Source organism: Bartonella saheliensis (genome assembly GCF_902162175.1).
The window spans coordinates 1-57,671 of sequence record NZ_LR607198.1 but is presented as its reverse complement, the minus strand read 5'-3'; the positions used below and the strand labels follow the sequence as shown (position 1 = coordinate 57,671).

The following is a 57,671-nucleotide window of genomic DNA, read 5'->3' as shown; positions in this document are numbered from 1 at the left end:
TCAAAAATCTCAAAAAATTTTGTGCAAATTTTTAAAAAGCTTGCGTCTTGGCACTTTTTATGGTCTTGCAAAGAATTGAAAAGCAAGAATATATCAAGGTTCTTTTTATCCTTAAGCTTTTCTCTGCAAAACTCATAAGAACATTTATGAGAAAACCGCATGAGCAAATCCATGGTAAGGCAGATGAAAAGCACACAAAGACCATGAGGGAACCGCAAAACGAACAAGAAATTTTGAACCTAAAAACAACAAAAGAGTTCACTGTTAAGGCAGCAAAGAAAAGCGCCGTAAGGACAAAGTAAGAGAACTCTTTTTGTAAGAAGAGAATTGGATAGAAACAATGAAAATTAATGGCAATGAAATTCGCCCAGGAAATGTGATTGAGCATCAAGGAAGTTTGTGGGTTGCCGTCAAATGCAACGCTGTAAAGCCTGGAAAAGGTGGTGCATTTAATCAAGTTGAACTAAAAAATTTGCTTGATGGTACAAAACTCAATGAACGTTTTCGTTCCGCTGAAACGGTAGAGCGCGTACGTCTTGAACAAAAGGATTTCACCTTTCTCTATCAACAAGGGGATGCTTTGGTCTTTATGGATTCAGAATCGTATGAACAGCTTGAACTCCAAAAAGATTTTGTAGGTGAACGCGCTGCTTTCTTGCAAGATGGGATGACTGTCACAGTTGAACTTTATCAAGAAAAGCCTATCGGCATCTCCCTCCCTGATCAAGTTGCTGTCACGATTGTAGAAGCTGATCCAGCTCTCAAAGGACAAACGGTGACCTCCTCTTATAAACCCGCCATTCTTGAAAATGGGATTCGTATTCTTGTCCCCCCTTTTATGAATGCCGGTGAGCGTATCATTGTCGACACCAACGAGTTGATCTATTTGCGTCGTGCAAATGAAAAAGATAAATAAAGGAATAACAAGATGGCCCATTCTGCAATCATGAATGTCATGGTGCAAGCTGCCATGAAAGCAGGACGCTCGCTCGTGCGTGATTATGGTGAAGTACAAAATTTGCAAGTATCTTTAAAAGGTCCAGCCGATTACGTCAGCCAAGCAGACCGTAAAGCAGAAAAGATTATTTTCACTGAATTGAGCAAAGCACGCCCTAAATTTGGTTTTCTGATGGAAGAGTCTAAAGAAATCGTTGGGGAAGATTCACAACATCGTTTTATCGTTGACCCTTTAGATGGCACCACAAATTTTCTCCATGGCATTCCTTTTTTTGCTGTTTCCATTGCTTTAGAAAGCCAAGGCAAAATCGTTGCGGGTGTTATTTATAATCCAGTAAGTGATGAACTCTTTACAGCAGAACGGGGCAGTGGTGCTTTTTTCAATGACCGGCGCTGTCGCGTTTCTGCGCGACGCAGACTAGAAGATTGTGTCATTGCCACAGGCATGCCTCATTTTGGGCGCCCAGGTCATGGAACCTATCTCATTGAACTGCGTAATGTGATGATGGAAGTTGCTGGCCTTCGCCGTTTTGGTGCAGCATCCCTTGATTTAGCCTATGTTGCAGCAGGTCGAACCGATGGCTATTGGGAAGACAACTTACAAATTTGGGATATGGCAGCTGGAATCTTAATGGTTCGCGAAGCCGGTGGTTTTGTTACCGATAAAGAAGGGGGCAACGATATATTCCGCAAAAAGAATATCCTCGCCGGCAATGAACACATTCGCACCAAACTAGAAAAAGTTCTCAAAAAAGGTATCTAAATCTTATAGACTTTTAAAAAGCCCATTTTTAAAAGACTCTTTAAAATCTTCCCCCTCTTTAAAATCTTATAAAATCTTAAAAAAAAACAATATGGAGGGAGACTTTTCAACTTTTTTACAAACACAACAGAAAATAACGCATGAGAAGATGACAAAACTCCAACACCAAACAATCAATGCCCCCCTAAAAATGCAATGACAGCTTAACCAATATTATTAACGCTATTTTTCTCAATTCCCCTACAAACACGCTAGAAAACAAAGAACCCATCACAACAAAACGCTTCAAGAAGCAACAATCATACCAGAAACAAGCCCCTTCTCCTCTTAAGAAATTACCCTTACACAGCGCAAAAAAACTTGCCTCCAAACCACCTCTCTTCTCAGCTAAGAGCTATCACATATGCCTCTCAAGAGCCCTCACCCCTCACAGTGACAAAGATTTCAGCAAATTCATTGCACGCCCCCTTTGTTCAACCATTATTTCAGACAGTTTACGAAATGCGCACAAGATTGATTGTAATGAAAATCTTTATTTTCGACAATCGCCCCTCGCAGTTTGATACTAAAAAGCTCTTTTTCTTTATTAATAGCCTCTTCCAGTTCCTTTAGCTGCTCCTCACCGAAAATATATTGTAATTTATCTCTTGCGTCTTCTGTTTTTAGAAGCATATCCCAATAAAACAATTGATCAAAACATTTTTCATTTGATAATCTCAGCCTTTCTTTAGCACCTAATTTGTAAGCTTCTTCAAATGTTGGTATCTCATCAGAAATGCTAAGGTCTTTTTTCTCTTCTTTATCTTTCTTTCTACAAGCCTTTATTGCATCTTCAACCGTGGAATAGCTACAATCTTTATCCAAGGCAATATATCCTTCTTTCACCGTATTAATAAGCATCTTATAGTAAATAAAAGTTGTTATTGCTTTTTTATAATCATTGGAAATACCATATAATAGTGACAGAATGTAACTTTTATTATCTAATACCCAATCACCTTCACTGCGATGGGGACTTATTGTTTTCTGTATTTCTTCGCATTCTATAATCGTAGATATATTACCTTTATAACTATCCGTAGATTCCTGTTTTTCATTCTTCTCACTAGACTGTTCTTCTGATTGTTTTCGATCCCAATTAGCAATCATATTATCAAGCACATACAAGTACCAATGAAAAAACAACATCGTAGCTTTATATTTTATTTCTTGCGTATGGGGCTCTACGATCTCTTCAACAATTATCCCATTCTCGTTCATTAACTCTAACGTTTTCTGATAATTTTCCTTAAAATAGCTAATATCTATACAATGCTTTACACTATTATTAATTTTTTCATAATGCTCTTCAGCCAATTCTTCTTCGAGTGCCTTTTCATACAATAAACGCAATTCTCTCCCCCCTTGCGCACAAATATTCTTGAGTTCCTTTTCATACAATGAATATACCTTTTCTTGCCCTTGTACACACATCCCCTTTACCAATGAAGGTCTATTTCCAAGGGCTTTTATTCCTGCCCCAGTTTTTTCGATCCTCAATGCATTCCTTTCCCATTGCCTTACGCCCTCATCCCATTGTTCAATCCATTCCTTTGATATTTCTTGCGTTTTTTCAAAAATCCTCTGTTCCCCTTCTGCAATAATCTTTTGATGTATCTGATTCTCTCGATCTTTTTGCTTAAGTTGTTCAGTTAATTGAAGACACTTCTGTTTCCCTTCTTCAATAGTCTTTTGATATATCTGATTCTCTTGCTCTTTTTGCTTCAGTTGTTCAGTCAATTGAAGACACTTCTGTTTCCCTTCTTCAATAGTCTTTTGATATATCTGATTTTCTTGCTCTTTTTGCTCAAGTTGTTCAGTCAATTGCTTGTTATGATAAATTTTGGCTGCCAGCATTATGCCTACCACACAACACACTATTCCCATTGCAAAGCCTAACGACACGTTCGTTGAATATCCCAAAGAAACCAAAAACTCTTTCAAGAGGGTTGAACCTATCACGCTAAATCCTAGATACCTCAATTCCCTCACCCACTTCCAAATGAACTTGGTGTTAACTATTATTCGGGAGTTATTAGTTTCTTCTTTTACAGGATTATCAATTACCTGTTGTATTTCTTCATCCATTATTTCCCTCTTTATTATTTATAGGACCTTCTCATCAACACCTCAATATTGTATCATTATGTGTATATATGATTCTAGAATATCTACATATTCTATTTTAACGGATATAATATACAAAATATAGATATTTTTTATTGCTATAATACAACAATTTGTATTTAATTATACTTTTCTGGAAGTTGATGCGCTTTAAAGAAAAGCCAGCCCTCAAAATTGATAAGCCTACTTTAAAAGAGTGCTGTTTATTGCCCTTAAAATTACTGCTCTTGTCTCAAGATCTCTTATTCGGGTGAAAATTGCAATTTAGCAAGATATGCATAAACGCCATTTTTTGCCACAAGTTCGGCATGGGTTCCCTCTTCTACAAGAGCGCCTTTATCCATCACAAGAATACGATCCGCTTTTAAAATAGTTGCTAAACGGTGCGCAATCACCAATGTTGTGCGGTTTTTCATCAGCCCTTCTAAGGCTTCTTGCACAAGCTTTTCACTGTTTGCATCTAAAGCAGATGTTGCTTCATCCAGAAGCAAAAGCGGAGCATTTCTTAAAATCGCCCGTGCAATACCGATACGCTGCTTTTGTCCCCCAGAAAGCATGGTGCCGCGTTCTCCCACTTGTGTATCCAAACCATCAGGTAAAGCTTCAATAAATTCAAGGGCATTGGCTGCTTTAGCAGCAGCAATAATATCCTCTTCCATAGCATTTTCAGTCCCAAAAATAATATTATCACGCAGTGTGCCATCAAAAATAGCAACATCTTGGGGAACATAAGAAATGGCTCCACGTAAATCCTGTAAAGAGAGGTGATCAATCTCCACGCCATCAAGCCGAATTTTTCCACTTGTCGGATCATAAAAACGCAGGATCAAAGAAAAAAGTGTGCTTTTCCCCGCCCCTGAAGCACCAACAAAAGCAACCGTTTCACCCGCTTTGATCGAAAAGGAAAGGGCGCGTAAAATCTTCTTTTGTGCTCTAGAAGGATAAGCAAAATCAACATGATCAAAAACAAGTTCGCCTCGAACAGGTTTTGCCAAAGAGACAGGTTTTTTAGGCGCTAAAATCATGGGGTGTTCTTGCAATAATTCAGCCAATCGTTCAGCAGCCCCTGCGGCTTGGATGAGTTCTGCCCCCAATTCCGATAATTGAGCAAAGGTTGAAGCGCCAAAAACAGCATAAAGGACAAATTGCCCTAAAGTGCCCCCTGTCATCGTCCCATTCAAAACATCACGTGATCCAATCCACAACACAGCCACCACACTGCTAAACACAAGAAAAATAGCAAAGCCCGTAAAAAAGGAACGCAAGATCACAGAAGCCCGCGCTGTCTGAAAGGCGCGTTCTACCAACTGAGAAAAACGTGTCGAAACAAGTTTTTCAGCAGTAAAAGCTTGCACCGTGCGAATAGCGCTAACCTGTTCTGTTGCCACAGCATTGGCATCAGCAAGACGATCTTGCGCCGCACGCGTACGCGCGCGAACTTTACGCCCAAAAACCACCAAAGGAATTGCCACAACAGGAATAGCCGCCAGAACCAGCAGAGATAATTTAGCATTGGTGATCACCATCATTACGACAGCACCAATCACGATAATTAGCTGACGCAAAGCCGTAGAGGCGGTCGAGCCAACAGCCAATTTTATTTGTGTTGTATCTGTTAGAAGTCTTGAAACAATCTCACCTGAATGCGACCGATCAAAAAAAGCAGGAGAAAGTTTCATAATATGGACAAACACATCACGCCGTAAATCGGCAACAATCCGTTCTCCTAAGGTGATAACACAATAATAACGGCAAGCTGAAGAAAAGGCGAGAATCAAAGCTAATCCAAACAAAATTCCAAAATAAAAATTGATATGTCCATGGCTTGAATGAGAAAAACCATGATCAAACATTTGGCGGATTGCTATGGGCAAAGCGAGCGTGACAAGAGCTGCAACAGATAAAGCAACAAAAGCAAAAATAAACAACCAACGATAGCGCAAAAGATAAGGAACAAAAATTGCAAGCGAAGAGAATGGAGATTTTTTAGGAGAAGGCTTTGTAGATTTTTCTGAATGATGATATAATTTCATAAAACTTCGCTCACTATATTAAATGATTTAAACACGTGACACAATGATGCATCTTGAACACTTGTTTTTTGATGCGTGCTCAGCTATAGGAATAAATACTTTAATCAGTGTATCAAAAAGACAAAGGAAGCGCACTTAAAAAATCGAGTAAGTGTTCTTTCATTCTATAAACGCAAAAGGTTTGACGCATGAAAGCGAATATTCATCCTAACTATCATAAAATTACCGTTGTTATGACGGATGGAACCCAATATACAACGCGCTCCACTTGGGGAAAAGAAGGGGATACCCTTAATCTAGACATTGATCCAAGAACGCATCCAGCATGGACAGGTGGGTCCCAGACACTCGTAGACCGTGGCGGTCGCCTTTCTAAGTTCAAAAATCGTTTTGGCAATATTGGTATGTAAAAACCTCATTCTCATGAGGCATAAAGCAAAATGATTGCCTCATTAGAGTTATGAGGCTTTTTTTGTGCTGTAAAGAGCGCACTTTAAAGATCAATTTAAAAACGCATCCAACCAAAATAGATCGGTCTCAAACATCGTGAAGGCTGCGTTCTTTTGATTCAAAAATCATTTTGTGATATAGTTCTATCAAGAGCACCTAAAATACGCCTTTGTTGCTAAATATAGGTGATTTTTTCCCCTTATAGCGTATGAGTTTTTTAGAAGGCTTTGAACCCTTTATATTAAAATAAAAAATCATAATTGCATTATATTGCATAAAGATGCTTTCTCATTTTTCCATTTAACACACGATAACATACCATTGAGGCATCCTGAGAAGCTTTTCCCTTATATCATGATTTCATAAGCCGCGTGAAAAGGACACGATAAGCCGTTTTGGTATCTTTAAGGTCAAGGACGCAGTGAGTCCGCCCTACAAGATTTTCGCCCTACAAGACTTCCATTGAGCTTAAGGATCAAGGTTTGTTATAGTCCCTTTATTAAATGCTGCTCTAATGTCATGATTTTTGAGAACGATTATTAAGAATTTAAGAGGCTGTCCGCCTCTCATTTTGATTTATACACAACCAAAGTGCGCTCTCTTTATTCAGGGAGAATAAGAACATACCCTGGAGGTGCTAAACGGAATAAGAGAGCATCATACCCCCAACTAGCAGACATGCAGCAAATAGAAAAAACACCTTCACCAATTGCTATGAGTAGTGTGAACGATAGAGCGGCTTCATCTGCTGTTGCTTCGCGGCGTTCTAAGAGATATCCGAAAAAAAAGAAAAAGCACGCGAGTCCACTCGCTCCCGTAAAGAAGCTTAGTACGGCATGAACCAGTCCACGCATGTTGAGCAAAATAAGAAAAATTATAAAAATAAACACTGCGAATATCCCAGAGAATACCCCACGCACGATATGGCAAAATTTCCGCATCATAATTACAGAAACGCTCTGCTCTGCGTATCGATTTTTTTTGGTGCTTGTATTCTTAGAAGATATGCTGTCCACAATTCCCCCCTCGATTTTAAAGCCAAAATGCTACGAGATTAATTTTCTATAATAATATCATCACAAAATACAAGAAAAATTTATTCATTTTAATGAAAAAAGAGGGGTTTTATTGAGGTGCAAATCTATCTTTTTTCGCAAGAATTATTCAACCGGTCCGTCAATAAAAGACGCCCCGCTCATTGAAAAGAAATCTATCCTGACGCACAAAATCTTCATAAGCTATATGCCTAATCCATAGAGAAATCACAACTCTCCAATCAACCCGCGTATCCACCTTTGTGAAACTGCAATCAAATGGATTCTGCTGATGACAAGCAATGATAACATGTAAAATACCCGCATATTTAGGCATAGAGCTTGTACTTCAAGCACTCATCTTTTCTTGGCTCTTTTGTCCCCGGCTCTTTTATTCATTGTCCTAAAGCAGCCAAATGATTCATCTGCGCACGATGACAAAATGCCTTTTGTGCGAACCACAATATTTTCATGGCGACCAGCTCATGCTTTTAAAGCAGCCGCTTGCAATGCCCATTGATTAAAGGTCAATTTCCAAGGCAATGCCCCTAAACTATTCATGGCAGACAAATGCGCTATCATTTCCTGATCAGATTGTCCGCAAGACAAGAAAAGCAATCCCTGGAACAGCAGAAGGGACAGTTTGTTTAAGCACACGGACGGTCTTTTCAGCCACCTCTTCAACACCAGCCTTGGCGTACATCCTTATCCCCAATCACCCTATTGGATTTTAAAATATCCAATGAGAAAACCCCTCTGAGAAAGCTTTCAAGCCTAAAACGCCCCCATCATTTTTATCATGATGAGGACGCCCCAATCACGCAGAAACATGTAAAATACCCGCATATTTAGGCATAGAGCTTGTACTTCAAGCGCTCATCTTTTCTTGGCTTTTTGTCCCCTACTCTTTTATCCATTGTCCTAAAGCAGCCAAATGGTTCATCCGCGCACGATGACAAAATGCCTTTTGTGCAATAGCAATATTTTCATGGCGACCAGCCCATGCTTTTAAAGCAGCCGCTTGCAATGCGCGTCCATAGGAAAAGGTCAATTTCCAAGGCAATGAACCCAAACTATTCATGGCAGACAAATGGGCTGTCGCTTCCTGATCAGATTGTCCTCCAGAGAGAAAAGCAATCCCTGGAACAGCAGAAGGGACAGTTTGTTTAAGCACACGGACGGTCTTTTCAGCCACCTCTTCAACACCAGCCTTGCGCGCATCCTTGCCATCAATCACCATATTGGGTTTTAAAATCATCCCCTCTAAAATAACACGGGCTTCAAATAATTCTTTAAAAACAGTTGTCAAAACAGCGCGTGTCACCTCAAAACAACGAGCAATGGAATGTTGACAAGACGGTCCATCCATCAGCACCTCCGGCTCAACAATCGGCACAATATTGAGTTCCTGACATAAAGCAGCATAACGCGCGAGAGCTTGTGCATTTTGATTAATGGCACCTCTTGTTGGTAAAGTATCGGCATTAATGGCAATCACCGCCCGCCATTTAGCAAAACGCGCGCCCAAAGCATAATAGTCTTTTAGCCGATCACGGAGACCATCCAACCCTTCAGTAATTGTCTCTTCAGGAAAAGCAGCCAAGGGCTTAGCACCGGTATCCACTTTAATTCCTGGCAAAGCACCGGCATCCCGAATAAGATCCGTCAACATTTGCCCTGTTGATGCTTTTTGTCGAATGGTTTCATCAAATAAAATAACCCCAGAGATAGCACTTTCCATAGCTTCTTTTGCGCTAAAAAGCATTTCACGATAAGCACGGCGATTATCCTCATTGGACTCAACACCAATACTTTCAAAACGCTTGCCTATTGTCGCCGTACTTTCATCTGCTGCCAAAATACCCTTACCAGCCTGCACCAGAGAAAGTGCTATATCTTCAAGACGTTCACTCATAAAAAATTCCTCTTTATTTTATCACATTTTCAACATCAGCAATATGATCATCATACTTGATACAGCCCATGATCCTACAGCTCTTTCAATTTTCCCTTCAAAAAAACTTTAAGCTTGCATGAGAGCAAGAATACCAGGAAGCACCTTACCTTCCATCCATTCCAAAAAAGCCCCTCCTGCAGTTGAGAGATAAGTAAAATCATTGGCAACACCCGCATGATTAAGGGCAAAAACTGTATCGCCTCCTCCCGCAATTGAAACCAACTTACCTGTTACACTACGTTCTGCAGCATGTCGTGCAACGGCAATTGTTCCTTTATCAAAGGGGGGCATCTCAAAAACACCAAGAGGTCCATTCCATACAAGAGTCGCAGCCTTATCTATCGCGCTCTTGATATGAGCAATAGAACGCGTTCCAATATCCAATATCATGCCATCCGCAGGAATATCGCCAATATCATAAAGACGATGCGGCGCATTTTTTTCAAAGCGAAATCCAACGATAGCATCCATAGGCAACAGCAGTGTACAGTGACATTCCTGTGCTTTTTTAATGATTTTTTTGACCGTTTCCATCAATTCGTGTTCACACAGTGACTTCCCCACATGAATACCTTGCGCGGCTAAAAAACTGTTAGCCATCCCCCCCCCAATAACCAAGGAGTCGACTTTTTCCACCAAATGATTGAGAACAAAAAGCTTACTGGAAACTTTTGCCCCTCCCACCAGTGCGACCACAGGATGCGTTGGATTTCCAAGCCCTTTTTCTAAGGCTTGCAATTCCCCTTGCAGCGCTCGCCCTGCATAAGAGGGCAACAAATGGGTTATTCCCTCCACTGAAGCATGGGCACGATGCGAAACAGAAAAAGCATCATTGACATAAAGATCCCCATTATGGGCCAAAGCTTCTGCAAAAGAACAATCATTCTTTTCCTCACCGGCATAAAACCGAACATTTTCAAGCAACACAACACCACCATTTTGCAATGCCTCCACCGCTATCTGTGCTGCTGAACCAATACAGTCAGGCGCAAAAGCAACCGGTTGTTTTATGATCTTTTCTAGCACCGGTACAACAGGACGGAGTGAAAATTCTGACTCGACCTTTCCTTTGGGGCGACCACAATGAGAAAGCAGAATAAGCTTAGCTCCTCGCTTTTGCAGTTCAACGAGCGTCTCTTTATGGCGTTTAAGACGCGTTTCATCACAAACTTTACCTTGTGCCATAGGAACATTAAAATCCACCCGCACCAGCACACGCTTTCCAGCAACATCAACATCATCAAGTGTACGAAAACCCATTCGCTATTTCCTCTTCACTTTCCGTTGTTTTAAACAAAAACGCATCGAACAAACCTGCTTAATTTTCTTTCCACTAAAACCTCTTCTTTACTTTTATATGCTCCCTCTTTTTTTGCATGAAAAGAACCACAAAACAGCTCCTTCTCTCAACTCTCTATCTGAAAATCAAAAACATCCATTGTCAAATATACAAAGCCTCTCATTACTCTTAATTTTCCACATTCCATTGTTGCTAACAAATGCATTGGCTCAATTTTATTTTCACCAAAACACCCTTTTACTTTTATGCAAAAGAGCTGACCTCTTTCGTTTTCTGACATTTTCTCAAAAGTTATCTTGTGTCAGATGTTTCTCAAAGTTTACTCTTTCAAGCAGCTTTTAAAAGCGCATATCGCCTCGTATCAAAAAACACCATCAATCTTTCAATAGCATCTTCTCTCTGACGTATAAAAACAATAACCTGTCTCGACTTCCTCAAAAAGAATGCGCCTTAATTTGTACAAAAACGAGTCTTTTTCTTATAAAACTTTTTCCTATAAAAAGAGGACCCTAAGGTCCTTCTTATGGTATCTATATTGTCTTGGCAAAAGCCACAGCCGTATCATTCATACGATTAGAAAAGCCCCATTCATTATCATACCAGACGAGAACACGACAGAGCTTACCATCAATCACTTTGGTTTGATCACTGTGAAAAATCGCTGAATGCGGATTATGATTAAAATCACAACTCACAAGCTTTTCTTCTGTCGTATCCAAAATACCCTTGAGAGGACCTCGTGCAGCTGTCGCAATAGCCGTATTAATTTCTTCAATTGTTGTGGAACGCTTAGCATTAAATGTCAAATCAACCACAGAAACATTAGGAGTTGGAACACGAATGGATACTCCATCAAGCAATCCCTTTAGTTCTGGCAAAACCAATCCCACCGCTTTTGCTGCTCCTGTTGAGGTAGGAATCATCGAAAGAGCAGCCGCACGCGCACGATAAAGATCACGATGCATGGTGTCTAAAACGGGCTGATCCCCCGTATAAGAATGGATTGTTGTCATAAAGCCCTTTTCAATGCCCACCGTGTTATGCAAAACTTGTGCAACGGGTGCCAAACAATTGGTTGTACAAGAAGCATTTGAAACAATGCGATGCTCACTGCTTAAAGACTGATGATTAACCCCATAAACGACCGTAAGATCTGCGCCCTCTGAGGGAGCGGAAACCAGAACACGCTTTGCCCCCGCATCTAAATGCGCCTTTGCTTTATCTCGCGCAGTAAAAATGCCCGTACATTCCAACGCGATATCGATATCCAAATCTTTCCAAGGCAATTGTGCTGGATCACGCTCTGCGCAGACCTTTATTAAACCAGCCCCCACATCAATGGCATCTCCCACCACCTTAACACTCCCTGGAAAACGCCCATGAACTGAATCATAGCGCAACAAATGGGCATTTGTTTCCACCGATCCCAAATCATTAATTGCGACCACTTCAATATCTTTTCGTCCACTTTCCATAAGTGCCCGTAAAATATTGCGTCCAATACGACCAAACCCATTAATTGCAACACGAACTGTCATTTCACATGTTTCCTCATTTAATTTTTTAAAGCATAACATTTAAAACACAACAAATGGGCATTTTCCAATCCCAAACTATGAATTCACAAGACGTCAATATCTCGATCAATCAATCACTTATCCACAATAATGCACAACACTATCCACAACACCGTACAGAGTGTGATATCTTACAGACACCCCCACGCATGACAATACAAGCTGTCATTTTGTCTTTTCTTCTTCTGTCTTTTCCAGCTCTCTTTCAACAGTCGCTACAACATTTTCAAAAGTAAGACCAAAATGCGTATAAAGGTCATCAATTGTTCCACTTGCCCCAAAGCCCTCCATACCAATAAACACACCATCACAACCAATAAAACGGTCCCATCCTTGGGCAACAGCAGCTTCAATCGCGACTTTAATCGGCGCATCGCCAATGAGAGCCCGTTGATAGGAGCAAGACTGTTGAGAAAAAAGTTCAAAACAAGGCACAGAAACCACACGGGTTGGGATGCCTTTTTCTTCTAAGACTTCACGTGCTTTGACTGCAATTTGCAACTCTGAACCAGAAGCAAACAATGTCACTTTCGCCTCATCACTGGCTGTTAACAATTCATAAGCACCAAGCATACAGAGATTTTCTTCTTCATACTCTTGACGCAACAGCGGTAGATTTTGTCGGCTCAAAGCTAGAGTTGAAGGCGTCTCACGTGCTTTTAAAGCCAATTGCCAACACTCAACTGTTTCCATAGCGTCAGCAGGGCGGAATACAAGATGATTAGGCATAGCACGCAGGCAAGCCAAATGTTCCACGGGTTGATGGGTCGGACCATCTTCCCCAAGCCCAATAGAATCATGGGTCATGACATAAACCACCCGCAACCCCATAAGAGAAGACAAACGCATAGCAGGACGCATATAGTCAGAAAAGCATAAAAATGTTCCCCCATAAGGAATAAAGCCTCCGTGAAGAGCGATCCCATTCATGATAGCGCCCATAGCATGTTCACGAATACCATAATGGAGGTAGCGCCCAGAAAAATCCTCCGCTGTGATACTTTTCATCTGGCTGCTTTTTGTATTATTAGATCCTGTTAAGTCGGCAGAACCACCAATGGTCTCATGAATGACTTCATTGATCACTTCCAAAGCCATCTCAGAAGCTTTACGCGTAGCAACAACGGGACGCTCTTCAACAAGCTTCTGTTTATAAGCATCCACAGCACCATCAAATCCCCCCACGAGATCACCACGCATCAACCTTTCAAATTCCACCCGCTCTGAGACAGGAAGATCAGCCAATTTTTCTTCCCACTTTTGTCGCTTTTTAGCGGCATTAAGCCCTGCCAAGCGCCAATTATCAAGGATATCGGCTGGAATAACAAAAGGCTCTGCCTCCCACCCTAAGGCGATACGGGTCTCAGCAATTTCCCGTGCTCCTAAAGGGGCCCCATGAACTTTATTGCTTCCCGCTTTATTAGGCGCCCCAAAGCCTATCGTTGTTTTACAGGCAATCAACGTTGGTTTATCACTCTTGCGTGCTGCTTCAATAGCTTGTGCAATAGCGGCTTGATCATGCCCATTTACTTTGAGTGTATTCCAACCAGATGCTTTAAAACGGGCACTTTGATCTGTACTATCCGCAAGAGAAACCTCTCCATCGATAGAAATATTATTATCATCCCACAACACGATAAGCTTATTAAGTTTCAAATGTCCTGCCAAGGAAAGTGCCTCTTGCGAAATACCTTCCATCAAACATCCATCCCCCACCAATGCATAAGTATAATGGTTGATAAGATCACCAAAACGGGCATTTAGCAACCGTTCTGCAAGAGCCATCCCCACGGCATTCGCCAACCCTTGTCCCAAAGGTCCTGTCGTTGTTTCAATTCCTGCCGCATGCCCATATTCTGGATGACCTGCAAGCTTTGCCCCTAATTGGCGAAAATTTTTGATATCCTCAAGTGAGATATCTTCATAACCAGAAAGATACAGCAGAGCATACAGCAACATAGACCCATGTCCTGCTGATAAGACAAAACGATCACGGTTAGGCCAACGCGGATTTTTAGGATCATGAGAAAGGAATTGTGTATAAAGAACTGTAGCAATATCGGCGGCTCCCATTGGCAAGCCGGGATGACCAGAATTGGCTTTTTCAATCGCATCAATAGCAAGAAAACGGATAGCATTGGCCATCTGATTCTGTTGGTGGGTATTTGTCATGAATGATCGACCATTTCGTTAAATACGTTATACTGTTGCTTTTTCCGTATTCTCTTAATTCTCTTTAAATCCCTTAAGAAATACTCTTTTTTCACCATCAGCGTGAGACTTTTTGTCATCACTTCCATAACATTAATAACACATTCCCCTCACGCATCCTGTATATCCATGTCATTTATGACAATACGCGCAAAAAATCCAGCCTTTAATTTATATCTCACCCCTGCTTTGCTTGCTAAAATATCCTACATACTTAAAAATAAAAGGAATACACCATGAAAATGTAAGTGATTCGTTTTTGCATAACGCCTTGATAAAGGATACAATTACTCAAAGGATAAAAGCAATGAACCAAGAGACTACGGTTCTGCAAGATGCTCTAGAGCACCTAGAAAAAGCACTTAGAACTTTAGAGATCACCATAATAAACCGCAACGCCGTTATTGATAAAAATAACGAATGGGAAGAAGAAATTCAACGAATGAATGCTGACCGCAGCCATCTTGCCCAAGCGCTTGACAAAGCTGAAGCCCAAATTGAACGCTTAGAATCTGTTAATAAAGAAGTTTCCAAACGCCTTATTAAAGCAATGGAAACGATTCGTGTCGTCATTGATAGATAAAAGGTTTGGATAAATAAAGGTTTGAATGTATGGAAACAGTTTCCGTTACCATTGATGGTAAAAATTATCGCATGGCTTGTAATAAAGGACAAGAAAGTCATCTTATTGCGCTTGCAGCACAATTGGATCAATATATCACCCACTTAAAGAAAAATTTTGGAGAAATTGGCGATCATCGTTTATCGGTCATGGCGGGCATCATGATTATCGATGAAATGGAAGAAATAAAACGAGAAAATAAAAAATTACAAGAAAGCTACGATGCTCTTTTACGACTCCACAATGAAAAGGAGCGCGCCATGGGAAGAATTATGCGTGACACCACACACCGCATTGAAAAGCTCACCAACCAATTGCTCAAAGATGATCAAAATAACAAAAACATTCAAGAACAAGAACAGGAACAGGAAGACTTTTAAACACGCATCATCATAGAATAAGCAAGCCGATTTAATTTACTTTCCACGCCTCAAAAGGCACAAAACTCTAAAAAACGCATACGCATAAATAGCTTGATTTTTTATCAAGAGGATTCCAGTGACTGGTTACGCATGCCCCTCATGGAATTGGTTTAAAATCTGATCAAAAAAACTTAAATATTTCACTGACATACAAACACTTCATAGATCAAAGAATCCGCTTTATACCACTGCGCTTCCAATGAGATATCTCGCACAACAAACGACCAAAACCAACGCCCCAAAACCAACGAAATTGTAAAAAAATCATATCAATGAGCCAACAATGCATAAAGCCAACTGCTTTTACATAAAAACGATGCATAAACAGCCTATTTTTTAAAACACGTTCACCCATCACTTTATTCTCATGTCTAACCTTCATGATTTTTGGAGACACATAATTTTATTCAATTCTATTTGCAAAAGTTTCATCCATTCACAAAAGCTTAAAGTGAGAAAAATTTTAAAGCTCTCATTCAAACAGCAAAAGAATGCATTTTCATGATCAATGAATCTCCGCTTATAAGACATCAATAAAACGATCTGAAACATATCTAACAAGGTGATAGAAAAAAATTTCCCACCATAGGCAATCATCTTAAAAACGAACGATAAAATTACAACATCACCGCACCCCACCCCAAAACTTAATACCCAAACCCCATACGACCGTGCTGTTTCTATGGTGGGCGATCAAAGCAATAATCGGTCTATTAGGATGCTCACGAGAAGCGCACCCCCGTTGTTCCTGAAAGCTGTTTAAAGGCGCGTGAAAAAACACCATGCGTAAACGGATCAAATCCCCTTTGTTCCATCTGGAGAGACAGAAGCAATACGCAAAAGGTTTGTTGCGCCAGGTGTTCCAAGGGGAACACCGGCTTATCACAAGGAAACGATCTCCTCCTTAGCAAAAACCTTCCTGAAAGGCAATGGCGGCTGCACGATCAACCATATCTTCTAAATTCTTTGCATCCTCACTCACCACACAATGAAGCCCCCAAACAAGTGCCAAACGCCGTGCTGTTTCCATGGTGGGCGATCAAAGCAATAATCGATCTATTAGGATGCTCACGAGAAGCGCGCACTCTCGTTTGTTCTTAAAGCCCATTCAAAGGCACGTGAAAAAACACCATGCGTAAACGGATCAAATCCCCTTTGTTCCATCTGGAGAGACAGAAGCAATACGCAAAAGGTTTGTTGCGCCAGGTGTTCCAAGGGGAACACCGGCTGTCACAAGGAAACGATCTCCTCCTTGGCAAAAACCTTCCTGAAAGGCAATGGCGGCTGCACGATCAACCATATCCTCTAAATTCTTTGCATCCTCACTCACCACACAATGAAGCCCCCAAACAAGTGCCAAACGTCGTGCTGTTTCCACAATGGGTGATAAAGCAATAATCGGTCTATTAGGACGCTCACGAGAAGCGCGCAATCCCGTTGTTCCCGAAGCCGTATAGGCAACAATAGCGGCGAGTGAAAGTGTTTCAGCAATCTGACGCGCTGCAAGAGAAATCGCATCCGTCCCCGTTGATTCTGGTGTTGGATGTTGTGCTCCAACCTGAGCTGCATAAGTATGATCTTGTTCAATTTGCCGGGCGATTTTATCCATCATAAGCACCGCTTCTTCTGGATAACGACCAGAAGCAGATTCAGCCGACAACATCACCGCATCTGTTCCAGCATAAACCGCTGTAGCAACATCGGATACTTCTGCACGCGTTGGCACAGGAGATAAGATCATTGACTCGAGCATTTGTGTTGCCACCACCACCGGTTTTCCCGCTAAACGGCAAGCTTTGATCAACTCCATCTGAAGCGCAGGAACCCTTTCCAAAGGCATTTCCACCCCGAGATCTCCACGTGCAATCATAATACCATCAGAAACTTCAATAATCTTCTCTATATGCTCCAAGGCTTGAGGCTTTTCGATTTTAGCCATCAAAGACACCTTGTTTTTTGTTAACCGGCGCACCGCTATAATATCTTCTGGACGCTGAATAAAAGAAAGGGCAACCCAATCAACAGGCAGCTGTAACAGAGCCTGAAGATCAGCCTTATCTTTTGAAGTCATCGAATCAAAAGGCAAAATTGTATCTGGAAAACTCACACCTTTTCGATCAGAAATACGGGTTCCAGCAACCACACGACACTGAACAAAATGATCATCACACACTTCAGCGCGCAGTTCCAACTTTCCATCATCAATTAACAAGCGATCCCCTGGTTTAATCGCTGGAAAGACATCCTCATGAGGGAAAAAAACACGCTGTGCATCGCCAGCCACATCACGATGATCTAATGTAAAGCTTTGCCCGACACGCAAATCTTCTTGACCTTTGTCAAAACAACCAATACGCAGTTTTGGTCCCTGAAGATCTACTAAAATACCAATGGGGCGCTGAACCGTTTTCTCAACCTCCCGTATTGACTTAACCAAATTGCCCAGTGTGTCACGATCCGTATGACTCATATTAAGGCGAAAAACATCTGCTCCTGCCCTAAAAAGCTTCTCAATCATTACACCAGAAAAAGAAGAAGGACCAAGAGTTGCAATAATTTTTACTTTACGAGCCCGTTTCACGGTGGAGAATTCCCTGAAAAAGAAGGGACAACTGAATTATTGAATAAAGAATCATCCGTCAACTGTACCATCCAACTGGTTTGATTACCGGTATCGATTTCCTTAAACTCAGCCTTTTGATATCCACGTGGAAAACAATCATGAACCCCTTGAATGGTAAATTGACTATCTTGCACACACATGGTGATAGAGCCTGCCCAGTTTCCTTTTTTTTGTGCCCCTTCCGCATAAAAATAATAAAACCGCGAGGCAAGAGGTCCTTCGATTAAAGTTTTACACTCTGTCACGGGAACCACCCACCAACCTTCGCTTACCCACCCTGAAAAGGTACGATATCCAAGGGCAACCCCTACAGACTGTTGAGTTGTATTACACACTCTAAAGTCAGCTTTTGCACAAACAACAAGGGAAAACAAAAGCAAAATACTCAAAAGAAAAACCTTTAATCTTTTCTGAAATGCCCAATATTGTTTTTTCAAAATCACAAAACTTCCTCTATAATGTCAATTCTCAAAACATATTATACATCTTTTTTCAAAGGCCTTTTAAATCTAAAACATATATTTTTATATTTTTCTTTTTATAGCCCTTTTATCAATGCATATATCTTAAAAATTTTACAAAATATTTAAAGTCAATTTGTAAAAAAAACTGTGGTGCTTGATTGATTTTTTATTTTTCAAGCTTTTCCAACATAAATTGGTCATCGAAAAAATAACCTAAGACATATAACCTGGAGAAAAATACAATGAATGATACAATAAACGATCAAACACACGCTATATCCGTCAACCAATTACGCTCTTTTATCGAACGAATTGAACGACTAGAAGAAGAAAAAAAAACCATTTCCGATGATATTAAAGACGTCTACACAGAACTTAAAGGCTCTGGTTTTGATAGCAAAGCTGTTCGAAGCATTATACGGTTGCGTAAAAAAGAAGAGCACGAACGAATGGAAGAAGAAGCCATCATTGAACTTTATAAAAATGCACTTGGGATGAGTTAACAATATTGATAACATTGGAAATTTTCTTAAAGAAAATGGCAAATGAAAAAAACGCGTAAATGTACAAAAATTCTGCTAACCATGAGCAGCTTGTGCAAAATAACACAAAATTTATGTAACCTGTGACAAAACAACTTCACAGGATGTATAGCATTGCAACAGCCCTCACATTTGAAAAGACTCATGCAAGGTGAAAGGATTCATAAAAAGCGCATTTTTACGTCTTATTCTTAAATAATTTTTATCTATAGGGACATTTTATCCACAGGGGCGCTTTATCCATATGGGACTCCCTTGTAAGCCAATCCCATCCCACTTGTGCATACTAGAAAAGCGTTTTTGAATCCTTCAACCTAAAAACAGATGTAAAATAGAGAAAATCTTGCGCTATTAATGAATAATGATGATCAATCAATTCATTATCGAGGATAAAAAACATCTCAAAGGGGTCAGCAGCAGAAATTCGCTAAACAAAGGTCCTAAACTCTTATACAGAAGAGAGATTTAAGGATCTTCATCTTGTTAAGATCGTGAAGAATTCGGCATATTTAAACATCTGGTAAAAAGCCCCTAGCTTTATTAAAATTTTTTATTTAAATCTATTGGCGGGCGCATAAAGTAAATCTATTGGCGGGCGCATAAAAGTCATTGATTCGAGAGGTTAAAATATGATCTCTCCATTTTCCAGAAATCATCAAATAATCTCTGGCATAGCCTTCTTTTTCAAAATGAAGGCGCTTTAATAAAAGTTCGCTTTTTATGTTCTCAGGTCTATAATTTGCCATCACTCTATGCAGGTGGTAGACTTGAAAAATATGGTGTATGAGAACCGATAAACTCTCAAACATAAGACCTTTGCCTTGTTGTTTCTCATCAAGAGAAAAACCAAGATGGCAGGCTTGAAAAACACCACGAACCACATTTGTGAAGTTTACAACACCAATAATTGTGTTTTCATTTTTTAGTCGTAGAGCATATCGATAGGCTTGCCCTTGTGCGCTTTCATCAGCAAATGCTTTAGCACGTGCTTCCCAAGCTGTTAGAGTGTAGTAATCGTCAGATCTCAACGGTTCAAAAGGGCGCAGATGATTCGCATTACGCAAGTAATAAGCAGACAGTTCAGCGGCATCTTCTACACCAATCAATGTGGAAATTGTTCGCTTTGTTTTAATTGCCATCATTTTATCCTCCTAGAAATTTTACTATAACCCGTTGATTTGTCGTGACATATCATCATTTTAAAACTTAAACCGTACCGTCAAACGCAGTAAACTCTTCGCATCACAACGCTTCTCACATGAGAATCAATGAGGGGCTCATTTTCTTGTTCCTCATAAGCGGGATTGGTGTGTTGAAGATATAAGATAAAGATGAGAGAATACTTTTTATCAATGCGCTCAAGCGCCACGGATTATAGCAACGGAACTGACGAAGTGCATGAGAATGCTGCCATACTTGAGAATATTTTGAAAAACGCACAGCACAAATAATTTTTTCTTTATCAAAATCTCTTTATCAAGAATTGTGCAAAAAAGCCAAACATAAACAATAAAGCTTGCTTCAAAATCCCATTAACCAGCACGATGACTTTGAACTGCAGTCAAAAGTATATTTCTACAATCTGCTCTTTATGAACTCATAAGGTACTCTAGTCATTCTATCCAAGCGCTTCTACAGAAAGCGATGAGACGATAGGCATCTCTTAAAATGCTGAGATTTAATGTGAATAGGCTTCTATTTCTTCGCGTAAAATTTCAAGTTCTAGCCATTCTTCCTGCTTTTGTGTGCAAGTCATTTTCTTTTTTTCCAACGCTGTTGATAAACGCTCAAAACGTTCTTTATCACTGCCATAAAGAGTTGGGTCAGAGAGCTCTTGTTCAATTTTTTTTATTTCATTTTGCAAAACAGCGATTTCTTCAGGCAATTTTTCCAACGCATAAACCTGTTTATAGGACAATTTTCTTCGTGTTTTTCTCTCTCCCGCGCTATTCAAGCTAGGATTTTTTGATGAAGCATGTTTTCCACCCTCTCCTGCGCAAGATTTTGTAGATGCTTTACGATGCGATAATTCTATTTCTTTGCGTTGTAAACGGAGAGCCTGCTTACTTTGCGCCATCATATCACTATAGCCGCCCGCATACAAAACCCAATGACCATCGCCCTCCGGTGCCAACATATGTGTTACAGTACGATCTAAAAAATCTCTGTCATGGCTTACCAACAACACAGTTCCCGCAAAATCAGCAATAAATTCTTGCAACAAATCCAAAGTTTCCATATCCAAATCATTGGTTGGTTCATCAAGAATTAAAAAGTTTGCCGGACGCGAAAGAAGGCGAGCAAGCATGAGACGTGCTCTTTCTCCTCCGGAAAATTCTTTAAGGGGAGTGCGCGCTTGTTCGGGCAAAAATAAAAAGTCTTTCATATAAGAAACCACATGCCGTTCCTGCCCATTGATCACAAGAGTATCACCCCGCCCCCCTGTGAGATAATGTGCCAAAGTTTCTTCTTCATTGAGAATACGTTGCTGATCAAGCAATGCCATGGAGAGGTTATAGCCATGCCTCACCATTCCACTATCCACGGCTTCTTGCCCAATCAATGTGGAAAGGAGCGTTGTCTTTCCGATGCCATTAGGCCCTACTAAACCAATTCGATCCCCCCGCTGAATGCGTAAAGAGAAATCTTTCACGATAACGCGATCCCCATAGGATTTTGAAATTTTTTTTGCTTCGAGCACCAATTGACCAGAATCATGACTTTTAGCAGCGCTCAACAGTGCACTTCCAGGCTGCCCCTTATAGGTTTGATGACGCTGTCTTAAGTTTTTTAATTCGTTCAAGCGCCTTACATTACGCTTACGCCGTGCGCTCACGCCATAACGCAACCATTGCTCTTCACGGACAATTTGACGCCCCAATTTATGCTGCTCAAATGCTTCTTCTTCCAGAGCTTTATCGCGCCAATTCTCAAATTCTGAAAAACGCTTTTCCAGTCTTTTCGTTATCCCACGATCAAGCCATACCGTTGAACGCGTGACATTTTCTAAAAATCGTCGATCATGAGAAATCACCACAATCGCTGAACGCAAAGAAGACAAAACCCCTTCCAACCATTCAATGGTTGGTAAATCAAGATGATTGGTCGGTTCATCTAAGAACAAAATATCGGGTTTTGCTGCAATGGCCCGTAACAATGAAACACGCCTCTTTTCACCCCCCGAAAGCGTTTCTAATTTTTCCGCACCCGAAAACCCCAAATTTGTGCGAAGCATATTGATCCACTGAACATCAGATGTCTGATCCAATCCTGCTTCCATATAAGCGTTAATATCCGCAAAACCTGAACAATCTGGATTTTGAGCGACATAACGAAGTGTTACGCGAGGGTGGCGAAAAATTTCGCCACCATGCGGCTCTAATATTCCTGCAGCAATCTTTAACAGAGTCGATTTTCCACAACCATTACGGCCCACCAGGGCAATACGCGCTCCCTGCTCAACCGATAAACAGGCTTGGTTGAGCAAAGGCGTTATCCCAAAGGTTAGGAAAATGCGGTCAAGCCGCAGCAATGGCACCGCCATTAACGAACGCGGCGCGGACAAGGTGCTTGATGCATCACCCCTCTTGCATCACGATAGGTACATAATTGACGTACTGGGACTCTTTGCGCACAAGGTGCTTGGTAAACATATCCTCTGCGAGAGCGATATGTACACAATTGTGAGGCTTGTCTTTGTTGTCTTCTTTGATTTGCAGCCTCACCCGTTATTGTTCCAGCCAAAGCCCCAAATGCCGCACCCGTAAGCGCTGCTCCAGGTGTACTTCCACCAATAGCAGTACCTGCCAAGGCACCAATTGCTGCGCCCCCTACACCGTAACGAGCAACACGTTCATCAGTTGTCGTACAAGCCACCGAACTAAAACCAATCGCAGAAACGACGGCCACTTTTAAAATTGATTTTAACATAGCAAAACCTCTCCTTCTCAAGATCAATACATAATATATCAATACATAATATATTGTTATATATCGTTTATGTCGGCACTCAATCACTAAGCCCCCCCCTGCCTTATTCAAAATATTTGGAAGAGCTTTACGAAATAGGCACAGACGCTAATAATATAGCTTTTCCAGAACCTAAATGGCAAGAAAAGGTTCCACAAATACGGTTAGAAAGTGTTAAAGAAGAGCCAAATGACACATTTTTATCACAAATTGGCCATTTTACTCCTTCAAGCGTTAAGCCTTGTAAGTCAGAAAAACCAATAAGACTAAACAAACATCCTTCAGGCAAATCATATGACACAAGTTTTGGCAAAACCGGCCAACCTTCTTCCAAACCGCTTGTCAACAACACTGAAACACCTTTCTCAGCCATCATCAACGCTTGCGTCATATGAGAAAGGCTATGATCACTTCGCTCTCCTCCCAAAGCTCCGCACAAAATCAGCTTTTTAGCCCCCTTTTGTAATGCTCTTTCACAAGCCAAAGCACTATCTGTCATATCTTTATCAGAGGGAAAAACTTCACGCGGAACATGGCTATATTTATTGATCAGAGTCTGATCAGATGAATCAAAATCCCCTAACCATAACTCAGGCATCACGTTAAGTGCTGCCGCATGACGCATCCCACCATCCGCAGCAATCACCTGACTGTTTTGAATTTGATTAAGCAAACGATCAGTGATAAAAAGATCTCCATTTAACAATATTGTAAATGTTGTCATGCCATATTTTGCCTTTCACAAAATTCCATTTTCTCTCATCCCCCTTTATCCATGAGAGTTATTTTTATAAACAATAACCATGATGTAGCCAAACAAATCCTTAATCCCTAAAGCTTCGCTCAAAAAAACACACGACACAAAGATACCCATGAAATTTGCCACATTACACCGCAGAGCTAACCTGCACCGCGATCCAACACTCTCCATTTTTCAACGAAGTTTTCTTTTTCGCTCTCCCCCGTATAAAGCAACTTTCATCAGTTTAATGCTTCTCCTTTCTGCTTGCCATACGCCTCTTTCTCAAAATGATAGGCTCTCTTCCAGTTCTTCTGAAACAATCAAACGTACCGACAATCATAATATCTATGTCACATTAAGCACACTGCAACACCCCCGTATTTTACAAATGTATGGTGGCGCCTATCATGATACAAAACTTGAACGCTTTTTAGCAAAAATTATCCGTAAACTAACCATTGCATCCCACCATTCTCCTCAAAGCTATTCTGTCACAATTTTAAACTCAGAAAATGTCAATGCATTTGCACTCCCCAATGGCTCGATCTACATCACCCGTGGTATGCTAGCACTTGCCAATGATTCTTCAGAAGTTGCCGCAATTTTAGCCCATGAAATGGCCCATATCAGAGCCAATCATGGTATTTTACGCCTACAAAAAGAAGCCCAATTGAAGAAGATGACAAATCGCATGTCTCCACATCTTTTTTCTTCTATAGGCAAAAATCGCAATCCCATACACAACAAGCAACAACTTGCACAATTTTCCCGTAATCAAGAGCTGGAAGCAGATTCCCTTGCCCTCGAAATGCTCCAACAAGCAGGGTATGATCCCTTTGCTTCACCGCGCTTTCTTCAAACAATGGAAGCCTATAGTGCTTTTCAGAATATTTCTGGCACTAAAAATGGCTCCTTAGACTTTCTAGCGTCTCACCCAACCACCCCTCAACGCATTCGACTTGCGATAGAAAAAGCCCGTAAAATCAATCAACAAAACAATGGAAATACAGATCGTGATTCTTTTCTCAAAAGCATTGATGGCATGACTTTTGGAGGAAGCTTTTACACAGGATTTGTACGTGGCAACGAATTTATTCATCCGCAATGGCGCATCGCTTTTTCTGTTCCCAATAATTTTACAATAGAACATTCAGCACAAACCGTTTGGGCCAGCGGCCCCAATAAAATTGCGATTCGCTTTGATGCCATTCCCCGTCCAGCGAAAATGTCTGCAAGTGATTATTTGAAAAGCGGATGGATTATTGGGCTAGACCCATCATCTATCCGCCCCCTCACAATTCAAGGGCTCCCTCATCAAGAAAATTTACTTGCAGCACAAGCGCGCGCAACTCATGAGCAATGGCAATTTGATGTCGTTGTCATTCTGTTTAATAATCATATTTTTCGTTTTCTAACGGCAGCGCCCTATAATTCTCAAAATTTTGCAGAAATTGCCCAAAAAACGGTCCAAAGCTTTCACCCTCTCTCAACTTTAGAGTTAAAAAAATTGCAACCCTTAAAGATCAGTATTATCCGCGTTAAACAAGGAGAAAATATTGCAAACCTTGCCAATAAAATGCAACACACACCAAACAAAGAAAAGCTCTTTCGGATTCTCAATGCCCTCTCACCAACTCAAACATTACGCGCAGGTACAAAAGTAAAAATTGTCACCGAATAAATCTCCTTTTTCATCTGCGACAACCTTGATTCTTTGTCTCTCTTTAATCACGCCCCCAAGCCTATTCGCAAATGCAACCAGGCTTCATGATAACCCTACGTCTCCACACACCAATACCCCCTAAAAAGCCTATTGTAGCTTATATAGGACGAAGATCTTCTAAAATGAACGTGTCAAGAAAAGCAGAATGTAATTTCTGCACAGACCTTCTCAAACAAACATCACCCTCCAATCTTCTTCTACGCATAAAGACGGCTCAATACGCCCCACAAGGAGGCGTATGACTTGATAAAGCAAACTGAACCCTCAACCAGAGCTTCATCATGCCATACGCCCCCGCACTTACCCCCTCACAAAGTCTTTCACGGCTTATATATCGTAAGCATCTTCTGAATGAACCGTAAGGAGAGCAGAACGCAATTTCTGCAAAGCGCGTGCTTCAATTTGGCGCACGCGTTCTTTCGAAATGCCTAATTTTTCACCCAAAACTTCTAAAGTAGCCCCCTCTTCATTTAAGCGACGAAAGCGAATAATTTCCAACTCCCGTTCGTTGAGAATTTGCAACGCATCGTAAAGCCACTGTGTACGGCGTTGACCATCAATCACTTGCTCAATTAAAGCATCAGGAAGCGGACTCTCATCAACCAAGACATCCATCTTCGCAATGGGATTATCACTGTTTTCAGAAACAGAAACACTCAAAGAATTATCCGAACTGGAAAAACGAAAATCCATTGTTTCCACATCACGTACCGAAACACCCAGCTTTTCAGCAATTGTGCGAAAAATATCCTGTTTTGATAAAGCACTATCATCTTGCACCAGTTTTGCGCGCAAACGCCGTAGATTAAAGAAAAGTGCTTTTTGCGAAGAACTGGTTCCCCCTCGAACAATGGACCAATTTCGCAAAATATAATCTTGGATAGAAGCCCGTATCCACCATGTTGCATAAGTTGAAAAACGCACTTCCCGATCAGGTTCAAAACGTGCAGCAGCTTCCAACAGTCCCACATATCCTTCTTGTACCAAATCCCCTAGGGGCATTTTGAAACGTTTAAAGCGGTTTGCAATAGCAATCACCAAACGCATATGAGCTGCGGCAATTTGATGCATGGCATCATCATCGCGTTTATCTTTCCATCGCAGAGCCAAATCATGCTCTTTTTGTCGTTCAAGATAAGGTGCTTGCATAGCAGAACGCATCATATTCCGTCCTAAGCTTTTGTCTGCATCGCTATAATTTTTGCTGCTTTTATAAACAGCATTTGAAAGATTACCCATAATAACCCCTTGCGATTAAAATTATCAAAATTGATTTGGTAACGACATCATTGTTCTTTCTTAAGTTCTTTCTTAAAAAGAACTCAAAAGTTGTCCACTTCTGAGCTCTCTACTTTAGCGTGTAAATTTATAATCGCAATTGTTTTTTTTAGTGTTATGGTAAAACTTCTTGTCATAAGACATAATTTCACCTGCAAAATACCCCCCGATATGCCTGTTAGTCTATGAAATATTTGAAAAAAAACTTTCTCTTCACTTTTCATGACAAAACAGCAAAAAAAATAAAATGCTCAGACAAAATACATGCTGTTTTTTTGATGATCGATTCCATTTCCTTTTAATTTTAGAGAATCTGTTTACGCTTTTTACGCTTTCAGCTTTACATTACAACTAATAAGTGTAATCTACAAATATAAATTATCCCAACTGAATGAAAACTGAATAAAAAAGCAGCCTCTAAGTTTTAAAGACGCAAAAAGAAACATCAAAAAACGACAAGAATGATTGAAGCAAGCGCAACAAACGTGTTAAAGAAAGAACAGCATTATGGAGTTGTCGCAAAAGGCTTTTTACCAGTATCACACTGAGAAAGAAAATGATCATGGATAGCAATATTGTTCCACAGAATGAGATTATTCAGGATGATATTCTCATTGAAAAATATGGAAGGGGTAGATTTGAGGGTTTTCGTTTTTATGCCAACAAAAACAATACCGATCAAACAGCTGAGCATCAATGCTCAATAGAGAATGAAAATTTGATTCTTGCGTTTTCCAAACGCGCAACGCGTTTTTGTGCTTGTGCAAATGGTGATTTTTCCCTCAGTTCTGATGGCATTGTGCGCTGGATTGGTCAACCTGTGGGGCAACTTGTTGCGACAGAAGATTTTTTCAAACCCAAACTGATTGTTTTAGCAGACACGCAACTCATCGGAGAATCCCGCGATAACGTCATAAAACGATTAGAGCGTTTTGTAACCTTTCATTTTGAAACGGCTTTAAAACCCCTATTTGATTTGCGCAATGCCGATAATTTAACAGATTCAACCAATAATCTTGCTTTACAACTGGTTAACGCTTTAGGGGTTTTACCCCGCCGCGAAGTTTTAGACCTTGTCAAAAACCTTGCGCAAGAATCCCGTGCTATACTTCGGCGTTTAGGGGTGCGTTTTGGTGCTTTTCATATCTATATTGCCGGAATGCTTAAACCCACTCCGGTACAAGCCATTACTCTTTTGTGGAACCTTCAAAATGCAGGACAAGACCAAACGGGTTTGGATGAAATTTTTACAGCGCTATCTGCTGGTCGTACCTCTTTAATTGTTGACCCTACCTATAACCGCCAATTTTATCAATTAGCTGGTTACCGGATTTTAGGACAACGTGCTGTACGGGTTGATATTTTAGAACGTCTTGCCAATCTCATCCGTCCCGCCCTTCAGTGGAAACAAGGAAGTGATTCCAAACCTGATGGTGCCTATGATGGTAAAAGTTTTTTTGTGACCCCAGCCATGATGTCCATTCTTGGAGCCAATGGAAACGATATGGAAGAAATCCTCAAAGGACTTGGCTACCAATCATACAGCATCAGCAATACTGTTTTTGAACAAAATCTTCTTGCACGGCAATGCTCTTTTCCTGTGACTGTGACAACACAAGAGGTTCAACCCGCAGAATGCGTTGGTAGTCTATGGCAAACAATCAGAACTTCACAAACAACACAAGAAGAAAAAAATGCTTCACCTCTGAAGACTTTATCTTCTCATATTGAAAAACACCCCCATAAAACCAATCATTTACCAGCCGCTGAACCTGTTGGAAACTTTGCCAAGCCCCCCTTCTCTAAAGCAGAAGATAAAGTTATTTTATTATGGCATTATAGGCATCAATTTCACCATCACACACAAAAAAAACGAGATAAATCTGGACATAAGTGGAAAAATAAACTGAAGAGTTCTATGAAAACAGGGGACAATGCGAATGAAAATTCCCCTCAAGAGGCCCCTTCACCAACAAAACGTTCTCATAAGTTCCATAAACCCCAAGACAAGCGTGGAAATTATAAGCCTTTTCAAAAAGAAAAGCGTCTTAACCCTGATTCACCTTTTGCAAAATTAGCTGTGCTACGCGATCAACTCACCAACCATAAAGACACACACACACTGTCCTCTAAAGAGCATTAAAGTAACAAATGGAGTTTGATCTTGACCCACGTCGTAACCGACAACTGCATTCACTGCAAATATACGGATTGCGTTGAAGTTTGTCCTGTTGATTGTTTTTATGAAGGTGAAAATATGTTGGTCATTCATCCTGATGAATGCATCGATTGTGGTGTTTGTGTGCCCGAATGCCCAGCAGAAGCCATTATACCGGATACAGAACCAGGACTCGAAAAGTGGTTAGAACTTAATCTTCATTATGCAAACAAATGGCCCAATTTAACTACAAAAAAGGAGCCTCTTCCTCAAGCAAAAGAAATGGATGGCGTTCCAAACAAATTAGAAAAGTATTTTTCAGAAAACCCAGGAACTGGAGAAGAGTAATGCTACAATGTATAGCGCTCTCCTTCAACAATTAAAGGACTTCTCTTGTAAAAATAAAAAATCCTCAAGCGAAATGATTGATTCTTTTGAAGTTTGATGTTAGTGTTATTCTAACATGATCATCTTTCTAAGTATTTTTCTTTGCTTTTTTAGTAAAGCAATGTATTTTTTTTGGATTTAAAAGTACTCAGCTTTTATGCTCACTTAATTGGTACAATATACTTGGTTAAAGAAAACTCAACCCTCAGGTTTATAACCTGTTTTCCGATGCATTTGTTGATCATAAGGGAGTAAACTAAGATTATGGCATCCCAACATGGAACGTCCTCAAAGACTAAAGAATTTGCAACCTCTGAATATATCGTCTACCCCACACATGGCGTAGGACAAATTATAGCGATTGAAGATCAAGAAGTTGCTGGACATAAATTAAAACTTTTTGTCATTCATTTTGCAAAAGATAAAATGGATGTCAAAGTCCCTATTGCAAAAGCCCTTTCCGTTGGAATGCGTAAATTATCTGCTGGAGATTCCGTCGAACGCGCATTAAAAGTTTTACGCGGAAAGGCACGCGTTAAACGAACCATGTGGTCCCGTCGTGCTCAAGAATATGATGCTAAAATCAACTCAGGAGATCTTATTTGTATCGCTGAAGTAGTCCGTGATCTTTTTCGCTCTAACCTACAGCCTGAACAATCCTATTCTGAGCGTCAACTTTATACCGCTGCTCTTGAAAGAATGGCCCGCGAAATTGCAGTTATTAATAGCCTTTCTGAAACAGAGGCGATTAATCTCATCGAGATGCACCTTTCCAATAAGCCAAAACGTGAATTTAAAACTGAAAGAGAAGAAACCACTGAAAGCAGTAAAGCTGTCTACGCGGCGTAATACACCCTTCCATAACAACAAGATATTTTAATAAAACCAGCTTTTTGCTGGTTTTATTTTTTTATCATCCTCTGTATTCTCAAGGATAAAGTTTCTTAAAGCACCAATCAACGCTCTAACTTTTTGACAAATCGCAGTCGCCACCGCTTCATACGTTTTACTTCATAGCGCGCTTATTAACTAATCATCATAAAATATCATTTTTATATTCAATCATCAGTCTGAATATAGAAAGATTCTCTCCCATTAAACCATTCAAATGACTCCTTCATACATCCCATACAATTCAACATATTGACTTATAAAGATAATTTATCATTTTTTCTTATATCGAATGCTCCTTAAATATCGTAAGATTCTCTTATTTCCAACCTATTCCACTATTCTATATTGAATCAATTAAAAATACTCGCTTACCCGTTACAAAGGAGAGATCATGTGAGTAAAAATTTTACAAAAAAGGCATGTCTCTTATGAACCGTTTCAAGAGTCAAAAGCTATTTTATTTGCGCCCCCACGAGCTCACAAAGTGTATGACAGTACTAGCTTGCGCTTTTATGAAGCCTTAAGGTAAATAAGTTTTATATTTTTTCATGGGGCTTGTTATACCCTTCACGAAGCATTGTCGAAAAATGGGCTGAAAAGCACGTTGCAAGAGATTCTTAAAAAAATACGTAAATATTGCAATACAAGGATATCTCTTTTGGGATGTTTTATTTTACATGATGGTTGTGATCTCATCAAAGAGCAAGAAAATCACCTCCCACAATAGAATCATCTCTCGCAGAAAAATCTACCCCTCTCCAGGAAGCAAAAAATGCACGCTTGAGAGCGTGCATTCACCCAAAAATCAAAGGAAACCTAAGCATAGAAGAGAGATAAAAGACTAAAGTCTTAAACCCTAAAATGGAATGTCCACGATACATTCCCGTTTTTTTAAATTAATAGCCTCTTTTCAAATTAATAGCATGAGGACGGCACAAGCTCACCCCAACAGCCATCTCAAAGCAGAAAATGCACGCCCGAGAACGCGCATTCACCAAGAAATCAAAGGGAACCTAAGCATAGAAGAGAGATAAAATATTCAATCCTTAACCACTAAAACGGAACGTCCACGATACATTCCCGTTTTTAGATCAATATGATGAGGGCGACGCAACTCACCAGAATTTTTATCCTCGATATAAGTCGGCGCCTTCAGAGCATCAGCCGAACGGCGCATGCCCCTCTTCGCTGGAGAGGTTTTTCGTTTAGGTACAGCCATAAAAAGACACTCCAAATCCATTAAAACAGAAAAAGCAATGTCAAAAATGACAATGCTTCATTTAAAAACACCATAAAATTTGAAGGCATTATATACTGATAAAAAAGAAGAGGCAATGTCAAAATGATCTTCCTCTTAGCAAAAATAACCTTCCTTTTATCAAAAATGATATTACAATGACCAAATGAAGAGCAAAAACACCACAAAATTTATGCGTTTTATACACCCATGAAAGTATTTTCATAAAGCTAACATTTAATTTTTTATTTGGCATTATCTTATTTGGCCTTAAAAGGGATTTGCGCATACAGTAAAAATACGCATGATAAAGAGAAATTGATTTTTAATAAAAACCTACGCCCATTGATGAAAACAAAAAAAGCAATAGCCTCTCTTTTTGAACGTCATCATTTTATTTTCATAAAAACAAAGGAAGCAAGAATGCACGAATTTACCACCCTTCTTGCAAAACATGGTCAAAGCGTTGAAAATCGACTGAGCACACTGCTCAGTGATCACATCCAAACTGGTGAAATTTCACGCCCTGAAAACCTCATCAAAGCCATGCGCTATGGGGTGCTAAACGGTGGAAAACGCTTGCGTCCTTTTCTTGTGATTCAAAGTGCTGCACTTTTTGATATCCCTGTAGAGCATTCGCTTGATATTGCATGTGCCTTAGAATGTGTTCACTGTTATTCGCTCATTCACGATGATCTTCCAGCCATGGATAATGATACCCTCCGACGCGGAAAACCCACTGTCCACATAGAATTTGATGAAGCAACAGCAATTCTAGCAGGCAATGCTCTCTTGACATTTGCCTTTGAAATTATTGCCCATAAAGCCAATGCACTGTCTACAGAGATAAGAATAAAATTGATCACAGCCCTTGCACAATCAGCTGGACTTGGTGGTATGCTAGGAGGGCAAATGCTAGATCTTGAAGCTGAAAAAAGACCACAAGAAAGTACTGACATCATCACCCTACAACGCATGAAGACAGCTTCTCTGATAAGCTTTGCTTGCCAAGCAGGCGCCATCATTGGCAATGCACCAGAAGAATTATCGACAAAGTTGGCGTCTTTTGGGACCTATCTTGGTTTAGCCTTTCAATTAACCGATGATCTTCTTGATGTTACGGCCAACACACAGACTTTAGGAAAAACCGCTGGGAAAGATGAAACAGCACAAAAGGCAACTTTTGTTCGCCTTTATGGCATTGAAGAAACCCAAAAAAAGCGAGATGCCCTCATCACAAAAGCAGAAGCTCTCTTACACCCTTTTGGTATCAAAGCACTCCCTCTCCAACAAGCAGCGCGCTTTAGTGCAACACGCAAAAATTAACGTCATCCGCCCTATTATATTCCGCTCTATTGTACAGAGCCTACACCATCCTCTTTGTTAAATATCCAAGAGATTTTTTTAAAAATCTTACCATTGATCTCCATGATATTATTGCTCCCATCATTCAATAGATATAACAAACCTTGAAAAGGTCCATTAAAACAAGCACATGAATTTATAAAACACACATGTAATAATAATCTCATTGAACTTTTTTGCGCGTTCCTTCTAAAAAAAATACAGCCAACAAGTAAATCAATAAATAAAGAGCAAAAATATAAACGAGTGAGAAAAAGCCAAACCTATTGACCATAGAGGCACTCATATAAAAAAACACCAAGAGACTCAGTCTTCCAACGGTTGACAAAAAAGACTCGTATGTCGCCCTGAAATGATCACTCATACAATCATGTAGAATAACTTCCACACGCAGATAGCTATACTTAATGAGATAAAAAATCATACAGACTAAAATGACAGCAATTTCTTTTCTTGGTTCAAAGAAAGCCACTGTAAAAATTAGTGAAACAGAAAGAAACAACAATAAAGCAAAATTTATCTTCTCGCTTAGTTTTGTAAAGAGAAAACTCGCCAAGAGCTGAGAGAGTAATATCAGTGAAAATGTCACCCCAAGTTCAAAATAAGTGACATGAATATGATGATCTTTAAAGATCCACTGCCAATATTGCGAAAAGATATTGAAAAAAATCAATGAAAAATAAAAGCATAAAGAGATATAAGGAACTTGAACAAAAATAGAGACCATCTCTTTAGCTTCACAAGCAAGAAAATTTGCCTGAAGAAAGCTCACTTTATTTGGTCTTTTCTCTCCTTTGAGGTCATCAAGAAAAAACAAACCAAAGAATGTTGTCATCAACATTAAAAATGCCGCGATATACCATATATATTGGCTCGAATAATCAGCAAAATAAGCACCAATCAAACTAAAGATAAACATGCCAATGTAATTATATTGAGAACTTAATCCCAGCACTTTTTTAGTCGATGTCACTTTTGCTTTTGCATACTGAACAAGTAAAGCATTATAAGCCCCCGCAATCAATGTCAGCGACACTGCATTAAAAGATTCAGCCACAAGAAAACCGTAAAAGCTTGTAGAAACGCCCATAAGAAAGAGCCATATAGCAGCAAAAGCCGCCGCTAAAACGATTGATATTTTATAACTTTTTCGATCGGCAAAATACCCCAGAGGAATATCGGTCACCATCATAATAAAAGCCTGAAATGACTTAATGATCCCGATATCAATAAGTGTTAAGCCTTTTTCAAGCATATAAAAGACAATAAAGGCGCCTGTTAAAATTCTTATACCGTTAAATAAAAAGCCAAAGGCTAATATATTGGCCATTCATTCCCCCAATAGCGCCCAAAAAGGCATCCATATACATCATTTTATAGAAAAATAAAAGCTGATCTTTTACGACGAATAGGGCAATATCCGCTATAAAAATCTTCAGTTTTATCAATTTTATATCCAGAAAAATGCCCAAAAGACCAAAGGAAAGAATGAAACACGTTTTTTCTATAATTTGACTTTTGTCAAAGTCTATTATTCCACGAACGCAAGAACCGCCAACGAGCCATCATCCACATTTAAGGATCTAATTAAAATCTTCATATCGTTTTGCTGAATAATCTTAACAAACTCAAACGCATCGATATCAGTCATAGGCTTCTAATACCATGCATAAAAGCTGGTTTTCCTTAAGATCATCAGCAGTGTAATAGCTTTCACCCTACAAAGCAACCTATTACAACAATACATTGATTTATAATCATCATTCATTGTTTTGCATGTCGAATGAGCATCCTGAATATTGTAAAATCCTTTCACCCACTCATAGTGCATCAATTCAAATCACTTACCTGCCCTCACAAGCGAGGGAGACATGTGAGTAAAAACATTACAAGTCACAACTCAAATGTCTCTTATGGTACCATCTCAAATCTTAAAAACTGCATGGAAGCAGGCACAAGTATGATGCTGCGGATTGTTCTTTTATTAAACTTAAAAGACGAGAGGGAATTGTATAAGTTTTATACCCTTTACGAGAACTTTACCATTATAGCATCTCATAAACCCCATCGTGAAATGGAAACCTTAAGAGATATCTTTTTAAAACAAGGGATCTTCTTTATTTCAACCTTGTGCAATTATTTAACCTTGTCCAAAGCGTTTATGAATATAATCACTCAAAAGCCCTTCGAATTCTTCAGCAATGTGATCACCCCGTAAAGTTTTTACCTTTTGTCCCTCAATAAAAACGGGTGCGGCTGGACTTTCTCCCACTCCAGGCAATGAAATTCCAATATCCGCATGTTTTGATTCCCCTGGACCATTGACGATACATCCCATCACAGCAACCTTCAAACTTTCAACTCCAGGGTATTTTTCACGCCAAACGGGCATATTTTTGTGTAAATTTGTTTCAATTTTTTGTGCCAATTCCTGAAAGACCGTTGAAGTTGTACGTCCACATCCAGGGCAAGCTGCAACCACGGGGAGAAATTGCCGAAACCCCATTACTTGCAAAAGTTCTTGCCCCACTTTTACTTCTCGTGTTCGATCCCCACCCGGTTCCGGCGTTAAGGAAATCCGTATTGTATCGCCAATCCCTTGCTGTAATAAAATGCCCAGAGCCACCGAAGAAGCCACAACCCCCTTCGTTCCCATCCCTGCTTCTGTTAAGCCTAAATGAAGAGCATAATCACAACGCTCTGCCAAGGCAATATAGACAGCAATAAGATCTTGAACATCACTCACTTTAGCAGAAAGAATAATTTTATCACGCCCCAATCCCATCTCTTCAGCCCAAAGAGCCGACTTTATAGCCGATTGCACAACCGTTTCCCGCATTACTTCAGCAACCGATAAAGGATTTTCTTGTCTCGCATTTTCATTCATAAGCTGTGTTAACAACGCATTATCAAGAGAGCCCCAATTCACGCCAATGCGAATAGGTTTATGATAACGACAAGCAATCTCAATGATTTCGGCAAATTGACGATCTTTTTTTGCACCAAAACCTACATTTCCAGGATTGATGCGATATTTGGCAAGTGCTTCAGCACACGCTGGATGCTCTGATAAAAGCTTATGGCCAATATAATGAAAATCCCCAACCAATGGGACAAAAAATCCCAACCGCTCCAATCGCTCACGTATCTTGGGGACAGCTGCCGCCGCTTCATCACGATCAACGGTAATACGAACCAATTGTGAGCCCGCTTGCCAAAGAGCAGCCACTTGAGAAACGGTTGCATCAACATCAGCAGTATCTGTATTGGTCATTGACTGGACAACTATCGGGCTCTGCCCCCCGACCATTACATCACCAACAGCGACACCAACAGAGTAACGACGCTCAAGAGGTTTCGATAAAAAATAGGTCGTGCTCATCAAGTCCTCAAATTTTTAAAATCCGCACTATCAGTCATCATTGACATTGACTTTCTCCGCGCTTCAAAGGACGAAAATACACCGCCCACCAATCTTAACAGATTGCTTAAAGTTCCATCTCTTCCCCCTGATGCAATTTAAGCCCATAAGCGAAGTCCATTTCATAAATACCTTCGATAAATCCTACCACGCCTGCTCACATTCATAGTTTTACACTTGGTTACTTCAAAAAGAAACTGAAATCAGATAAAGACAAGACCGCATTTTTAAGTGGCACCCTATACCTTACATCCACGTCATCGAAAAACAATATTTACAACACAACAGATAACGCTTACCACAGCACAATTTTTAAAAATGCACGAAAGGTATCACCTAATTAAGACAACATATTGATTTATAATAACCTCTTTTTTATAAATTTGAATAGAAAACTTAAACATCGTCAGCTTCTCTCATTTCAAATTTATTCATCATCAATCAAAGTTATATCCCTTACACACTTAAAAGCGTCCATGGAGATAAAACTAAAAAAGTAAAAATAGCTTGAGAAACTGTCTTCAAAAGCAATCACAACACTCTAAAACAAGTACAAGAAAATGAAGCACCAATTTGATTCCTTTATGAAATAATGATGGAAATACGCGATAAGCTTGATACCTCTCACGAAGGATTCTTCTTTGCAAGAGATTTTATCTTATATCCTTTAGCTTCCTCATCATGAAATGAACGCAAGTCCGTTAAGAAACGCCTCATTAAACCCACACACTTAAATTTCACCTCACCCCCCAGCCACATAATCAATGCAACTTTTCAATTTTTAAGCCGTTATAGCAAAACCCCAAACATAATTCCAACGATCATGCAACAATTTAACACATGAAGGAGTCAACAGATGTGTCTATTTTCAACCAATGCCAAAAATGCTAAAATTAAAAAACGTATTGCACAATTAAAAAGAGAGCTGGTCCCCGTAAATCGCTGGAGTTCTCAAAATGATCGCTTTGAAAATATTTCTGAGCTGTTTAACACGTGGAAACAAAAGGGGCGTCACGCACTTTATCACCTCAACGAACAGGCAACAGAATTAAAGAAAAAAGCAAAAGAAAACCCTAAAAAAACCCTCGCATTAGCTGCAGGATTAGTTTTAGCAAGCGTCTTACTCATACGCAAAAATTACGAACACCAATAATTTCCCCCTTTTCATGCCCGATTCAAAGCGGGCATTTTTTTATCGTTGATAAAGCATAATACTTGACACCCCCTAACCTTACGCGCCCAAAGAACAAATTTTTCACCCCGCAATCTATCATCCAGCTTTTCATCAATGCAATCTCTCAAACATGCAATCACACGACCACACCCAAAAGAAATAGTATTTCTAAAGAAAGCAAACTCTGCCATGGATATGCAGCCCATACGAATATTTAGTGTGTTAAATACACCTACCCCCACCTTAAAAGAGGGAATATTCATGGTAAAATTAAAATAACAATCCAATTTATGCTCAAACTTCCCCAAGCTTCATTGTAGATATAGCCTGAAAATAACACGTTCATATTGGAAAAAATTATACTTTTACTTTATGTATTTTTGCTTATCATTTTAATTGGGGAAAGGGAGAGAAATATTTTGATATCGAAGACTCACACGCCTCTCACGAACAGATGTTTTTTACAAAAATTTGCCTTGAGACAAAAGGAATGTTTCGTAACAGCCGCGTGTATAGCACCCTTTAAATTTCAAATACATGCCTTCACAGTAATGCTTCCATTTTTTCTCAATGAACTTTGCCAAAACATAGAACAAATAAGATAAGCTATTTATAAAAAAGTGCGTGAAAAACAAAAAGCCATTCAACAGCTCATTGAGTAACTTAAAAGTCCTAGAAATGCTGATCAAGCTCAATCCCTTCAAGCACAATAAGAAACCCCGCAGGTTTATGAATGCGCGCTCTATAAATACAAGCTTTGGCAATAATCACAAGGAACAGAAGAATATGAAAAGTGGAAAGCTAACGCTGAAAAGAGAAGAGCTGAAAGTGAAGCTAGAACTTGAAGAATTACAGCGAATACAAGAAGAGAATATTCGCAAAATGGTTGGACCTAAAGAACAAACTGAAAAACAACAAGAAAACGACTAAATCAGAAAAATATTTATGGCAACATTGCCTTTAGCTTGATTAATCAGAATTGATTATAAAAAATCATAACAAAGCACAATTTTTAAATTGTGCTCAAGTTTCATAGAAATAAAAAAGAGGAAATAGATTATTAGCAATAGAATAATGCTTTTAAATGCTCTTCAAGAACTTATCAAAGCACACAAGTAAAGAGAAGATTATTTAAAGAATAATAGAAAAAAGATATATTAACCTAAAGAGAGAACGGTTTAATCCCTTACAATGATGATAAACAACACCACGTCTTTTATTTGTATTATCTATTCTGATAACCGCATCTTGTACAGCCTATTTATAGATTACAATGTTATACATCCGTCCCTGTAAAGCTATAGCGATATAATTTTCAAACTTAGTATTTTTGTTACATACACAACACACACCTCTAGCTATGAGACTTGGATCAGAGAGATAAGCCTTATACTCTTGCACATGTCCCACAAGAAATACACTCAAATAAAAAACAAGCACCTCCCCCGCACCTGAAAGGACGAAAATTTCATCCAGCTCTGATACTCATCTGGCATCTTGTCCAGCCAAGCCTCTCTCACTGTTCACCCATACCGTCCCACATCACCCTACCTCAAAGGATGCTGTTGCGAGAATATAGCAAAGCACCTTATCAATCCTCCCTTCGACTGAGCTATTTTAAAAGAAATAGAAGGGATTAAAGAAGCATGCGCTTTAATGTTCTTTAGAGCATTATTTTACATCATGCCCAATGAGAGTTTTAAGAGCTTTAAGAGATAGATCATCGCAAACCAAACGAAATCTTCTAAAGTAAACAACCACTTGCTATAAGAAAATGGTACAAAAATTAAATTGAAAAAACCCAAAATTTTATCCTCCAGAATCAACCCGCTGCGAAGTATCCACATACGTAACCACAGACATCCCAGGAATGAGCTTTTCAACCCCTTCCTGACCAGGATCTAAAGCAATCCGTACTGAAATACGTTGCGCAATTTTGATAAAATTACCAATTGTTGTATCCGTTTTTAACAATGAAAACTCTGAACCTGTCGCAGGAGCAAAACGAACCACACGCCCTGTTAACTTTTTGTTGTTCAATGCATCAACAGAAAAAACAACCGGTTGTCCCACACGCATCTGAGAAAGTTGCGTTTCTTTATAATTAGCAATAATCCAAATATCATCAGAAATGACCGAGACCAATTGCGTCCCGGGCATAACATATTGTCCTACCCTAGCGCCAACCAATCCAATATAACCTGTTCGAGGCGATAAAATCTTTGTATGATCGAGATTGAGTTTTGCCAACTCAACCCCCACCTTTGCGCCCGCAACTTCTGACTGTAAACTTTGCCGTTCAAGATTTAATTGTTTTTGCAACTGCCGTTTTGTTTCCAATGCCGCCAAGAGTTGTGAAAGAGGACGTGAAACAGTACTTGCCGCATCACCAAAGCCTAACTTTTTATCAGGAACAACATTGGAGAATGCTCGTGAACGGGCCAATTCGACTTCTGCTGTATTAATTTCACCCTGCAAAAGCTGTGCTTGCAATTCAATACTGGCCAATTTTGCATTTTTTGAATCGAGAACAGCCTGTGCTCGTGCAAGCTGTTGACGAAAAAGAGAATCATCAAGCTCAAAGAGCAACATTCCCTTTTCAACGCGTTGATAATCTTGCACATAAATCCGTGCGATCACCCCAGAGATCTGTGAACTAACCAAAGTAACATCACCTTTAATGGAAGCATTATCCGTTACTTGAATGTTGCTCACAAAGGGAGGTAGTCTCCAAGCCCACAAAATCAGCAAAACCCCCATAGTACCTGACAGGAATGCAACAATCGTAGCCTTTGACCGTAATGCTTTTATCATTTTTTGCACCCCTCTTCTATGACATCACTTTTTTTCTAATGCACGCACAGAGCATGACTTAACAATCATTGTGACAAGAAAAATAACGAATACAACCATTGAAATATAAAAATAAAGCCGAAAAACGTCATCATAAGCAAAAATATTTGCTGTTAACTTAAATTTCTCTATCAATAGAGAAGTCCCCTGATCACTCCTCAAGCCATGAGCAACAGAAGCACCATAAGAAGGCGAAAATAAAGTATTCATCTCACCAGAAATAAGCGGATCAGTCACAACAATATTTTGTGTTAAGGATTCAAAATTCTTATGAGCAAAATAAAACTGCAGGCTGCCAAAAAAAGCCGACCCCATCAATCCCCCCGTTACTTGCGTGAGCAAAAAAACAGCAATAAAACTCAAAACATAACGCGGTCCTCGCTCACCAGCGATTACGAACCCCTTAAAAAGAGCAGGAGGCAAAAAAAGCGCATAACTAAAACTCACCAATCCTTGGCTCAACATCATGTCTTGTGGACGCGTTAAATGGTTTACACGACTATCTAAATAAGCGCCAAGTGCCAAACAACCCAAAGATAACAAATAAAAATAATCCTCACGCCCTGCCCGTAAAAAAAACACACAAACAGCCCCTCCTAACAGAGTCCCCAATGTCACTGCAAAATACATGGGCGCCATCTCGCGATTGAGCAAACCAAAAAGATTAAAAAAACCGAACGGCAAATTGGATCGCTCCAGCAAGAACACATGAAAAATCAACAAAATAAAAACAGATTGAATCATTTCTTTACTGAAGATCCAACGCAGATCAATCAATGGTTTTTCTCTATTAAGCTCAATCATAATAGCAACAGCCAAAGAGGAAATAGCCAGTGCGAGTCCCCAACCAATCCATGGTGCTTCATACCACCAATACAAAATGCCAACAGACATAATCACGGCATTAAGACCAAGACCAAGAGCAATTAAACCATAGCTTATCCAATCTAACTTTTGAATAACCTTACTCCGGACAACAGGGGTCAGGGGCAAAGTATAGATACAGACCAAACTGATGAGAACCAACCCCATTTCCAGAGCAGAAAGACTGGAAAAACCACCATTTTCCAGCAAATCAGGAGAAATCAAATGCGATAAAGGTGCTGCTAAAGCCGCATTCATATAATTTAAACTAAGACCAACAGTAAACTTCTTTGCCGGTGCAAAAGCCTCCATCATATAAAGCAACGCAAGCGAAGCCAAAGGTGCAGCAGCAATCCCAGCAAAAAAACGAATAATCAGTGCAGAACGCAAATCAGTCACAAAGAGCTGTAACGCGCAAACCAAAACGAAGCCAAGGATCGACAGTTCAGCAAAAGCACGCAAACCAAATTGATAGCGGATTTTGATCAACATAATCGCCACACTGACATTTGGTGCCATATAGGCTGCAACCAACCATGTCGTCTCGGCTAAAGTTGCGTGAAAATCACCGGTCAGATGAACAATATTAGACTGAACAATATTAGCCCCTAAGCCATAAGCCCATTGCAAAATAAGAGAAGCAAAAATATAAACAAAACATTTCGGCAAAGGTCCCGCAAAAACACGACCAGGACGAGGGAAAGGTTTTCCGCCCCTTTTAGCAGACACAACCGTACTCTTTTTTCCGCTCATGTCACCTTTTCCTAATATACCCTGCTACGCTTCTATCAACACAGAACCATCCGCTGACAATTGCTGGAAAAAAGCTTCGATTTTAGGATTATCCGCATCACTTGTTCCCCCCTCTAACGTCGCTTGAACCTGCAAGATCCGCTGTTCTAAGACATCAAAAGAAAGATGCTCCACCGCCACAACATGCTCGACCAATAAAGAGCAACTCGAAAAGGTAATATTTGCAACGCCTCCGTAAACAGCAAAGAGCTTTTCTCCCACAGGAGTGCGAACACGAACACTCCCCAACACAATGCTTGCCACCAATGGTGCATGATGTGCCATAACAGTCAAAGCACCTGAAGCTGAAGGAAGAACAACAGACACCACCTGCTCTGAAAATACAATCTTTTCAGGCGATACAAGCTCAAACAAAAAATGCTCTTCTCTATTGTTTTCCACAAAAGTCTCCACAATACCCACAAGGGCTCTTTGCCCTTTTTAACAACTTATCTTTTTCAACAACTTGCCCTTATTTAACGACAAATATTCACGACAGATTTTTCCTTAAACTAAGAAGCTTCTGATTTAAGAAGCCTCTGCCATGAGACGCTTTCCTTTTTCAATGGCTTCATCAATCGAACCTACCATATAAAAAGCAGCTTCTGGCAAATCATCATAATCGCCCGCACAAAGACCTTTAAAGCCTTTGATTGTGTCTTCCAAAGGAACGAGTTTTCCGGGCGACCCCGTAAAGGCTTCCGCCACATGGAAAGGTTGCGAAAGGAAACGTTCAATTTTACGCGCCCGTCCCACCAACAGTTTGTCATCTTCAGAAAGCTCATCCATCCCAAGAATAGCAATAATATCCTGAAGAGCTCTATAACGTTGTAAAATGGTTTGCACTTGACAAGCAACCGTATAATGTTCTTCCCCCACAATCAATGGGTCCAACATACGTGAAAAAGAATCAAGCGGGTCAACTGCTGGATAAATTCCCTTTTCCGCAATAGAGCGCGAAAGAACGGTTGTTGCATCCAAGTGGGCAAAAGACGTTGCCGGCGCTGGATCTGTCAAGTCATCCGCTGGAACATAAATCGCCTGAACGGAAGTAATAGAGCCTGTTTTTGTACTGGTAATACGTTCTTGCAAAGCGCCCATATCCGTTGCCAAAGTAGGTTGATACCCCACAGCAGAAGGAATACGTCCTAAAAGAGCAGATACTTCAGCCCCTGCTTGTGTAAACCGGAAAATATTATCCACAAAGAAAAGCACATCTTGTCCTTCATCACGGAAGCTTTCTGCAATAGTCAATCCTGAAAGAGCCACACGCGCACGTGCTCCTGGTGGTTCATTCATTTGCCCATAAACAAGCGCACATTTTGAGCCTTCTGTTGAACCATTATTTTCTTTTGGATTCACATTCACGCGGCTTTCGATCATTTCGTAATAAAGATCATTTCCCTCACGTGTCCGTTCTCCCACACCAGCAAACACGGAATAGCCACCATGTGCCTTTGCAATATTGTTGATAAGCTCCATAATGAGAACGGTTTTTCCAACACCAGCACCACCAAACAAGCCAATTTTCCCCCCTTTCGAATAAGGGGCTAACAAATCCACGACCTTAATACCCGTGACAAGAATCTCTGAAACAGTTGATTGTTCAACATATTCAGGCGCTTCTTGGTGAATAGAACGTGTTTTGGTTGAAGGGATTGGACCCACATTATCCACCGGCTCTCCAATCACATTCATAATACGTCCCAAGGTTGCTTCTCCTACAGGAACACTAATCTGTGCTCCTGTATCCACAACCTTTTGTCCGCGCATCAGACCATCGGTCGTATCCATCGCAATCGTACGCACAGTATTTTCACCCAAATGCTGCGCAACTTCTAACACCAATCGATTGCCTAAATTTTCTGTTTCCAACGCATTGAGAATATTTGGTAATGCCCCTTCAAATTGCACATCAACGACAGCGCCAATAACCTGCTTGATCTCACCAACAGCGCCTTTTGCACGCTCTTCTTTTTTCTCCGGCGCATCTTTAGCAACACGACGTGCAGGCGCAGATGAAGTCTTTACATCCACTTGAGATTTCGAAGCGTCTTTTTTCACACCGGAACGAGCAGCTGGTTTCTTTTTTTCACCTTTTTCTGCTCCCTTGCTTGAGGTTACTGCTTTTGCCATCAATTCTTACCTTTTCCATTTAAAGCGCTTCAGCGCCCGCAATAATTTCAATCAATTCTGTGGTAATTTGTGCCTGACGTTGACGATTATAAGCCACCGTCAATTTATTAATCATTTCACCTGCATTACGCGATGCATTGTCCATAGCTGTCATTTTTGCGCCCATTTCACCAGCAACATTTTCCAGTAAAGCCCGAAAGATTTGCACTGAAAGATTGCGTGGCACCAGCGCCTCCAAAAGAGAAGCAGCATCAGGTTCATACTCATAAACAATCGCCTCAGACACAATCCCCCCATTAATAATCCCTTGTGAACCTTTAGGCTCTGTTTGCTCCCCAACATCTATTGCTTCAACAGCGGCTTTTGGAGCCCCCATTGGAATCAAGCCAAAAGCTGTTGGACGTTGATTAATCACAGAAACAAATTCAGAATAAAACAACGTACAGACATCGAAAGCGCCTTCATTGAACAAATCAACAATGCGTTGACTAATCATCATCGCCTCTGCAAAACCAATTCGCTTTACAGCATGTAAATCAATGTGATCAATCATCAAACTTTTGTAATCACGCGATAAGATATCCGCACCTTTTTTGCCCACAGTGATAATTTTCACAATTTTACCAGCGGTCAACAGCGCTTTAATTTGCTCCCGAGCACGACGAGCGATTTGCACATTAAAAGCACCACATAAACCACGCTCAGCCGTACACACCACCAAGAGATGCACATCATCGCGCCCCGTACCACGCATAAGAGCCGGTGCATCAACACCATCCACATCAGAAGCAACACTGGTTAAAATATCAGCCATTCTCTTCGCATAAGGACGTGCCGATTGCGCTGCCTCTTGCGCACGATGCAACCGCGCTGCTGCAACCATTTGCATAGCTTTTGTAATTTTCTGTGTTGCTTTAACCGAAGCGATACGGTCTCTAAGATCTTTTAGTGAGGCCATTCAAACATTCCATCAATTCATCACGAAAAATTTTTCGCATAGGTGTTAAGAACAGTTATCAACTTATCTTTCAGTTCATCTGTTATTTGCTTTTGCTCAGCAATTGCTTTTAAGAGATCTTGATAATCACTGCGCAAAAGCACCAGAAGCCCTTGCTCAAACCGCGCAACATCAGAAACCGCTAGAGAATCAAGATAGCCATTCACCCCTGCGAAAATAACCACCACTTGTTCTTCTGTTTTGAGTGGAGAAAATTGTGGCTGTTTTAAGAGCTCTGTCAAGCGTGCTCCCCGATTTAAAAGCCGCTGGGTTGATGCATCCAAATCAGAACCAAACTGCGCGAAAGCGGCCATTTCACGGTATTGTGCCAATTCCCCTTTAATCGAGCCAGCAACCTGCTTCATGGCTTTAATTTGTGCTGCCGAACCAACACGCGAAACAGAAAGACCAACATTCACAGCAGGACGAATTCCCTGATAGAACAAATTAGTTTCCAAGAAAATTTGCCCATCAGTAATGGAAATCACATTCGTTGGAATATAAGCCGAAACGTCATTGGCTTGCGTTTCAATGACCGGCAAAGCTGTCAATGATCCCGATCCATTTTCCGCATTCAATTTTGCCGCCCGTTCTAAAAGACGTGAATGAAGATAGAAAACATCACCCGGATAAGCTTCACGCCCCGGTGGACGACGCAGCAAAAGAGACATTTGACGATAAGCCACTGCTTGTTTTGACAAGTCATCATAACCGATCAAAGCATGTTGCCCATTATCGCGGAAATATTCGCCCATCGCGCATCCCGCAAGAGGTGCAATAAACTGCAAGGGAGCAGGATCAGAAGCGGTTGCCGCAACAATAATAGAATATTCCAGGGCTCCACGTTCTTCTAAAACCTTAACGAATTGTGCCACCGTTGAACGTTTTTGACCGATAGCCACATAAATACAATAAACTTTGTCCTGCTCTCGTCCAGCCTCTTTTTCATGAAAAGGTTTCTGATTTAAAAAGGTATCGAGCAAAATCGCTGTTTTTCCTGTTTGGCGATCACCAATCACCAATTCACGCTGTCCCCGTCCGATGGGGATAAGCGCATCAATCGCTTTTAATCCGGTTGACATAGGCTCATGCACAGACTGACGCGGAATAATCCCTGGTGCCTTAACATCAACACGACGACGCTCTGTTTCCTTAAGTGGTCCCTTACCATCGATAGGATTTCCAAGAGCATCAACCACACGGCCAAGCAAAGCGGGACCCACAGGGACATCCACAATAGCACCCAACCGCTTGACACAATCTCCTTCACGAATATCGCGATCTGAGCCAAAAATGACCACACCGACATTGTCAACTTCCAAATTGAGTGCCATCCCGCGCACACCATTTGGAAAAGCAACCATTTCCCCAGCTTGAACATTATCCAAACCATAGACGCGAGCGATACCATCTCCCACAGAGAGAACCCAACCAATTTCTGAAACCTCAGCCTTTTGGTCAAAGTTTTTGATTTGCTCTTTTAGAATTTTTGAAATTTCAGATGGTCTAATATCCATCAGCTGACCTCTTTTTTCAATGCAAGCTTAAGCGAAGACAATTTTGTGAGAAGAGACGTATCAATTTGAGACGCCCCGACACGAACGATTAATCCACCAAGAATTGTTGGATCGACAATGATGTGGAGCAAAACTTTTCCCCCAACCACACCTTCCAAAGCCTCACACAATTCTTGTTTTTGTTGAGAATTCAACGGGCGCGCAGAAATGATTTGTGCAGTAACTTGCCTACGAGCGCGTGCAATGCAACGCTGAAAAGCCTTTAAAATACCAAATATAGCACTAAGCCTACGGTTTGCTGCAATAACGCGTAAGAAATTACCAACAATCTGCCCTGCTTCTTTATCAGCAAATTTGATGTTTTCACAAACAGATTGCATCACCTTAATTTGCTCTTTGACTGAAAAGAATGGACTAAAAACGAAATGTTTTAAATCCTCATTTTGCTCTAAAACAAGCAAAAAATCCTCCACTGCCTTTTCAATCTTTTCAACGTTTCCTGCTTCTTGAGCGCAATTAAAGAGCGCTTGCGCATAGCGTTGATCTACCAACGGCAGCGGTATGAGAGAAAATGAATCCGACACGAAATACCGCCTCTTTCCCTTGAGCGACTCTCTGATAGTTATCAGATGATAATGAAACAGACATTCCCAATCTTAAGAATCTTCTTCTTAAAACCTAGAACAAAAACCATTCGGTTTCTAGCATAGACATAGCCGACTCGCAACACCACAAATCGCTGCTTTTTAAAAATTTTAAATAAAATATTCAAAATATTTTTGAAAAGGATTTTTTAGATCTCCAAGGTGACATCATGATTTTTTATGCTTCTTTTTGACATACTGTAAAAAAAAGTCACGCTCTTTGAATTTTGCTTCAAACAAAGCCAGATCAAAAAAACAGCCCTTCTTTAAATATCACCGCTCTTATCCCCACAAAAACTTTAGCGAGAAGAGAGAAGCGACTTTAAAAATCTATTATTTCAAATGAACAAGCAAGAAATAATAATGGATATCTCCTTAAAATTAAGAAAAATGATCCTTTCGCTTTAAATGCCCTCTCTTTTTAAAACATTTCACCAAGTATATTTTCTTGCAAAAAAACTTCCCCAAAACACTCTCATGTATCCACAGTTTCTCAAAGCTCAATAATGGTACCACCCGATACCTTAAAGATAGGAAGTTTTAACGGCTTTTTCATTTATGCAAAGCATTTACATTATCCACGAGCAATATCATAAAATGAACTCCAACACTCTGAGAAATATTTACTCAAACAAGCAGATGAAAGCCCCCCTACAATGACATTCTTTTTTGGGACGATTGGGAATATTCTGCTTTGCATGAAAAATCTGCCCCTATTAAAGAACGAAAGGAACAAAAGTGTAAGAAATAGGATATCTCCATTTCGCGACAGCACCCATGAATGCGATAAACGCCGTTGAGCCCCCATCTTTACGTTTGATCAGAAGCAAACCAACACCTCTCACCCATTGCCTTAATGTTGCGATAAGCCCTTGACACTTAAAACAATTTATAAGAGGCATGCCTTTTTTGGATAATTCCACACCATACGAGCGCCTCACCTGTAGCGTGTAAAAGTAAAACTCTTAATAAATCAATATGCTATACGAATAAGGGTGGTGTCTCTGTTGGTTTATTAAGCAAGATATTTTTCCCCCCGGTGCACGCGCTTGATGCAATGCCACGCGCATAACATTCTGTGGCTTGACGCTGTTGTGCGACATAATCAAAAAGACAAGACGCCCATAGGGGGCAAATGATCATACTGACGAGCTACCATCTCCCCTGTGTAAAAATCTTCTGGTTGGCATGAAAGTAAAGCCTTTATGACCAGATGATTTGGTTAATCGATTTGCAATAATCCTAAACTTTCCAATCCCATCCGCCCTGCTCTTCCAGCCACTTGAGAGAGAAATTTGATTTTTAAAGAAAGCTTTGCGGATCGATATCAATTTGAACCCGAACGGAACTGGGCATTTTGGGGGCATTGCTCAACATTGCCCGAATGAACCCTTGTATATCAAAAGAGCGCTGACCTTGCAGTAAAAGCCGAAAGCGATAACGTCCCCGAACCAAAGCCAAAGGCGCCTCCGCCGGTCCCATAACTGAGATATTTTTCTCTCGCGGTGCGGCTTGACGGAGTGCCCGTGCATAATGTTCCGCGGCTTGACGCTGTTGTGCTGACACAATCAAAGAGGCAAGACGCCCATAAGGGGGCAAATGATACTGTTGACGTGCTGCAATCTCCCGTGTGTAAAAATCTTCTGGTTGGCATGAAAGTAAAGCCTTTATGACCGGATGATCCGGTTGATAGGTTTGCAATAATCCTAAACTTTCCAATCCCACCCGCCCTGCTCTTCCAGTCACCTGAGAGAGAAGCTGGAAGGTTCGTTCACTGGCGCGTAAATCACCATTGGCAAGACCAAGATCAGCATCAATAACCCCCACCAGAGAGAGCTTGGGAAAATGATGTCCTTTAGCGACCAACTGTGTTCCAATAATAATATCGACATCGCCATTGGCAATGGCTTGCAATTCGCTTCTCAACTGCCCAATCCCCCCTTTGAGATCTGTTGAAAGAATCAATGAGCGCGCTTGGGGAAAAAGCATTTGTGTTTCTTCTGCAATTCTTTCCACACCCGGTCCACAAGCTACAAGATGGTCTAATGTTCCGCATTCAGGACAGGCTTCCGGAAGGGATTGATGATAACCACAATGATGACATTTTAATTGCCCTTGCGCGCGATGTTCGACCAACCAACTTGAACAATCGCTACAATGAAAACGATGTCCACACACTCGGCATAAAGTTAAAGGCGCATAACCACGGCGATTAAGAAAAAGCAGCGCCTGCTCGCCTTTCTCAAGCGTTTGTTTTAAAGCCCTTTCAAGGGTAAAAGAAATAAAGCGCCCCTTTTGCACTCCTCCTTGACGCATATCAATGACCCGCAACTGTGGAAGGGCAACTTCTTTAAAACGGGAGGGTAAATGCACCTTTTGATAACGCCCTTTTAAAACATTGGCTTGGCTTTCAATCGACGGTGTTGCTGAGGATAAAATAACAGGAAAATGCTCAAAAGAACCCCGCGCAACAGCCATATCACGCGCATGATAAAAAATGCGCTCTTCCTGTTTATAAGCGCTATCATGCTCTTCATCGACAACAATCAAGCCCAGCGCATGAAAGGGAAGAAAAAGTGCCGAACGAGCCCCCGCAACGACACGCACCCGCCCTTCTGCAACTTGCCGCCAGACACGTTCTCTACGACGTGGTGTCAAATCAGAATGCCATTCTGCTGCCGCAGCGCCAAAGCGTGCATAAAAACGATCTAAAAACTGCTGTGTTAAAGCAATTTCTGGCAATAAAATTAAAACTTGGCGACCCCCTTTGAAGGCTTGAGAAACCGCTTCAAAATAAACTTCTGTCTTTCCAGAGCCGGTCACACCATCGAGCAAAAAAACTTGAAACTGAGAAGATAAAACGCCTGCCCGCAATAGTTTTGCTGCTTCACTTTGTGCGCCCTGCAACTGAGGAGGACAAAAATCAGGATCAGGCATGCCCACAAGATCAGGAGCAGGAATTTTAACATCTTCAAAAATTCCTAGCGCTTTTAAACCCTCAACGACAGAAACAGACGTTCCAGCCGCATGCGCAAGACCAGAACGTGTCCAGATCTTCTCACTGCGCACCAATTCCAAAACCCGTGACCGCGCTGGTGTAAGACGTTCCACATCTCCCCCACAATAGCGCAATCCCAGCATCTGCGCTTCCGGCTCTAAAGCAGCCGGTACAGACAAAACCAATCGTGCAACAAGACCAAAAGGCGTCATGGTATAACGACTAACAAACCGCAAAAATGCAATCATCTCTGCCTTTAATGGCGGACAATCAAAAACATGTAAAAGAAAGCGTAACTTTTCACGCGCTACCGAAGCAGTTCCTTGCCCATCCTTTGTTTTCTCTCCAACATCCACCACAAACCCGCAAAGCTCACGCCCCATCACCGGAACCCGAACAAAAGAACCAATTTCCACCTCCATAGAAGACGGAACTTTATAACTATAAGCATGCGCAACAGGAAGAAGAACCAAGACAGAAACAACCTTTTCCTCTATCATGTTTAAATTCACCCTTTTAGCCAATCCACCTCCCCTTATCTAAGATCATCTTGTCTACGATTATCTTGAACACCAACAGGTCCACACCTTATCTTTATCTTTAAACACTCTTATAAAATTCATTGCGGGCTTCAATCACTCCCCTTTTCACAACAAACTTCTCCCCACAATTCTTTTTAAGACGTATTCCATCACAAAAATACCAACAAAAGAACATCCTCTATAGCAAACAAACAACGCTATTCTCCAGTGCAAATAAAACTCATCACAATTAAGCATTCAACATAACATTAATCACTATTATCACTGTTATCGCTGCGCTCCTTAGCAATCTCATAAATGTAATTTCATGCCCAATATACACACTTTTATTTTCTTTCCACCTTATATCTCAACTTATATCAACATATTGATTTATAAAGATAAATAATTTTTATATATCATAATGAAAACGCTCATATTGAGCGTTTTTTTCATTATAATAAAATAATAAATTTCTTTAAACGTAGAAAAACTTCATGCGTAAAACACATAACTTCTTCAATGGTACTTTATGACACCAAAATATCCATTCACTAACACGCGACAAGCAAAATGAAACGCCTCCATAAGAAAGGAAGGCATCTTATAAAATTTTCAAATGTCAAGAGCAATCACTATGCAAAGATGCCACACAAAAATGCTCATGGGCAAGGAACGCTATACTTGATGACAAGTAACACCATGGCATCCTTTTTATTAACATAATAACGTTCCTATTTTATAGAGATATTCATTCTTGCTCTTGCTTTTGTAAGCAACAATAGCGCATAACAAAAAAGCAAGATAAAATCTGAAAAGCTTTAAATAAAAAGCTAAAAGGAAGAGGTTAGAGATGAAATTTTTTGTGGACAGCGCCAATATTGAAGAAATACGAGAATTACAGAATTTAAGCCTTGTTGATGGTGTGACCACCAATCCCTCTCTTATCCTTAAATCAGGACGCAATATTCTTGAAGTGACAAAAGAAATTTGTAGCCTTGTCAATGGGCCTGTTTCTGCTGAAGTTGCCGCAACAGAATTTGAAAATATCATGAAAGAAGCGGCTGTTTTAGCAAAAATTGCTGATAATATTTGCATCAAGCTTCCTTTAACACTTGATGGATTAAAAGCTTGCAAAGTCCTTACAGCAGAAGGACTAAAAACAAATCTCACCCTTTGTTTTTCTGCCAATCAAGCTTTACTTGCAGCCAAAGCAGGTGCAACATTTGTTTCGCCTTTTATTGGAAGACTCGATGATTGCGGACTCAATGGAAGTGAACTCCTTCATGAAATTCGCACAATTTATGATAACTATAACTATAAAACACAAATCTTAGCCGCTTCAATCCGCACCGTTAACCATGTCAAAGAAGCAGCCCTAAGTGGTGCTGACGTTGCAACAGTTCCACCCGCAATCTTAAAAGCACTCGTCAAACATCCGCTTACAGATAAAGGGTTACAAATATTTCTCAATGATTGGCAAAAAACAGGACAAAATATTGCCTAAGGACGAGAAGTTTTATTGGAAAGGTCTCTAGAAAGTAATAAAAAAATCTGTTCAGCCAGCTCTTCTGCCACACGCTTTTTTGCATCTTCTTCTGCTTGTATCGTTGCATATTCTTGACGAAGTCGTTCAAAAGAGGCATTCATTATTGCTGTTCCTTTTGCAACAGGTCTATTTTTCATATCCTGCAAAGTATAAGAAGCTTTGCTTATAACAGTTCCAACAGAAGGACGTCCCTTTCTCTTTTTCTCAAAATCAACTTCTATCTGCATCGATTCTCTTGTCAAGACGGATATCTGCAATGCCAATTGATAAGCCGGTTGAGAAGGTTTACCACCCTTTCCATACAATAGAAACAGCAGATGATTACGCACCATTTGTCCAAAACGATCCGAAGGCTCTTCCACAACGATAGAGCTAAGCTTTGCTGAAAGCCCCAAAGAAGCTTGCTCAGAAAGAGAATTCTGATGTGCGTAAGCCCCCTCATAAACAGCAGAATTTATTGCCCTTAAACTCTGCAACTCTTGACGATAGAGGGGTTCAATTTTGCACCCATACAACAGTGTGCAAACACCCGCTAAAACGACAAGAATAAAACTTTTAAAAAACGACATTCACAATCCTTTGTGGAACAATAATAATTTTTTTCATAGGCTTTTCACCCAGCTGCGCCTGTACGAAATCTAAAGCCAAAACCGCTTCTCTAATCATCGCCTCATTGGCTGTTGCAGCAACCCTCACCTCACCGCGTTTTTTCCCATTAATTTGTACCGGCAAAGTATAGCTTTCTTCAACAATTAATGCGGGGTCATAAACAGGCCAAGCAAGTTCAGACATTAAAGTTTTCTCCCCTAAAGCCGCATGGCATTCTTCGGCTAAATGCGGCATGACCGGTGCAATCATGGCAAGGAAAAAATCCATAGCTTGACGTAAAGCCGCTTTCATTTCATCCTCAACATCTGCCGCCTTATTTAACAAAGGGGCCATAACATTCAAGAATTCATAAAGACGTGCAATAGCTCGATTAAAAGCAAATTTTTCTAAATCATCTTCGACAGCATGAAGCGTGCGATGTGCAACCTTTGACAGTTCCAAAGCTGCCCCCTGATGCCCTGCACAAGGGGCGACATCCCTTAAAACAGAAGCACTCAAAGCCACATGGCGCCAAACACGCTGGACAAAGCGATGCGCGCCTTCAACACCCGATTCTGTCCAGATGACATCCCGCTCAGGCGGTGAATCAGACAACACAAACCAGCGTACCGTATCAGCGCCATAGGAGGCAATAATATCATCAGGATCAACGACATTCTTTTTTGATTTTGACATTTTCTCAATCAAACCAATTGTCACTTCGCTTTGATCGGTTAATTTATAAGCACACCGTTTTCCATCTTTTTCAACAATCGAAATCTCTGCTGGAGAAACCCACCCTTGACCATCGCGATAGGTTTCATGCACCACCATCCCTTGCGTAAAAAGCCCCTTAAAAGGCTCATCCACACTCACATGACCAACCAGTTTCATAGCACGCATAAAAAAGCGCGCATAAAGAAGATGCAAAATCGCATGCTCAATCCCACCAATATATTGTTGCACAGGTAGCCATTCAGCGGTTGCTTGTTTTTCAACAGGTTCTGCGGCAAAAGGAGCCGTAAAGCGTGCATAATACCAAGAAGAATCCACAAAAGTATCCATGGTATCCGTTTCACGTTTGGCAGGTTGACCACAGGAAGGACAAGCAACAGCTTGCCACCTTTCATGCCGCGCAAGAGGATTGCCCGGTTGATCAAAAGTAACATCATCAGGCAATATAACCGGCAAATCAGCCCGTGGTACAGGCACAACGCCACACGTTTTACAATGGATCATCGGAATGGGGCATCCCCAATAACGTTGCCGTGAAATTCCCCAATCACGCAATCGAAATTGCACTGTTTTTTCTCCCTGCGGTTGCCCATTAAGCACTTGCCCCTCAAGCCTTTTGGCCGCTTCTTCAAAGGCTTGTTGGGGCGTCAAGCCATCCAAAAAGCTGGAGTTAATCATCACCCCATCACCCACATAAGGTGTGTCAGCAATGACAAAGTTTTCTGCTTTCTCTCCTTTTGGCAAAACCACTGGTTTTATTGACAGATCATATTTACGCGCAAAATCAAAATCTCTCTGATCATGGGCTGGACAGCCAAAAACAGCCCCCGTTCCATAGTCCATCAACACAAAATTAGCGATATAAACGGGAATATGCACCGCTGAATCAAAAGGATGCACCGCCACAAGCGATGTGCGAAACCCTTGTTTTTCCGCCGTTTCAAGTGCTGCTGTTGTTGTTCCTCCACTTCGACAACTCTCAACAAAAGCTGCCAAGGCTTTGTCTTTTTTTGCAAGAGCTTGCGCAATAGGATGATCAACAGACAGGGCTAAAAAAGAAGCACCAAACAAGGTATCAGGACGCGTTGAATAACAAACAACCTCATTAAAGGACTGACAAACATCATGAGCATCCCTTGCATCATCAGCTGTCGCCTTTAAAGCCCAACGAATCAACAAACCTTGGGATTTTCCGATCCAATTTTTTTGCATCGTGCGCACTTTTTCTGGCCATTGATCCAGTTCTTCAAGTCCTGCGAGTAAATCTTCACTAAAATCACTAATTTTGAAAAACCACTGGGTCAACTCACGTTGTTCCACCAACGCGCCCGAACGCCAACCCCGTCCATCCACAACCTGTTCATTGGCCAAAACCGTGTGGTCAACGGGATCCCAATTAACCTTAGCCACTTTACGCGCCACCAACCCCTTTTGATAAAAATCAAGGAACAGCATTTGTTGGCGGTGGTAATAGTCCACATCACACGTTGCAAATTCCCGTGTCCAATCGAGTGAAAGCCCTAATTGCTTTAATTGCCCACGCATGACGGCAATATTTTCATAGGTCCACGTTTTAGGATGCACTTTACTTTGCAAAGCAGCATTTTCAGCCGGCATCCCAAAAGCATCCCACCCCATAGGATGAAGCACATTAAACCCCTTTGCCCGTTTATAGCGTGCCACCACATCTCCCATGGCATAATTGCGCACATGCCCCATGTGAATGCGACCTGAAGGATAAGGAAACATTTCTAAAACATAATATTTTTCACGGCAATCTTCCCCTACAGTCTGAAAAATTTTCTTTTCATCCCAAATTTCTTGCCATTCTTTTTCTCTCGCACGTGGATTATAGCGTTCACCTATCTTATAATGCTCAATTGTCATTCCCATGATACTCTTTTAATAAAACTGAACCAAAAACTTGTTTTATTATGCTTGACCATGGATTAACCTCATCGTCAACATTTTCGTGCAATATTTCCCTAAGTATTTTATAAAAATAATCAACCCTTGAATAAAACTTGAATAAAAACGGTAAAGCACAAAAATATGGATACACACACTCCCCCCAAAGCCTCTTCCACTGAAGCATTGCAAAACCTTCAAAAAGACATCGCAACAATATGCCAAGAGCTACAACGCCCCGTGGAAGAAGTTGAGCTTATTGCTGTTTCAAAAACTGTTTCTGCTGCTGATATACGTCCTCTTTTGCAAGCCGGTCACTCTCAATTTGCAGAAAATCGTGTGCAAGAAGCAGCACAAAAATGGCTGGAGTTACGTCAACAATTTGAAAATACTAAACTTCATCTCATCGGTCCTCTACAATCCAATAAAGCCGCTGAAGCCGTTAAAATCTTTGATGTCATTCAAACGGTTGATCGTGAAAAAATCGCTAAAATTTTGGCGGAAGAAATGCAAAAACAACAAAAACATCTTCCCTGCTATGTTCAAGTCAACATTGGTTTAGAACCGCAAAAAAGTGGTGTTACCCCGCAAGAAGTAGTCCCTTTTGTTTCTCAATGCAAAAATAACTATGGACTTGATATCATTGGTTTGATGGCCATCCCCCCTGTTGACGAAAACCCTGGACCCTATTTTGCCTTATTAGCAAAGCTAGCAAAACAAACCGCTCTTCCAAAGCTTTCCATGGGCATGTCTAATGACTTTAAAACCGCCCTACAATTTGGCTCGAATGTCCTTCGCATTGGCTCTGCTATATTTGGAAAACGCCCAGTATAAAGCCATTTCTCTTCACTTAAATTCACTCCCCCTCCATATAAATTCCCCTTGAAAACGCTACGAATAAGCCAAAAACAACAAACATGCGAAAAAATATTTCCCTCAAGAAAAGAGCAACTCTAGCAGAAAACATTCCCATCTCTCTTTCATCCTATAAGAAAAATAAGCAAAAACTGCTCTTCAGAAGATTCTCACCAGCCCATCTTCAACCCATAACATGCCTTCAAAACAGCTCTGCTTTGTCTTTCATATTCCCACACCTTAGCTCTATTTCGCGCACCCTCTGATCACCACTCCACCAAAAGCACCTTAAAAAAAACTCCTGAATATAAAAGCAAGATAATAAAAACTGCCGCCCTTTCTCACAGCTTCTTCAACAACTTCCTCAGTTTCCAACGGCATAAAGCAGATAAGAAAAGGCTTTCTACATACCAAAAAGGAATAAGATGCGCTTGGCAATCGCCTAAAAAAAGCATTAACCCCAATACCAATACATACGTACAAACAATGGCAACAAAATTATTTTCAATGAGTGTGTAAATCTATTTCTTGGTGATCTTTGTAAACTAAGAGAAAAATACCAACTTTTCATATGCAAAATTTTTCTAATTTTAAATTTAAATTAAGAAAAAATATTGTATAAATTCTTATATTTTAAAATATTACAATTAATATTATTATCTTATAAATAACATATACATAATGTATTTATTATTTATACAATATTTTTATTTATATTTTTAAAAGTTATATTTGATACTTTCCTAAAATACGCAATAGTCCTTTGAAAGATATCATAGTTATACTGTTTTAATAAATACAATTCAAGGAGGATTAATATGTTTGGTTCATTCAATACATTCGGTCATATGGCGACAAGTCACTCTTTTGGTGGTTCGCACAATTCAAGACCTACTCATGGGAATGCATGTAGTTCTGATAATTTTATGACTCACATGAATGCACAAGGCTTCGCAGTAAGAGTTCCGGAAGGAGTAAACAGAGCAATTCTAGGTAGTATAACTGGAGGACCGGTAGGTGCATTTACAAGTGGAATGGAAAGTTTTGCATTGGGATTTGCAGGAGATGCAGCTTGGGGCTTTATAGAGAAAGCTCATGAGTGCTTGCTCTAATTTATAGAGAGCAACTATAAAGATATCTCTGAAGTTAATAATCTGTAATTTTTTTCGGAAAATATTCCAAACTAAATATAGCAGGATAAAGTAGTTTTCATAGATATCTATTTATGAACCACATCTTCTAGTC

Annotated in this window: 46 protein-coding genes and 2 pseudogenes; 17 read left to right on the top strand and 31 right to left on the bottom strand. The window is 40.4% G+C overall.

From position 1 onward, the window contains the following. Nucleotides 1-47 precede the first annotated feature (47 nt). The 3 genes from FS875_RS02650 to FS875_RS02640 are packed head-to-tail and all read left to right on the top strand — an operon-like array spanning nucleotide 48 to nucleotide 1,720. A complete protein-coding gene (locus tag FS875_RS02650; RefSeq protein ID WP_144752675.1) occupies nucleotides 48-302 on the top strand; it encodes a hypothetical protein in 255 nt (84 codons plus the stop codon). 38 nt (nucleotides 303-340) lie between these two features. Continuing rightward, entirely contained in the window at nucleotides 341-916 is a 576-nt protein-coding gene (efp, locus tag FS875_RS02645; protein ID WP_144752673.1) for an elongation factor P, read from the top strand. A gap of 12 nt (nucleotides 917-928) precedes the next feature. Further along, entirely contained in the window at nucleotides 929-1,720 is a 792-nt protein-coding gene (locus FS875_RS02640; RefSeq protein WP_144752670.1) for an inositol monophosphatase family protein, read from the top strand. 480 nt (nucleotides 1,721-2,200) lie between these two features. On the opposite strand, the gene FS875_RS02635 is transcribed toward FS875_RS02640, so the two are convergent. Both FS875_RS02635 and FS875_RS02630 read right to left on the bottom strand, forming a co-directional pair. Beyond that, complete coding sequence (locus FS875_RS02635) at nucleotides 2,201-3,847, bottom strand: hypothetical protein (RefSeq protein WP_144752667.1); 1,647 nt, start codon at nucleotides 3,845-3,847, stop codon at nucleotides 2,201-2,203. 281 nt (nucleotides 3,848-4,128) lie between these two features. Beyond that, on the bottom strand, nucleotides 4,129-5,919 hold the full coding sequence (locus tag FS875_RS02630; RefSeq protein WP_144752664.1) for an ABC transporter transmembrane domain-containing protein: 1,791 nt from the start codon (nucleotides 5,917-5,919) through the stop codon (nucleotides 4,129-4,131). 188 nt (nucleotides 5,920-6,107) lie between these two features. Between FS875_RS02630 and rpmE the strand changes: the two genes are divergently transcribed. Continuing rightward, nucleotides 6,108-6,329, top strand: coding sequence for a 50S ribosomal protein L31 (gene rpmE / locus FS875_RS02625; protein ID WP_005774581.1), 222 nt, complete (start codon nucleotides 6,108-6,110; stop codon nucleotides 6,327-6,329). A gap of 642 nt (nucleotides 6,330-6,971) precedes the next feature. Here rpmE and FS875_RS02620 read toward each other — a convergent pair. The 6 genes and pseudogenes from FS875_RS02620 to tkt form a co-directional block, all read right to left on the bottom strand. Continuing rightward, nucleotides 6,972-7,259 carry a hypothetical protein gene (locus tag FS875_RS02620; RefSeq protein ID WP_144752661.1) on the bottom strand — a complete coding sequence of 96 codons (288 nt, stop codon included), beginning with the start codon at nucleotides 7,257-7,259 and terminating at the stop codon, nucleotides 6,972-6,974. Between the two features lie 539 nt (nucleotides 7,260-7,798). Continuing rightward, nucleotides 7,799-8,140, bottom strand: a pseudogene (locus FS875_RS02615) (class I fructose-bisphosphate aldolase); the annotation flags it as partial. Nucleotides 8,141-8,304: 164 nt separating this feature from the next. Beyond that, nucleotides 8,305-9,318: a class I fructose-bisphosphate aldolase gene (locus FS875_RS02610; RefSeq protein ID WP_144752658.1), complete on the bottom strand. Its 1,014-nt coding sequence runs from the start codon at nucleotides 9,316-9,318 to the stop codon at nucleotides 8,305-8,307. Nucleotides 9,319-9,426: 108 nt separating this feature from the next. Beyond that, nucleotides 9,427-10,620: a phosphoglycerate kinase gene (locus FS875_RS02605; protein ID WP_144752655.1), complete on the bottom strand. Its 1,194-nt coding sequence runs from the start codon at nucleotides 10,618-10,620 to the stop codon at nucleotides 9,427-9,429. 570 nt (nucleotides 10,621-11,190) lie between these two features. Continuing rightward, the gene (gap, locus tag FS875_RS02600) at nucleotides 11,191-12,198 is read right to left on the bottom strand and encodes a type I glyceraldehyde-3-phosphate dehydrogenase (protein ID WP_144752652.1); all 1,008 of its coding nucleotides are present in this window, start codon (nucleotides 12,196-12,198) and stop codon (nucleotides 11,191-11,193) included. Between the two features lie 204 nt (nucleotides 12,199-12,402). After that, the gene (tkt, locus tag FS875_RS02595) at nucleotides 12,403-14,409 is read right to left on the bottom strand and encodes a transketolase (protein WP_144752649.1); all 2,007 of its coding nucleotides are present in this window, start codon (nucleotides 14,407-14,409) and stop codon (nucleotides 12,403-12,405) included. A 346-nt stretch (nucleotides 14,410-14,755) separates the two neighbouring features. Here tkt and FS875_RS02590 point away from each other — a divergent pair, with 346 nt between their 5' ends. After that, on the top strand, nucleotides 14,756-15,031 hold the full coding sequence (locus FS875_RS02590; protein WP_005774573.1) for a DUF4164 domain-containing protein: 276 nt from the start codon (nucleotides 14,756-14,758) through the stop codon (nucleotides 15,029-15,031). 29 nt (nucleotides 15,032-15,060) lie between these two features. Next, nucleotides 15,061-15,450 carry a cell division protein ZapA gene (locus FS875_RS02585; RefSeq protein ID WP_144752645.1) on the top strand — a complete coding sequence of 130 codons (390 nt, stop codon included), beginning with the start codon at nucleotides 15,061-15,063 and terminating at the stop codon, nucleotides 15,448-15,450. A 208-nt stretch (nucleotides 15,451-15,658) separates the two neighbouring features. On the opposite strand, the gene FS875_RS02580 is transcribed toward FS875_RS02585, so the two are convergent. From FS875_RS02580 to FS875_RS02565, 4 genes and pseudogenes are all read right to left on the bottom strand, one after another. After that, the gene (locus FS875_RS02580) at nucleotides 15,659-15,874 is read right to left on the bottom strand and encodes a hypothetical protein (RefSeq protein WP_144752642.1); all 216 of its coding nucleotides are present in this window, start codon (nucleotides 15,872-15,874) and stop codon (nucleotides 15,659-15,661) included. A gap of 413 nt (nucleotides 15,875-16,287) precedes the next feature. Beyond that, nucleotides 16,288-16,583 (bottom strand): annotated as a pseudogene (locus tag FS875_RS02575) (pyruvate kinase alpha/beta domain-containing protein); the annotation flags it as partial. Nucleotides 16,584-16,636: 53 nt separating this feature from the next. Beyond that, nucleotides 16,637-18,073 carry a pyruvate kinase gene (gene pyk, locus FS875_RS02570; RefSeq protein ID WP_144752638.1) on the bottom strand — a complete coding sequence of 479 codons (1,437 nt, stop codon included), beginning with the start codon at nucleotides 18,071-18,073 and terminating at the stop codon, nucleotides 16,637-16,639. Next, on the bottom strand, nucleotides 18,070-18,558 hold the full coding sequence (locus FS875_RS02565; RefSeq protein ID WP_144752635.1) for a DUF1036 domain-containing protein: 489 nt from the start codon (nucleotides 18,556-18,558) through the stop codon (nucleotides 18,070-18,072). The genes pyk and FS875_RS02565 overlap by 4 nt, the downstream gene beginning before the upstream one ends. Before the next feature lie 263 nt (nucleotides 18,559-18,821). Here FS875_RS02565 and FS875_RS02560 point away from each other — a divergent pair, with 263 nt between their 5' ends. Beyond that, nucleotides 18,822-19,082 (top strand): DUF2312 domain-containing protein, encoded by a 261-nt coding sequence (locus FS875_RS02560; RefSeq protein WP_144752632.1) that lies wholly within the window; start codon nucleotides 18,822-18,824, stop codon nucleotides 19,080-19,082. A gap of 599 nt (nucleotides 19,083-19,681) precedes the next feature. Here FS875_RS02560 and rimJ read toward each other — a convergent pair. From rimJ to FS875_RS02540, 4 genes are all read right to left on the bottom strand, one after another. Continuing rightward, nucleotides 19,682-20,260: a ribosomal protein S5-alanine N-acetyltransferase gene (gene rimJ, locus FS875_RS02555; protein ID WP_144752805.1), complete on the bottom strand. Its 579-nt coding sequence runs from the start codon at nucleotides 20,258-20,260 to the stop codon at nucleotides 19,682-19,684. A 539-nt stretch (nucleotides 20,261-20,799) separates the two neighbouring features. Beyond that, nucleotides 20,800-22,665 (bottom strand): ABC-F family ATP-binding cassette domain-containing protein, encoded by a 1,866-nt coding sequence (locus tag FS875_RS02550; protein ID WP_144752802.1) that lies wholly within the window; start codon nucleotides 22,663-22,665, stop codon nucleotides 20,800-20,802. Next, a complete protein-coding gene (locus FS875_RS02545; protein ID WP_144752629.1) occupies nucleotides 22,665-23,051 on the bottom strand; it encodes a glycine zipper domain-containing protein in 387 nt (128 codons plus the stop codon). The genes FS875_RS02550 and FS875_RS02545 overlap by 1 nt, the downstream gene beginning before the upstream one ends. Before the next feature lie 127 nt (nucleotides 23,052-23,178). Next, the gene (locus FS875_RS02540; RefSeq protein WP_144752626.1) at nucleotides 23,179-23,814 is read right to left on the bottom strand and encodes a thiamine diphosphokinase; all 636 of its coding nucleotides are present in this window, start codon (nucleotides 23,812-23,814) and stop codon (nucleotides 23,179-23,181) included. A 148-nt stretch (nucleotides 23,815-23,962) separates the two neighbouring features. Here FS875_RS02540 and FS875_RS02535 point away from each other — a divergent pair, with 148 nt between their 5' ends. Beyond that, complete coding sequence (locus tag FS875_RS02535; RefSeq protein WP_144752623.1) at nucleotides 23,963-25,513, top strand: M48 family metalloprotease; 1,551 nt, start codon at nucleotides 23,963-23,965, stop codon at nucleotides 25,511-25,513. A gap of 369 nt (nucleotides 25,514-25,882) precedes the next feature. On the opposite strand, the gene FS875_RS02530 is transcribed toward FS875_RS02535, so the two are convergent. Further along, entirely contained in the window at nucleotides 25,883-26,794 is a 912-nt protein-coding gene (locus tag FS875_RS02530; protein WP_005774560.1) for an RNA polymerase factor sigma-32, read from the bottom strand. A 601-nt stretch (nucleotides 26,795-27,395) separates the two neighbouring features. Here FS875_RS02530 and FS875_RS02525 point away from each other — a divergent pair. The 3 genes from FS875_RS02525 (at nucleotide 27,396) to FS875_RS02515 (ending at nucleotide 30,227) form a co-directional block, all read left to right on the top strand. Beyond that, nucleotides 27,396-28,976, top strand: a complete 1,581-nt coding sequence (locus FS875_RS02525) for a hypothetical protein (protein ID WP_144752619.1) — start codon at nucleotides 27,396-27,398, stop codon at nucleotides 28,974-28,976. Between the two features lie 21 nt (nucleotides 28,977-28,997). Further along, nucleotides 28,998-29,339: a ferredoxin FdxA gene (fdxA, locus tag FS875_RS02520; protein ID WP_144752616.1), complete on the top strand. Its 342-nt coding sequence runs from the start codon at nucleotides 28,998-29,000 to the stop codon at nucleotides 29,337-29,339. A gap of 303 nt (nucleotides 29,340-29,642) precedes the next feature. Further along, on the top strand, nucleotides 29,643-30,227 hold the full coding sequence (locus FS875_RS02515; protein WP_144752613.1) for a CarD family transcriptional regulator: 585 nt from the start codon (nucleotides 29,643-29,645) through the stop codon (nucleotides 30,225-30,227). Nucleotides 30,228-31,311: 1,084 nt separating this feature from the next. Here FS875_RS02515 and rpmF read toward each other — a convergent pair. Continuing rightward, on the bottom strand, nucleotides 31,312-31,491 hold the full coding sequence (rpmF, locus tag FS875_RS02510; RefSeq protein ID WP_005774555.1) for a 50S ribosomal protein L32: 180 nt from the start codon (nucleotides 31,489-31,491) through the stop codon (nucleotides 31,312-31,314). Nucleotides 31,492-31,932: 441 nt separating this feature from the next. Between rpmF and FS875_RS02505 the strand changes: the two genes are divergently transcribed. Continuing rightward, nucleotides 31,933-32,835, top strand: coding sequence for a polyprenyl synthetase family protein (locus FS875_RS02505; protein WP_144752610.1), 903 nt, complete (start codon nucleotides 31,933-31,935; stop codon nucleotides 32,833-32,835). A 202-nt stretch (nucleotides 32,836-33,037) separates the two neighbouring features. Here FS875_RS02505 and FS875_RS02500 read toward each other — a convergent pair whose 3' ends face one another. Both FS875_RS02500 and ispG read right to left on the bottom strand, forming a co-directional pair. Beyond that, nucleotides 33,038-34,204 carry an MFS transporter gene (locus FS875_RS02500; protein ID WP_144752607.1) on the bottom strand — a complete coding sequence of 389 codons (1,167 nt, stop codon included), beginning with the start codon at nucleotides 34,202-34,204 and terminating at the stop codon, nucleotides 33,038-33,040. Nucleotides 34,205-35,014: 810 nt separating this feature from the next. Next, entirely contained in the window at nucleotides 35,015-36,256 is a 1,242-nt protein-coding gene (ispG, locus tag FS875_RS02495; protein WP_144752604.1) for a flavodoxin-dependent (E)-4-hydroxy-3-methylbut-2-enyl-diphosphate synthase, read from the bottom strand. An 895-nt stretch (nucleotides 36,257-37,151) separates the two neighbouring features. Between ispG and FS875_RS02490 the strand changes: the two genes are divergently transcribed. Next, nucleotides 37,152-37,448: a hypothetical protein gene (locus tag FS875_RS02490; RefSeq protein ID WP_144752601.1), complete on the top strand. Its 297-nt coding sequence runs from the start codon at nucleotides 37,152-37,154 to the stop codon at nucleotides 37,446-37,448. 807 nt (nucleotides 37,449-38,255) lie between these two features. Then, the gene (locus FS875_RS10120; protein ID WP_166428879.1) at nucleotides 38,256-38,399 is read left to right on the top strand and encodes a hypothetical protein; all 144 of its coding nucleotides are present in this window, start codon (nucleotides 38,256-38,258) and stop codon (nucleotides 38,397-38,399) included. An 879-nt stretch (nucleotides 38,400-39,278) separates the two neighbouring features. On the opposite strand, the gene FS875_RS02485 is transcribed toward FS875_RS10120, so the two are convergent. The 9 genes from FS875_RS02485 to FS875_RS02445 all read right to left on the bottom strand — a co-directional run bounded on the left by FS875_RS02485 (nucleotide 39,279) and on the right by FS875_RS02445 (nucleotide 50,770). Continuing rightward, nucleotides 39,279-40,283: an HlyD family secretion protein gene (locus FS875_RS02485; protein ID WP_144752598.1), complete on the bottom strand. Its 1,005-nt coding sequence runs from the start codon at nucleotides 40,281-40,283 to the stop codon at nucleotides 39,279-39,281. A gap of 24 nt (nucleotides 40,284-40,307) precedes the next feature. Next, nucleotides 40,308-41,939 carry an MFS transporter gene (locus FS875_RS02480; protein ID WP_144752595.1) on the bottom strand — a complete coding sequence of 544 codons (1,632 nt, stop codon included), beginning with the start codon at nucleotides 41,937-41,939 and terminating at the stop codon, nucleotides 40,308-40,310. A gap of 24 nt (nucleotides 41,940-41,963) precedes the next feature. Further along, nucleotides 41,964-42,380 (bottom strand): ATP synthase F1 subunit epsilon, encoded by a 417-nt coding sequence (gene atpC / locus FS875_RS02475; protein WP_144752593.1) that lies wholly within the window; start codon nucleotides 42,378-42,380, stop codon nucleotides 41,964-41,966. Nucleotides 42,381-42,506: 126 nt separating this feature from the next. Further along, complete coding sequence (atpD, locus tag FS875_RS02470) at nucleotides 42,507-44,114, bottom strand: F0F1 ATP synthase subunit beta (RefSeq protein ID WP_144752590.1); 1,608 nt, start codon at nucleotides 44,112-44,114, stop codon at nucleotides 42,507-42,509. 19 nt (nucleotides 44,115-44,133) lie between these two features. After that, entirely contained in the window at nucleotides 44,134-45,072 is a 939-nt protein-coding gene (locus tag FS875_RS02465) for a F0F1 ATP synthase subunit gamma (RefSeq protein WP_144752587.1), read from the bottom strand. Between the two features lie 20 nt (nucleotides 45,073-45,092). Beyond that, nucleotides 45,093-46,628 carry a F0F1 ATP synthase subunit alpha gene (gene atpA, locus FS875_RS02460; protein ID WP_144752584.1) on the bottom strand — a complete coding sequence of 512 codons (1,536 nt, stop codon included), beginning with the start codon at nucleotides 46,626-46,628 and terminating at the stop codon, nucleotides 45,093-45,095. After that, complete coding sequence (gene atpH, locus FS875_RS02455; protein WP_144752581.1) at nucleotides 46,628-47,212, bottom strand: ATP synthase F1 subunit delta; 585 nt, start codon at nucleotides 47,210-47,212, stop codon at nucleotides 46,628-46,630. Before atpH ends, atpA begins: the two co-directional genes overlap by 1 nt. A gap of 776 nt (nucleotides 47,213-47,988) precedes the next feature. Beyond that, nucleotides 47,989-48,195 carry a DUF4102 domain-containing protein gene (locus tag FS875_RS02450; RefSeq protein ID WP_246067842.1) on the bottom strand — a complete coding sequence of 69 codons (207 nt, stop codon included), beginning with the start codon at nucleotides 48,193-48,195 and terminating at the stop codon, nucleotides 47,989-47,991. Between the two features lie 379 nt (nucleotides 48,196-48,574). Next, entirely contained in the window at nucleotides 48,575-50,770 is a 2,196-nt protein-coding gene (locus FS875_RS02445) for a primosomal protein N' (protein ID WP_144752578.1), read from the bottom strand. Between the two features lie 874 nt (nucleotides 50,771-51,644). Here FS875_RS02445 and fsa point away from each other — a divergent pair. Continuing rightward, nucleotides 51,645-52,298: a fructose-6-phosphate aldolase gene (gene fsa / locus FS875_RS02440; RefSeq protein WP_144752575.1), complete on the top strand. Its 654-nt coding sequence runs from the start codon at nucleotides 51,645-51,647 to the stop codon at nucleotides 52,296-52,298. On the opposite strand, the gene lptE is transcribed toward fsa, so the two are convergent. Both lptE and leuS read right to left on the bottom strand, forming a co-directional pair. Then, the gene (gene lptE / locus FS875_RS02435) at nucleotides 52,295-52,909 is read right to left on the bottom strand and encodes an LPS assembly lipoprotein LptE (protein WP_144752572.1); all 615 of its coding nucleotides are present in this window, start codon (nucleotides 52,907-52,909) and stop codon (nucleotides 52,295-52,297) included. The two genes, fsa and lptE, sit on opposite strands and share 4 nt — an antisense overlap. After that, nucleotides 52,896-55,550, bottom strand: a complete 2,655-nt coding sequence (gene leuS, locus FS875_RS02430) for a leucine--tRNA ligase (RefSeq protein ID WP_144752799.1) — start codon at nucleotides 55,548-55,550, stop codon at nucleotides 52,896-52,898. The genes lptE and leuS overlap by 14 nt, the downstream gene beginning before the upstream one ends. Before the next feature lie 165 nt (nucleotides 55,551-55,715). On the opposite strand from leuS, the gene FS875_RS02425 reads away from it, so the two are divergent. Continuing rightward, nucleotides 55,716-56,405 (top strand): YggS family pyridoxal phosphate-dependent enzyme, encoded by a 690-nt coding sequence (locus tag FS875_RS02425; RefSeq protein WP_144752570.1) that lies wholly within the window; start codon nucleotides 55,716-55,718, stop codon nucleotides 56,403-56,405. An 869-nt stretch (nucleotides 56,406-57,274) separates the two neighbouring features. Further along, nucleotides 57,275-57,538 carry a hypothetical protein gene (locus tag FS875_RS02420; RefSeq protein ID WP_144752567.1) on the top strand — a complete coding sequence of 88 codons (264 nt, stop codon included), beginning with the start codon at nucleotides 57,275-57,277 and terminating at the stop codon, nucleotides 57,536-57,538. Nucleotides 57,539-57,671 lie beyond the last annotated feature (133 nt).

Bases quoted from the DNA above. Each gene is read 5' to 3' on its own strand.
- efp (WP_144752673.1), top strand. From the start codon at position 341: ATGAAAATTAATGGCAATGAAATTCGCCCAGGAAATGTGATTGAGCAT.
- FS875_RS02640 (WP_144752670.1), top strand. From the start codon at position 929: ATGGCCCATTCTGCAATCATGAATGTCATGGTGCAAGCTGCCATGAAA.
- FS875_RS02635 (WP_144752667.1), bottom strand. From the start codon at position 3,847: ATGGATGAAGAAATACAACAGGTAATTGATAATCCTGTAAAAGAAGAA.
- FS875_RS02630 (WP_144752664.1), bottom strand. From the start codon at position 5,919: ATGAAATTATATCATCATTCAGAAAAATCTACAAAGCCTTCTCCTAAA.
- rpmE (WP_005774581.1), top strand. From the start codon at position 6,108: ATGAAAGCGAATATTCATCCTAACTATCATAAAATTACCGTTGTTATG.
- FS875_RS02610 (WP_144752658.1), bottom strand. From the start codon at position 9,318: ATGAGTGAACGTCTTGAAGATATAGCACTTTCTCTGGTGCAGGCTGGT.
- FS875_RS02605 (WP_144752655.1), bottom strand. From the start codon at position 10,620: ATGGGTTTTCGTACACTTGATGATGTTGATGTTGCTGGAAAGCGTGTG.
- gap (WP_144752652.1), bottom strand. From the start codon at position 12,198: ATGACAGTTCGTGTTGCAATTAATGGGTTTGGTCGTATTGGACGCAAT.
- tkt (WP_144752649.1), bottom strand. From the start codon at position 14,409: ATGACAAATACCCACCAACAGAATCAGATGGCCAATGCTATCCGTTTT.
- FS875_RS02590 (WP_005774573.1), top strand. From the start codon at position 14,756: ATGAACCAAGAGACTACGGTTCTGCAAGATGCTCTAGAGCACCTAGAA.
- FS875_RS02585 (WP_144752645.1), top strand. From the start codon at position 15,061: ATGGAAACAGTTTCCGTTACCATTGATGGTAAAAATTATCGCATGGCT.
- FS875_RS02580 (WP_144752642.1), bottom strand. From the start codon at position 15,874: ATGAAGGTTAGACATGAGAATAAAGTGATGGGTGAACGTGTTTTAAAA.
- FS875_RS02560 (WP_144752632.1), top strand. From the start codon at position 18,822: ATGAATGATACAATAAACGATCAAACACACGCTATATCCGTCAACCAA.
- rimJ (WP_144752805.1), bottom strand. From the start codon at position 20,260: ATGGCAATTAAAACAAAGCGAACAATTTCCACATTGATTGGTGTAGAA.
- FS875_RS02550 (WP_144752802.1), bottom strand. From the start codon at position 22,665: ATGGCGGTGCCATTGCTGCGGCTTGACCGCATTTTCCTAACCTTTGGG.
- FS875_RS02545 (WP_144752629.1), bottom strand. From the start codon at position 23,051: ATGTTAAAATCAATTTTAAAAGTGGCCGTCGTTTCTGCGATTGGTTTT.
- FS875_RS02540 (WP_144752626.1), bottom strand. From the start codon at position 23,814: ATGACAACATTTACAATATTGTTAAATGGAGATCTTTTTATCACTGAT.
- FS875_RS02535 (WP_144752623.1), top strand. From the start codon at position 23,963: ATGAAATTTGCCACATTACACCGCAGAGCTAACCTGCACCGCGATCCA.
- FS875_RS02530 (WP_005774560.1), bottom strand. From the start codon at position 26,794: ATGGGTAATCTTTCAAATGCTGTTTATAAAAGCAGCAAAAATTATAGC.
- FS875_RS02525 (WP_144752619.1), top strand. From the start codon at position 27,396: ATGGATAGCAATATTGTTCCACAGAATGAGATTATTCAGGATGATATT.
- FS875_RS02515 (WP_144752613.1), top strand. From the start codon at position 29,643: ATGGCATCCCAACATGGAACGTCCTCAAAGACTAAAGAATTTGCAACC.
- rpmF (WP_005774555.1), bottom strand. From the start codon at position 31,491: ATGGCTGTACCTAAACGAAAAACCTCTCCAGCGAAGAGGGGCATGCGC.
- FS875_RS02505 (WP_144752610.1), top strand. From the start codon at position 31,933: ATGCACGAATTTACCACCCTTCTTGCAAAACATGGTCAAAGCGTTGAA.
- FS875_RS02500 (WP_144752607.1), bottom strand. From the start codon at position 34,204: ATGGCCAATATATTAGCCTTTGGCTTTTTATTTAACGGTATAAGAATT.
- ispG (WP_144752604.1), bottom strand. From the start codon at position 36,256: ATGAGCACGACCTATTTTTTATCGAAACCTCTTGAGCGTCGTTACTCT.
- FS875_RS02490 (WP_144752601.1), top strand. From the start codon at position 37,152: ATGTGTCTATTTTCAACCAATGCCAAAAATGCTAAAATTAAAAAACGT.
- FS875_RS10120 (WP_166428879.1), top strand. From the start codon at position 38,256: ATGAAAAGTGGAAAGCTAACGCTGAAAAGAGAAGAGCTGAAAGTGAAG.
- FS875_RS02485 (WP_144752598.1), bottom strand. From the start codon at position 40,283: ATGATAAAAGCATTACGGTCAAAGGCTACGATTGTTGCATTCCTGTCA.
- FS875_RS02480 (WP_144752595.1), bottom strand. From the start codon at position 41,939: ATGAGCGGAAAAAAGAGTACGGTTGTGTCTGCTAAAAGGGGCGGAAAA.
- atpD (WP_144752590.1), bottom strand. From the start codon at position 44,114: ATGGCAAAAGCAGTAACCTCAAGCAAGGGAGCAGAAAAAGGTGAAAAA.
- FS875_RS02465 (WP_144752587.1), bottom strand. From the start codon at position 45,072: ATGGCCTCACTAAAAGATCTTAGAGACCGTATCGCTTCGGTTAAAGCA.
- atpA (WP_144752584.1), bottom strand. From the start codon at position 46,628: ATGGATATTAGACCATCTGAAATTTCAAAAATTCTAAAAGAGCAAATC.
- FS875_RS02445 (WP_144752578.1), bottom strand. From the start codon at position 50,770: ATGATAGAGGAAAAGGTTGTTTCTGTCTTGGTTCTTCTTCCTGTTGCG.
- fsa (WP_144752575.1), top strand. From the start codon at position 51,645: ATGAAATTTTTTGTGGACAGCGCCAATATTGAAGAAATACGAGAATTA.
- lptE (WP_144752572.1), bottom strand. From the start codon at position 52,909: ATGTCGTTTTTTAAAAGTTTTATTCTTGTCGTTTTAGCGGGTGTTTGC.
- leuS (WP_144752799.1), bottom strand. From the start codon at position 55,550: ATGACAATTGAGCATTATAAGATAGGTGAACGCTATAATCCACGTGCG.
- FS875_RS02425 (WP_144752570.1), top strand. From the start codon at position 55,716: ATGGATACACACACTCCCCCCAAAGCCTCTTCCACTGAAGCATTGCAA.
- FS875_RS02420 (WP_144752567.1), top strand. From the start codon at position 57,275: ATGGCGACAAGTCACTCTTTTGGTGGTTCGCACAATTCAAGACCTACT.